The sequence below is a fragment of the Bacillus sp. CH_48 genome, assembly GCF_038008465.1.
Taxonomy (GTDB): Bacteria; Bacillota; Bacilli; order Bacillales; family Bacillaceae_G; genus Bacillus_A; species Bacillus_A thuringiensis_S.
Window position 1 is genome coordinate 3,027,202 of record NZ_JBBOZF010000001.1, and the last position, 57,671, is coordinate 3,084,872.

Below are 57,671 nucleotides of genomic sequence, written 5' to 3' on the forward strand. Positions count from 1 at the left end.
GGAAATAGTATTGACAAATCACAAGAAAACTGAGATACTGACAACAGTTAAATAATGATCCTTTAACACAGCCCCGTGAGGTTGAGAAGGTAACGGTTTGAAATACTTAGGGTATGCTGTACCCTTTTTTCAAAAGTCCTCTCGCACACGCTGAGAGGACTTTTTTTATACCATTACTCTCACGCAAGAAAAAAAGCTTGGAGGTGTAGAGCATGCAAGAGAAAGCTGTCGTTTTAGATGACCAAATGATTCGCCGTGCTTTAACACGAATTAGTCATGAAATCGTGGAACGAAATAAAGGTGTCGATAATTGTGTTCTTGTCGGAATTAAAACTCGTGGAATTTTTATTGCACAACGTTTGGCAGAACGAATTGGTCAAATTGAAGGAAAAGAAATGGAAGTTGGAGAGTTAGACATTACGTTATATCGTGATGATTTAACACTGCAATCCAAAAATAAAGAACCACTTGTAAAAGGTTCTGATATCCCTGTAGATATTACGAAGAAAAAAGTTATCCTTGTGGATGACGTGTTATATACAGGAAGAACAGTTCGAGCAGCAATGGATGCTCTTATGGATTTAGGTAGACCATCTCAAATCCAACTGGCGGTTCTTGTTGATAGAGGTCATCGTGAACTACCAATTCGCGCTGATTATGTAGGAAAGAACATCCCAACATCAAGTGAAGAGCGTATCGAAGTTGATTTGCAAGAGACAGATCAACAAGATCGAGTAAGCATATACGATAAGTAAAGCCCTTTTAAATGTAGTCCTGTGAGGCTGCCAAAGGGTCTTGGCTTTCATATGTCAAATTTGGCATACGAAAGTGTAGGACTCTTTGTGCACAGGCACAAAGAGTTTTTTTATTGCAAAGATTTAAACTGAAGGAGGATGTAACAATGGAACAAAAGCCAGTGTTAGACGTTAATGAAGTACCGAAACCGGGAAAATGGTTATTTTTGAGTATACAACATTTGTTCGCGATGTTTGGATCAACAGTGCTTGTTCCGTTTTTAACAGGATTGAATCCATCAGTAGCATTAATATCAAGTGGATTAGGAACGTTAGCGTTTCTTCTTATAACGAAAGGTCAAGTACCTGCCTATCTAGGATCATCATTCGCCTTTATCGCACCGATTATAACAGCGAAAACGGCAGGTGGACCGGGAGCAGCAATGCTTGGTGGTTTGCTAGCAGGGCTTGTGTACATCTTAATCTCACTCGGAATTAAGAAATCAGGATCAGAGTGGATTATGAAATTACTTCCGCCAATCGTAGTTGGACCGGTAGTAATGGTAATCGGTTTAGCGTTAGCACATACAGCAGTTAATATGGCGATGAACGGTGCGGATGGCAAATATAGCTTTATACACTTTTCAGTAGCATTAGTAACATTAGCAATTACAATTATATGCTCGATATTCGGAAGAGGATTTTTCAGTATCATACCAGTGTTACTTGGCATTATCGGCGGATATATCTTCGCTTACTTCCAAGGGCTAGTAGACTTAAAGCCGGTAGCTGAGGCAAAATGGTTTGTTGTACCAGATTTCACAGTACCATTTGTCACATACACACCAGAGTTTTCATGGAAGATTGTACTCTTGATGGTACCAGTTGCACTAGTAACAATATCAGAACATATCGGACATCAAATTGTACTTGGAAATGTTATTAAAAGAGATTTAATTGAAAAACCAGGTTTACACCGTTCGATCTTCGGTGACGGAGTAGCAACATTAATCGCATCACTAATCGGCGGGCCACCGAATACAACGTATGGTGAAAACATCGGTGTGCTAGCAATTACGAGAGCATACAGTGTATACTTATTCATCGGTTCAGCAGTATTCGCAATCATGTTCGGATTTATCGGTAAGATTTCTGCGCTGATTCATTCGATCCCAACACCAGTTATGGGTGGGGTATCAATCTTACTATTCGGTGTAATTGCATCAAGCGGATTACGCATGATGGTAGATGATAAAACAGATTTAAGTGACAAACGAAACTTAATGATTGCATCAGTAATACTAGTAATCGGTATTGGTGGAGCGGTACTTCACGTAGGAGAATCGTTCCAAGTAGAAGGAATGGCACTAGCAGCAATTGTAGGTGTACTGTTAAATCTACTACTACCGGAAACGAAACAAATAAAACAACCTAAGCAGATTGCTTCATAATAATAACCTTTTAATTCAGTCCTGTGAGACAGAAAAGGGTGGCTTCTTCCTTGCACCCTAGTCTTACATGACTAGGGTATTTTTATACAAATGTTGTTATAAAAATACAAAAGTGGTAACATAAAAATCAGAAAGATGAGGGATGACGATGAGCCATTTGTTAACGATGAGTGAATTATCGGAAGTAGAAATTTCAGAAATCCTAAAAGACGCAGAAGATTTCGCGAATGGAAAAGAGAGCAAAACGACAGAGCAAACTTTTGTTGCGAACTTGTTCTTTGAGAATAGTACGAGAACGAGATTTAGCTTTGAAGTTGCTGAGAAGAGATTAGGACTAGATGTTTTAAACTTTTCAGCGGATGCATCTAGCGTACAAAAAGGAGAAACTCTATACGATACGATAAGAACACTAGAATCAATCGGAACAAAAGCGGTGATCGTCCGCCATGAGCAAGATCGCTACTTCGATGAACTAAAAGATCAGGTAAATATCCCAATCTTAAACGCTGGAGATGGATGTGGAAACCACCCAACGCAGTGCCTACTCGATCTTCTTACAATTAAACAAGAGTTTGGGAGATTTGAAGGATTAAAGATTGCGATAGTAGGAGATGTTCGTCATAGCCGAGTAGCACGTTCTAATGCAGAAGCATTAACGAAACTGGGTGCAACAATTTACTTTGCAAGTCCAGAAGAGTGGAAAGATGAAGACAGCACATTTGGAACATACAAACCATTGGATGAACTTGTTCCAGAAGTGGATGTAATGATGTTACTTCGTGTACAACATGAGCGTCATGATCATTATGAAACAGACATTATGAAAGAGTATCATGAGAGACACGGATTAACAGTGGAAAGAGAAAAGCGTATGAAAGAAGGAAGCATTATTATGCATCCAGCTCCTGTAAACCGTGATGTTGAAGTTGCAAGTGAACTTGTTGAGTGTGAGCGTTCACGCATATTTAAACAAATGGAAAATGGAGTTTACGTAAGAATGGCTGTACTAAAACGCGCCTTACCAAATGTATTAGGAGGAATGAAACATGAATTACTTGTTTAAAAATGGTCGTTATATGAATGAAGAAGGAAAAATCGTAGCAACAGATCTTCTCGTACAAGACGGTAAAATCGCTAAGGTAGCAGAAAATATTACGGCAGATAATGCTGAAGTAATCGAAGTGAACGGAAATTTAATCGCACCTGGATTAGTAGATGTACACGTACATCTTCGTGAACCAGGTGGTGAACATAAAGAAACAATTGAAACAGGTACACTAGCAGCGGCAAAAGGTGGATTCACTACAATTTGCTCAATGCCAAATACACGCCCAGTACCAGATTGCAGAGAACATATGGAAGACCTGCAAAAACGTATTAAAGAAAAAGCGCATGTCAACGTACTACCATACGGAGCAATTACAGTACGTCAAGCTGGTTCTGAAATGACAGATTTCGAAACATTAAAAGAACTTGGAGCATTTGCTTTCACAGATGACGGCGTAGGCGTACAAGATGCTAGCATGATGTTAGCGGCTATGAAACGTGCAGCGAAATTAAATATGGCAGTAGTTGCGCACTGTGAAGAGAATACGCTTATTAATAAAGGTTGTGTACATGAAGGGAAGTTTTCTGAGAAACACGGATTAAACGGTATCCCATCAGTATGTGAATCTGTACATATTGCAAGGGATATACTGCTTGCTGAAGCAGCAGATTGTCACTATCACGTATGTCACGTAAGTACAAAAGGTTCTGTACGTGTAATCCGTGATGCGAAACGAGCTGGAATTAAAGTAACAGCAGAAGTAACACCACATCACCTAGTGTTATGTGAAGATGATATCCCATCAGTTGATCCTAACTTTAAAATGAACCCACCGCTTCGTGGAAAAGAAGACCATGCAGCATTAATTGAAGGATTACTAGATGGAACGATCGATATGATCGCAACTGACCATGCACCGCATACAGCGGAAGAGAAAGCACAAGGAATTGAAAGAGCGCCATTCGGAATTACTGGTTTTGAAACAGCATTCCCACTTCTATACACAAACCTTGTGAAAAAAGGAATTATTACATTAGAGCAGTTAATTCAATTCTTAACAGAAAAGCCAGCTGATACATTCGGCTTAGAAGCAGGTCGCCTGAAAGAAGGTAGAGCAGCTGATGTTACAATCATTGATTTAGAACAAGAAGAAGAGATTGACCCAACAACATTCTTATCAAAAGGAAAAAATACACCATTCGCAGGTTGGAAATGCCAAGGATGGCCGGTAATGACAATCGTTGGTGGTAAGATCGCATGGCAAAAGGAGAGTGCATTAGTATGAAAAGACAACTTATCTTAGAAGATGGAACAGTATTAATTGGAAAAGGTTTCGGAGGCGAAATTGAAAAGTCAGGTGAGGTTGTATTTACAACAGGAATGACTGGATATCAAGAAACATTATCTGATCCATCATATTGCGGTCAAATCGTAACATTCACGTACCCATTAATCGGAAACTACGGCATTAACCGTGACGATTTTGAATCGATTCACCCATCTGTAAATGGCTTAATCGTAAACGAAATTTGTGATCACCCATCAAACTTCCGTAATGAAATTTCGTTAAATGATTACTTAAAAGAAAGAAATATCCCAGGGTTAGCAGGAATTGATACAAGAAAATTAACGAGAAAAATTCGTCAATACGGTACATTACGTGGACGTCTATGTAACATGGATGCAGATGTAGAATACATCGTGAGCCAATTAAAAGCGACAGTATTTACAGATCACGTGAAACGCGTATCAACGAAAGATCCATACCCAAGCCCAGGCCGTGGACACCGAGTTGTACTTGTAGACTTCGGAATGAAACATGGTATTTTACGAGAATTAAACAAACGTGACTGTGATGTAATTGTAGTACCTTACAATACAACAGCAGAAGAAATTTTACGCCTTAGCCCAGATGGAATTATGTTAAGTAACGGACCTGGAGATCCGAAAGATGTACCAGAAGCAATTGAAATGTTAAAAGACATTATCGGTAAAGTTCCTTTATTCGGAATTTGCTTAGGACATCAACTATTCGCTCTAGCATCTGGTGCGAATACAAGTAAGTTAAAATTCGGTCACCGTGGTTTAAACCATCCAGTAAAACATCTTGCAACTGGAAAAGTAGCAATTACATCTCAAAATCATGGTTACGCAGTAGAAGAAGAATCAGTTAAAAATACAGAACTTGAAATTACACATGTCGCTTTAAATGATGGAACAGTAGAAGGTCTTCGTCATACGAAGTTCCCAGCATTTACAGTGCAATACCATCCAGAAGCTTCAGCAGGACCAGAAGATGCAAATGATTTATTCGAAGATTTCTTAGAAATGATTGAAAACTTCAAGAAAGAAGGGGAAGAGTTATGCCAAAACGCCTAGACATTAACACAATTTTAGTAATCGGATCAGGACCAATTGTAATTGGGCAAGCAGCAGAGTTTGACTACTCTGGTACACAAGCTTGTCAATCTCTTAGAGAAGAAGGTTACAAAGTAATCCTTGTTAACTCTAACCCAGCAACAATTATGACAGATACTGCAACAGCAGATAAAGTATATATAGAACCATTAACACTAGAATTCGTAAGCCGTATCATTCGTAAAGAACGTCCAGATGCAATCTTACCAACATTAGGTGGTCAAACAGGTTTAAACATGGCTGTTGAACTTGCGAAATCAGGCATACTTGAAGAGTGTGGAGTTGAAATTTTAGGAACGAAATTATCAGCAATTGAGCAAGCGGAGGATCGTGATTTATTCCGTACATTAATGCAGGAATTAAATGAACCAATTCCATCTAGTACCATCATTCATACGCTAGAAGAAGCACATGAATTTGTAAAAGAAATTGGATATCCAGTTATTGTTCGCCCAGCATTTACAATGGGGGGAACAGGTGGCGGAATCTGTAGTAATGAAGAAGAACTAATTGAAATCGTATCAGGTGGATTAAAACATAGTCCAGTAACACAATGTTTATTAGAAAAGAGCATTGCTGGTTGTAAGGAAATTGAATATGAAGTAATGCGTGATTCAAATGATAACGCGATTGTAGTATGTAATATGGAAAATATCGATCCAGTTGGAGTTCACACAGGTGATTCTATCGTAGTAGCACCGAGCCAAACATTAAGTGACCGTGAATATCAAATGTTACGAAACACTTCATTACGAATTATTCGTGCATTAGGAATTGAAGGTGGATGTAACGTTCAGCTTGCACTTGATCCACATAGCTTCCAATACTATGTAATCGAAGTAAACCCGCGTGTAAGTCGTTCATCTGCACTAGCATCTAAAGCAACTGGATATCCAATTGCGAAGCTAGCGGCAAAAATTGCAGTCGGTCTAACATTAGATGAAATTATAAATCCAGTAACACAAAAAACATACGCTTGTTTCGAACCAGCATTAGACTATGTTGTTTCAAAAATTCCGCGCTGGCCATTTGATAAGTTTGAATCAGCAAACAGAACACTGGGTACACAAATGAAGGCAACTGGTGAAGTTATGTCAATCGGACGTAACTTAGAGCAATCATTATTAAAAGCGGTTCGTTCTTTAGAACTTGGCGTTTATCACTTAGAGTTAGAGCATTTAAAAGAACTTGATAAAGAAACAATGAAAAAACGCATTATAAAAGCTGATGATGAGCGACTGTTTATTGTAGCAGAAGCAATTCGTCAAGGTGTAACGAAAGAAGAAATCAACGAATGGTGTGAAATGGACTTCTTCTTCTTACAAAAAGTTGAAAACATCGTAAATATGGAACGTGAAGTAAAAGCGAATGTAGGAAATATGGAAGTACTACAAACTGCGAAAGAAATGGGCTTCAGCGATCACTACGTTGCAGCAGCTTGGAATAAAACAGAGCGTGAAATTTACGATATGCGTAAAGAAAGCAATATAACTCCTGTTTATAAAATGGTAGATACTTGTGCGGCAGAGTTTGAATCTGCAACACCATACTACTACAGCACATATGGTGACGAGAATGAATCGGTTAGAACAGATCGTAAGAGTGTAGTAGTTCTAGGATCTGGTCCAATCCGTATCGGTCAAGGTGTTGAGTTTGACTACGCAACTGTTCACTCTGTATGGGCAATTAAAGAAGCTGGATATGAGGCAATCATTGTTAATAACAATCCAGAAACAGTTTCAACAGACTTCAGTATTTCTGATAAATTATACTTTGAACCATTAACAATTGAAGATGTAATGCACATTATCGATTTAGAAAAGCCAGAAGGTGTTATCGTTCAGTTCGGTGGACAAACGGCAATTAACTTAGCGGCGAAATTAGAAGAACACGGTGTGAAAATTTTAGGAACATCACTTGAAGATTTAGACCGCGCAGAAGATCGTGATAAGTTTGAAGCAGCTCTAACACAGCTTGGTATCCCGCAACCAGTTGGTAAAACAGCAACAACTGTAGAACAAGCGGTAGCAATCGCTGAAGAAATTGGTTATCCAGTATTAGTAAGACCGTCTTACGTACTAGGTGGACGTGCGATGGAAATCGTATATCGTCAAGAAGAATTACTGCACTACATGAAAAATGCAGTTAAAGTTCATGCAGAGCATCCGGTATTAATTGACCGTTACATGGTTGGTAAAGAAATTGAAGTAGATGCAATTTCAGACGGTGAGAATGTATTCATTCCAGGTATTATGGAACATATTGAACGCGCTGGAGTTCACTCTGGTGACTCAATTGGAGTATACCCACCACAAAGCTTATCTGAAAAACTAAAAGAACAAATCATTGAACATACAATTGCACTTGGAAAAGGTTTAAACATTGTTGGATTACTAAATATCCAGTTCGTAGTATTCAAAGATCAAGTGTACGTAATTGAAGTAAACCCACGTGCGAGTCGTACAGTACCGTTCTTAAGTAAAATTACGGGCGTACCGATGGCGAATGTTGCAACGAAAGTTATTTTAGGTCAAGACTTAGTAGAGCAAGGATACGGAACTGGTTATCACCCAGAAGAGAAAGAAGTATATGTAAAAGCGCCGGTATTCTCGTTTGCGAAACTACGCTCAGTTGATACAACATTAGGACCTGAAATGAAGTCAACAGGGGAAGTAATGGGTAAAGACTTAACGCTTGAAAAAGCATTATACAAAGGATTAGTTGCTTCTGGAATTAACATCCCAACGCACGGATCAGTAATCATCACAGTAGCGGATAAAGATAAAGAAGAGGCAATGGAAATTGCAAAACGTTTCCACGAAATCGGTTATAACTTATTAGCAACAGCTGGAACAGCACAATCGTTAGCAGAGCAAAATATTCCAGTGCAAGTGGTAAACAAAATTGATTCTGAAGACTATAACTTACTTGATATTATCCGTCAAGGAAAAGCACAGTTTGTAATCAATACATTAACAAAAGGCAAACAACCAGCGCGTGATGGTTTCCGCATTCGCCGTGAATCAGTAGAAAATGGTGTGGCTTGCTTAACATCACTTGATACAACGAGAGCAATCTTACGAGTATTGGAATCTATGACATTCTCAGCTCATTCAATGAAAGAAATTACGCAAACAAAGCGTCACGAGGTGGTACATGCATGATGCAAAAGCAAAATATGATTGTCGTTAACCAAAAAGAAATCGCAAAAAACATTTACGAATTAGTGCTTCAAGGAACGTTAGTACAGCAAATGAACGAACCAGGGCAGTTTGTACACATTAAGGTAGCAGAGGGCATTGCGCCCCTTCTGCGCCGCCCAATTAGTATTTGTAATGTAGATCAAGAGAAGAACGAATTTACAATGCTATATCGTGCCGAAGGACAAGGGACAAAAACATTAGCAACTAGAAAACAAGGTGAAATGATAGATGTACTAGGACCATTAGGACACGGTTTTCCTGTAGAAGAGGCAGAAGCTGGTCAAACAGCTTTACTAGTAGGCGGGGGAATTGGTGTACCACCACTTTATGAATTATCACAGCGCCTCGTTGCAAAGGGTGTACGTGTGATTCACATCTTAGGTTTTCAAACGAAAGATGTTGTTTTCTATGAAGAAAAATTTGCAGAACTTGGTGATACGTACGTTGCGACAGTAGACGGTACACACGGTACAACAGGATTTGTCACAGATGTAATTGATAATTACGGAATCGACTTTGACATTCTTTATTCATGTGGCCCGTTAGCGATGCTTCGTGCATTAGAAGGACGTTACAAAGAGAAAAAAGCATATATTTCATTAGAAGAGCGTATGGGCTGTGGTATTGGAGCTTGTTTCGCATGTGTATGCCACTTACAAGAAGATCCAAGTGGACATTCTTACAAGAAGGTGTGTAGCGACGGACCAGTATTTCCAATCGGGGAGGTTGTACTATGAACAGATTGCAAGTTGAATTACCAGGATTATCATTAAAAAATCCAATTATACCGGCATCTGGATGCTTTGGATTTGGTCGTGAATATGCACAGTTTTACGATTTAAGTGTACTAGGATCAATCATGATTAAAGCGACGACAGAACAACCACGTTATGGAAATCCAACGCCTCGTGTTGCTGAAACACCAGGCGGCATGTTAAATGCAATCGGACTTCAAAACCCGGGATTAGACAAAGTAATGAATTCGGAATTACCATGGTTAGAACAATTTGACCTTCCAATTATTGCGAACGTTGCAGGCTCACAGGCTGAGGATTACGTAGCGGTTGCGAAGGAAATTTCTAAAGCGCCTAATGTCCATGCACTAGAATTAAATATTTCTTGTCCAAACGTAAAAACAGGTGGTATCGCCTTTGGTACAAATCCTGAAATTGCTGCTGATTTAACGAAGCGAGTAAAAGAGGTTTCTGAAGTACCTGTATACGTGAAATTGTCACCGAACGTGGCAAACATAGTGGAAATTGCAAAAGCGATTGAAAATGCAGGTGCAGATGGTTTAACGATGATTAATACATTGCTTGGTATGCGTCTAGATTTAAAAACAGCTAAACCAATTTTAGCAAACCGTACAGGCGGATTATCAGGTCCTGCGATTAAGCCAGTAGCAATTCGCATGGTACATGAAGTAAGCCAAGCGGTTAACATTCCAATTATCGGAATGGGCGGTATTGAAACAGCGGAAGATGTAATTGAATTCTTCTACGCTGGCGCAAGCGCAGTTGCAGTAGGTACAGCGAACTTTATCGATCCGTTCGTATGTCCGACAATTATTGAAGAGTTACCAGCATTACTAGATGAATTAGGATTTGATCATATTTCGGAATGTCAAGGAAGGAGCTGGAAGCAAACATGTCACAGTCGTTAATCGTTGCACTAGATTTTCCAGGGAAACAAGAAGTAGAACAATTCTTACACCACTTTGAAGGGGAAGAGTTATTTGTCAAAGTAGGTATGGAGTTATTTTACAAAGAAGGCCCTGCAATTATTACGTACTTAAAAGAAAAAGGACATAAGATTTTCCTAGATTTAAAACTTCATGATATTCCGAATACAGTAAAAAGCGCTATGCGTAGCCTAGCTAGTCTAGATGTTGATATGGTAAATGTTCATGCTGCTGGGGGAAGTAGCATGATGAAAGCTGCGATTGAGGGATTAGAGGAAGGTAAGCAAGAAGGAAAAGAGAGACCGATTTGTATTGCAGTTACACAACTAACAAGCACTTCGGAAGCTATGATGAAAAAAGAGATTGGCATTGAGAAAACGTTAGAAGAAGCGGTTGCTCATTATGCAAAATTAACGAAAGACAGTGGACTTGATGGCGTTGTTTGTTCAACACTTGAAGTTCCAAAATTACGTGAAGTATGCGGAAATGAATTTGTAACAGTAACACCGGGGATTCGTCTTGCAAGTGATGATGTTAATGACCAAGTGCGCGTAGCAACACCGAAACGTGCGAGGGAACTTGGCTCAAGCTACATCGTAGTTGGACGCAGTATTACGAAAGCAGAAAATCCGCTTGAAGCGTATAAAACAGTAAAACAACAGTGGGAAGGTGTAACAGTATGAAAAAAGAAATCGCATCGCATTTATTAGAAATTGGAGCAGTATTTTTACAACCGAATAATCCATTCACTTGGTCTTCAGGTATGAAATCACCAATTTATTGTGATAACCGTTTAACTTTATCTTATCCAAAAGTACGTCAAGCGATTGCAGCTGGATTAGAAGAGTTAATTAAAGAGCACTTCCCAACTGTAGAAGTTATTGCAGGAACAGCAACTGCTGGTATTGCGCACGCTGCATGGGTAAGCGATCGTATGGATTTACCAATGTGCTACGTACGTAGTAAAGCAAAAGGTCACGGTAAAGGGAACCAAATTGAAGGAAAAGCTGAAAAAGGTCAAAAAGTAGTAGTAGTAGAAGACTTAATTTCAACTGGTGGTAGTGCAATTACGTGTGTAGAAGCACTTCGCGAAGCTGGCTGTGAAGTATTAGGAATCGTATCAATCTTCACATACGAGCTAGAGTCAGGAAAAGAAAAATTAGAAGCAGCTAACGTAGCATCATATTCTTTAAGTGATTACAGTGCATTAACTGAAGTTGCAGCAGAAAAAGGTATGATCGGACAAGCTGAAACGAAAAAATTACAAGAGTGGCGTAAAAATCCAGCTGACGAAGCTTGGATCACAGCGTAACATAAAAAAAGACGACTGCGGGGGAACGCAGTCGTCTTTTTTATCATTGTTAAAAATTCAAGTAAAGTCCTATCGATATCAAAGAAAATTCATATTATAATCTTTCTACTAAAAACTACTTAGCGCTTTCTGCAAGCTCATATCCTCTTACAAACAATAGAGTCATATAAGAAACAATAAATGAGAAGATGCTGTACATGCCAACCCAAAAGAAGAATTTTGGAGTGAAGGCGATAACACCTATTATTAAAAAACTAGCAAACGTTACAATCGGCATTACGTAATACGTTTTCGTCTTGCGTGTTCCAATAACAGAAACGATAAAGATAAGTAATGGACAAATTAATAAGACGAAAATCAATTCATTCATAGTTATGTCCCCTTTTCTAATGGAAGTAATCTGTTCCTCGTAAACGTTTTTTAAATAAATATTCTCTTAATATAACTTCGCTAACATGTAGATAATCCCTTTAGAAAGTCACTGGATTTCATAATAAAAAGCGTAAGCAAGAGAAAACTTGCTTACGCTATAGAATAAACATCGCAACGATCGTGGTGACAATTAAGCCAATCAAAACTGGTAAAAAGTTTCGGCGTGCGAGTTCAAATGGATCCACTTTACAAATGGCAGCGGCAGGAATAAGCGCCCAAGGAATTAAAGTCCCGCCTCCGGTCCATATGGCAGCAATTTGCCCGAGTGCTGTTAATGTAGCTGTTCCATGCCCAAGTGCTGTTCCGAAAAGATTGGCAATTGAACCAGCAAGTGATATACCAGAAAAGCCAGATCCATCTAATCCTGTTATGACACCAACGATAGTTAATGTTCCCGCCGATACGTATTGATTTAAAGGAACAGTTTGAGATAAGGCAATCCCTAAGTCGTTAATGATTCCATGTGAACCTTTCGGTAAATAGTCTCCGATAATTTTCACAAAACCGCTATCTCCTAAATAAAAGAGTGCAGCAATTGGAATAACTGGACCAAAGATTTTAAATCCAAATTGGAGCCCTTCTATAAAATAATCGGTTGTTTTATTTAGTCCATTACCTTTGTAGGCGATGAGGGAAATGATGATAATCATAATAACAGTCGTTCCGCCGATAAGTGCTGTTGCATCGCTTCCTTGTAGTTTAAATTGAATCATGCAAAGGATATCGATGATATATACGATAGGGATACATATAGCGAGCCATTTCTTTATGCGAGGAGATAATAAAATAGTAGTTTTAGATGGTTCCGTTGATGCAGGGGAGTCTTGCAACGATAATCCTGTATCAAATTCTTTTCGTAAGAAGAAAAAAGCGACAGAAGTTGTAACAACGCCCATCACGATAACGAGGGGAACACTGGCAGAAACGACGCTGGAAACAGGAAGACCAGCCGCGTCTGCAGTTAATTTCGGTGCACCTTGAATAACGAAGTCGCCAGATAAGGCGATGCCGTGTCCGAATAAGTTCATAGCAATGGCAACCCCAATTGGAGGAAGACCGACGCGTACAGCGACGGGGAATAAAATAGCTCCCATTAAGGCGACAGCTGGAGAAGGCCAAAAAAAGAAAGAAATTGTCATCATTAAAAGGCCGATAATCCAGTAGGCGAGGGTAGGGGTACGAATCATCTTTGTAAATGGTGAAATCATCGTATCATTTATGCCAGTATGAACGAGTAGATTGCTCATTGATACGATAATAGAGATGATTAATATAGTTGGTAAAAGTTCAGTAATAGCGTAAATGAAACTTTGAAAAATACCGCTAACGGCAAGAGGGATAGAACTTGTAGCGGTTAATGCTAATAAAAAGATAAAAACGATACAAATAATCGTCGTATCTTTCCGGAGAATAAAAAAGGTAATAATAGTGAGTAAGCAAATAACATAGAGAGCGTGTAATAGCGTTAATTCAACTCCCATAACATTCACATCCTTAGGCATTCGTGTAGTTTATTGTATGAAAGCAGTGAAAGTATGTGAGTATAGGAAAAGAAAAAAAGTGAAATTTCATGTACTGTAATGGTAAGAATAAAAAATGGATGATGCAATACAATTAATCCTAAAAATGGAATTAGAGGAGGGCGTATGTGCAAAAAAATTGGTTTTTGGGGATTTATTATTTCTTGTAGTCTATTAATCATTTTAAATCTATTTACAAACAATGAATGGATAAGTATCAACCCTCTTTTTGGGTTTGTTTTTATACTGTTATACCGATGGGATGACATGAAACAACATAGTAAGAAAAGCATTGGAATTATGATAGGTATCATTGTTGTTTGCTCATTTTTCATAGGGTTTATTTTAATAGAAGGACAGAAACAGATGGAGAAAATGTCTATTTTTCAAGAATGGATGTCTTCTGCAAAAGGTCTTTATATTGTAATTGTAGTTGTTATTTTTCTTAGGTTCACGATAAGAATATGGAGTTACATATTAAAGAGAGGATAGAATGGAGGTAGTAAGAATGAGAGGAAAAATAGGATATTATGGTATGCTCGTTTGTTTACTATTATCAGTTATTTCAGGGCAATTTTTAAAAAGTGAATGGGTACCAGTTATATTATGTATAGGAGTATTGATTTTTGCACCTATGTATCGCTGGAATGAATGGAAAGCATATAGTCGAAAAAAGAAAATAGTTTTCAGCATCGAATTTGTCATTATAATCAGCACAATTCCGTTTTTGTTATGGAAAGGAAATGAGATAATAGATGGAATTGTAATGTTTCAAGGGTGGTAGTTTATTGCGAAAATGCTATATTTAATATGCATTTTAATGTTGGTAGTGGTAGTCACTAAAATAATAAACGAAAAGCTATTCGTTAATGAATAAAAGAAAATGCCACCTTATTCGGTGGCATTTCCTCATTTTACTGCATGAGCTTTTTGCATCTTTTTAATTAAACGAATTTGTCCACGATGATTGATTTCATCTTCAAAAACGTGAAACCACTTAAAATAGTTATTTGCTGGTTTGTCATACCAAAAGTCTGTCGTTTTAAATAACCATTCATCAGGTAACGATTGAAAAGTCTCGATTGTCTTGGAACGTAATTCTTGTAATGTATTTATGTAAAATTCTATAGCGTTTCCTTTTATTTTCTCACGTCCAAGATCGCCTAATTCAATGCCAGGTAACCAGCGTTCTAATTCAGCCTCCGTTGGTTCACGGTCTTCAAAAGTATGAATCTGGTAGTAAAATTCAATAGCAGCCATATGATACAATAACATGCCAATTGAATTTGCTTCCTTATCATATAAATAATCAAGTTCTTCAATTGTTAAACTTTCCACTGCTTGCATTGTTGTATAGCGAGCGTAATTCATCATGGAAACAAGCTTTGAAAATTCTACATGTAAACCCTCCAATTTATCAATTACAAAATTCAATTAAAATTCCCCCTCTTTAAATGAATACTCCAGAGAAGGAATTCTATGTGCAAAAAAAAGTTTTGTTTAAACCTTCATAATATTAACAAGGGATTACAATTAGTTCTCTATTTGATTTTGTAATAACGTCATAACCACCTTTGGTGATGACAATATCATCTTCAATTCTACAACCGCCCCAGTTCGGTATGTAAATGCCCGGCTCAACTGTAACAACCATACCTTCTTGTAAAGTTGTCTTGCTTTCTTAGGATAGGCGAAGTGGTTCATGTATTTCTAACCCAAGACCGTGCCCGGTAGAGTGTCCAAAGTATTGACCGTATCCATGTTCTGTAATGTAATTCCTCGTTATATCATCGATACTTTTCGCAGTTTCTCCAGGCTTAATTGCTTCAGTCCCACGCTTTAACGCTTCTCGTACAACATTGTATATTTTTTGGAATTCTTCTGATGGTTCTCCGATTGCTACGGTACGTGTTATATCGGAACAATATCCGTCGTAAAGTGCACCGAAGTCTAATGTAACGATATCGCCTCGTTCGATTATTTTATTTGATGCAACTCCACGGGGAAGTGAAGAACGAACGCCTGAGGCTACAATGATTTGGAATGAAGAAGATGTAGCCCCTTTTTTTCGCATGAAAAATTCTAACTCATCTCGAACGTCAGTCTCGCTTATTCCAGGCTTTAGAAATGTAACAATATGGTGAAATACTTCGTCAGCGATTGTAGCTGCGATTTTCATTGTTTCTATTTCAGATGTGTCTTTAATAAGTCGAATATCTTCAATGATCTCACACACTGGAACCATTTCTGTATGTATATATTTTTGTAGTTTCTTAAATTGTTGCAAAGTCATATTATTGTCTTCTATACCAAGTTTTTGAATGTTTAATTTTGATACTTGATTTGCAACTTCTTCTTCTAAATTTCCTTTATGCATAATAATTTCTGCTGCTTTTATTTCCGTTTTTGCTTGATCTACGTAACGGAAATCAGTAATGAAAATAGCTTTATGCGCAGCAATTAAGACAACGCCTGCGCTACCTGTAAAGTTTGTTGCGTATTGACGGTTTTCTTTTTTGTAATCAGTAATCCGTCAATTTCATAGTTTTGTAGTTGATTTTGGATTTTATTAATTTTTAAAGTCATGTTAATTCCCCCTATTCACAGTATTGAATAAAGCAAATAGCGTGCCAAAATGTATATTTGAAGAAAGGATAGTAGGGAAAACATATATTTTAGAGGAGATAAAAAAATAGCCCGCCATTTGCGGGAGACGGTTTATTCATAAAATCCAGATTGCTTCAATAAATAGCAGGGGGATGAAGAAATATTGATTGAAATTGCACTTGTACGTTATTTACATGCTGTAAAAAAATTTATACAAATGTGAAATGATACTGTCAATTTTTTTGACAATATGGAATGGATATAGCAACTAAATTGAAAATAAATAAAAAATGCGTTACTTATTAGCAACGCATTTTTGTATTTACGCTTTTAATTTCATTACAGTATCAGCGTCCGGTGTTACATATACGGTTTGCTGATTGTCGTACGTAACAAAACCAAGTTTTGCACCACTCGGTTTTTTGACATGGCGTATTTTGGTGAAATCAACAGGTACAGAGCTAGACTCTTTCGCTTTACTGTAATACGCAGCAATTTTGGCAGCTTCTAGTAAAGTTTCTTCAGCAGGCTCTAAAGAACGAATGACAACGTGAGAGCCAGGTATGTCTTTCGTATGTAACCAAATTTCATCACGGCGGGCAAACTTCGTTGTTAAATAATCATTTTGTTTATTGTTTTTACCAACGAAAATCTCTGTACCATCACTTGCTAAATATTTATCTAATACTGGTTTAGTAGGTTTTTTCTTTGTGTTTTTCGTTTTGCGATTGCGCACATAACCTTCTTCAGCTAATTCCTCACGAATTTCTTCAATATCTTTTGAAGAAGCAGCTTCCATTTGTTGAAGTAAGCTATCAAAATAAAGAATTTCTTCATTTGTTTTTTCGATTTGTTCTTCTACAATAACAACTGAATTTTTCGCTTTTTGGTACTTTTGGAAATAGCGTTGCGCATTGTCAGATGGTGTTTTTAAAGGATCTAATGTAATTTTTACAGTTCCGCTATTTTCGTCGTAATAGTTAACGACTTCAATATCTTTATCCCCTTTTTTCAAAGCGTACATATTGGCTGTAAGTAGTTCTCCAAATAGTTGATATTTATCTGCCTTTCCGGCATCTTGCAGTGTTTTTTCGAGTTTAATGAGTTTTTTCTCGTTTTTATTTTTTTCGTTTTGCATAAAGCGTTCTAAATCATGAGCTTGTTGTTTTACACGATCACGTTCTGCTTTGCCAAAGAAGAAACGATCTAACAATTCGCTCACTGATGAGAATGTTTTTTCTTCTCCTTGCAAGTGTGTAAGAGGGAAAAGATAAAAGAATTCTTTTCCATTTGCAGTAATCATTGCTGGTGTATATGCATGAGATAGTAATGGTGTTTGTATAGAGAAAAATGCTTCTGATAATGCTTTCTCGTTTACCATACCGGCTTTCTTTACTACTTCTTTTGCAAATAATGGGGATATTCCCATGAAAGCCCCGACGAGTTGTTTATCCATATTTCCAGATAGAAAGTCTAGCGGTCTAATAAAATCATCTGCGGTTTCAATTTGCAGAGGATTGATTTTATGTTGGGCTGGTGGCGCGACGTACTCAGCACCAGCATATACAGTTCGGTGACGGTTTACGGCTAATGAAACGTGTTTTAAGCTATCTAAAATCACGTTTGTTTTCGTATCTAATAAGATAATGTTGCTATGTCTTCCCATTATTTCAATTACTAATGTTTTTAATGATTCGTCTCCGATTTCATTACGACTGCGAACTGTAATTTGGATAATCCGTTCTAAGTCGATTTGTTCAATTTTTTCAATAAATCCACCTTCTAAATGTTTACGAAGAAGCATACAAAACATCGGCGGTATTGCTGGCGAATCGTAGTTTTGATTCGTTAAGTGCATACGCGCATATGTAGGATGAGATGAAAGAATTAGTTTTTGGTTCTTTCCATTCGCTCGAATATGTAATAAAATCTCGTATTTTGAAGGTTGGTATATTTTGGAAATCCTTCCCGTGTAAAGAGAATTTTCAATTTCATGTGTAATCGCTCTTGTAAATAATCCATCGAATGCCATTAATGAACACTCCTTTCTAACTAAAAGTTAATTATAGCATTTTTTTGGACGAGGCTGAATAAGCTTTCAATAGAGTATGTCTGGAATCAGGAGGTCGATGGCAGGATGAACTGGTATGGAATGCGAGCACATGAAGTGGAAGAAAGAACGAATACGAATGTAAAGGTTGGACTTACGGAGAAAGAAGCAGAAGGGCGAATTAAGAAATTTGGTACAAATGAATTAGAAGAAGCAAAAAGGCCTTCTGCACTAATGGTATTTTTAGCGCAATTTAAAGATTTCATGGTACTCGTTTTGTTTGGAGCAACAATTGTTTCTGCGTTTTTAGGTGAATACATTGATTCTATTGCTATTGTTGCCATTGTTATTATCAATGGTATTCTCGGCTTTTTTCAAGAAAGAAAAGCTGAAAAATCATTGGAAGCTTTAAAGGAACTAGCTGCTCCACAAGTTACTGTAATGCGGAATGGAAAGTGGGTAAAAGCACCATCTAAAGCACTTGTTTTAGGTGATATTATTAAGTTTTCCAGTGGTGATCGTATTGGGGCTGATGTGCGTCTTGTTGAGGCATCAAGTTTATATATTGAAGAGTCTGCTTTGACAGGGGAGTCCGTACCTGTGCAAAAGAAGGTAGAAGCATTGCAAGGGCAAGAGGTTGCAATTGGTGATCAAAAAAATATGGCTTTTATGGGGACAATGATTACGCGAGGATCTGGAACAGGTGTCGTTGTAGCAACTGGTATGAATACAGCGATGGGTCAAATTGCAAATATGTTACAAAATGCAGAGCAAATGGAAACACCACTGCAAAGAAGGTTAGAACAGCTCGGAAAAATATTAATTATTGTAGCTCTTATTTTGACAGCGCTCGTTGTATTGGCTGGTGTGTATCAAGGGAATGAAGTATATCATATGTTTTTAGCTGGCGTATCGCTAGCTGTTGCGGCTATTCCAGAAGGGTTGCCAGCAATTGTTACAGTAGCTTTATCACTTGGTGTACAGCGTATGATAAAAAAGAGAGCAATTGTACGAAAGTTACCAGCCGTAGAAACGTTAGGTTGTGCTTCCGTTATATGTTCTGATAAAACGGGGACAATGACGCAAAACAAAATGATGGTAACACATATGTGGTCAGGCGGAGAATTGTGGAAAGTGACAGGGCAAGGATATGAACCTAATGGCTCTTTTATGAAAGGTGAAATAGAAGTGAATCCAGCTAAGACAAAAGCACTTTATCAGCTACTTACATTTGGTTCACTATGTAACAATGCAAATATTATTCAAAAGAAAAAGGCGTACGTATTAGATGGAGATCCAACAGAGGGAGCGCTTGTAGCTGCAGCAATGAAAGCTGGGATTACACGTGAGGCATTGAAAGGGAAATTTGAAATTATTCGTGAATTTCCATTTGATTCAACTCGAAAAATGATGAGTGTTATTGTACGAGATCGAGAGGGGAAGAAGTTTATTGTTACGAAGGGAGCACCGGACGTTCTTTTGCAAATGAGTCAAACGATTTTATGGGGGGATAAGCAGCAGCCGTTAAGTGAGTTATATAGAAGAGAAGTACAGGCGGCTATTCATAGCTTAGGTAGTCAAGCGCTTCGAACAATTGCAGTTGCGTTTAAACCTTTAAAAGTCACGGATTCTATTGAACATGAAAGAGACGTTGAAAAAGATTTTATGTTGGTTGGGATACAAGGTATGATTGACCCGCCAAGGCCAGAAGTGGCGCAGGCGGTAAAAGAGTGTAAAGAAGCTGGTATTCGAACGGTAATGATTACAGGTGATCATAAAGTGACAGCAATGGCGATTGCTGAACAATTAGGAGTTTTGCCACCAGATGGACGCGTTGTTGAAGGCGTAGAACTCGCGAATATGGATGTGGAGGAATTAGAAAATGTTGTAGAAGATACGTATGTATTCGCTCGTGTATCACCTGAGCATAAATTAAAAATTGTTAAGGCACTGCAAAATCAAGGACATATAGTAGCCATGACAGGCGATGGAGTGAACGATGCTCCAGCTATAAAAACAGCGGATATTGGGATAGCGATGGGAATTACAGGGACAGATGTTGCGAAAGAGGCCTCTTCACTTGTTTTACTAGACGATAATTTTGCTACAATTAAATCAGCAATTAAAGAAGGAAGAAATATATACGAGAACATACGTAAGTTTATTCGCTACTTATTGGCGTCAAACGTTGGAGAAATTTTAGTCATGTTATTTGCGATGTTACTTGCATTACCACTGCCGATGGTTCCTATTCAAATTTTATGGGTGAACTTAGTTACTGATGGTTTACCAGCGATGGCATTAGGTTTGGATAAGGCTGAAGGAGATGTGATGAAGAGAACGCCGCGCCACCCGAAAGAAGGGGTATTCGCTAGAGGGCTTGCGTGGAAAATAATAAGTCGAGGGTTTTTAATTGGGGCAGTGACGTTAGTAGCGTTTATTATTGCGTATAACCAACATCCAAATGAACTGAAATATGCACAAACTGTAGCGTTCGCGACGTTGGTACTTGCTCAGCTTATTCATGTATTTGATTGTCGTAGTGAGCATTCTGTCTTTCACCGCAATCCATTTGGGAACGTGTATTTAGTAGGGGCGGTTATCATTTCGTTACTACTCATGCTAGTGGTTATATATTATCCACCGTTACAACCGATCTTTAGCACAATGCCGATACAAGCAAGAGATTGGTTATTAATTGGAGGTTTGTCATCAATTCCGACTTTCTTACTAGTAGGTTCTTTATTAACAGGGAAAAAGGCGAAAAAGAAAAAGCCAATGTTATATAAGAAGGGATTAAACTTGAAATAGTCAATGTTATGAAAATGTGATATAATTTACAGAAGGTAGTAGAGCCTTGTCTCTATTACCTTTTTCATTGAGTTATTTTATGGCTTGGATGTGATAAAAATGATTTCTAGTATGACAGGGTTTGGAAGATCGAAAGTAGAAAGTGATACTTTTCAAATTACAGTAGAAATGAAATCGGTGAACCACCGTTTTTTAGAGATGAGTATTCGACTTCCTAAGCAAATGATGGTATTTGAGGACAAAATTCGTAAAATAATTGCACAGCAAGTTCGACGTGGACGCATTGAGGTGTCTATTAGTATAGCAGGTGAAGGACTTGTTGAAAGAAAATTAAGTGTGAATTGGTCACTTCTTGAGCAGTACCAATCGATGATGGAAGATATAAAAGGAAAGTTTCAATTACAAGATTCTATTACACTCGAGCAATTAATGGCAATGCCAGAAGTAACAGCAATTGAAGAAATAGAAAATGTAAATGAACATTTTGAGAACAGTTTATATGAGGCTGTTCGTCAAGCTGCTCATATGTTGAAAACGATGAGAGATGGCGAAGGAGAACGATTACATAAAGATATAGCGTATCGTTTACAAGAGATTAGCAATTGTGTAAATGCAATTATTCCACATGCACCAATTGTTACACAAAAATATCGTGAACGATTAGAAAATCGCTTAAAAGAATTACATAATCAAGAGTTAGATGAACAAAGATTGCTAACAGAAGTCGCAATCTTTGCAGAGCGTTGTGATATTCATGAAGAGTTAGTTCGTTTGCAAAGTCATTTAGAGCAATTTCATGAAACATTGCAGATTGAAGAGCCTGTTGGAAGAAAAATGGATTTCATCGTGCAAGAGATGCATAGAGAAATTAATACGATTGGTTCTAAGGCAAATGACTTAACAATTTCAAAATATGTTGTAGAAATGAAAAATAACCTTGAAAAAATTCGTGAACAAGTACAAAATATTGAGTAGCTTTCAAAAAATATATAAAGTTATACGTGGTGGAGAAATCGGATAGACTTACTAGGAGGCGCAAACTATGGCCATGCGGTTTTTAAATATTGGATACGGAAATATTGTATCTGCTCATCGAATTATTGCTATTGTAAGTCCGGAGTCAGCTCCTATTAAACGAACAGTACAGGAAGCACGCGAACATAATGCTTTGCTTGATGCTACGTATGGGAGAAAAACAAGGGCGGTTATTGTTATGGATGATGGGCATGTTGTATTAAGTCCAATTCAACCAGAGACGATTGCACATCGTTTGAATAATAAAGAAGATTTAAGTGAGGAAGGGTAGGTTTTACATATTTATGAGAAGTAGAAGAGGATTGCTCATCGTTCTTTCAGGGCCTTCTGGGGTTGGAAAAGGAACGGTTCGTAAAGAGCTGTTTAGCCATGAGGATACACGTTTTCAGTACTCTATTTCAGTAACGACACGTAAGCCGCGTGAAGGTGAAGTAGATGGTGTGGATTATTTCTTTAAAGAAAGAGAAGAATTCGAGGAAATGATTCGTAATGAAAGATTACTTGAGTGGGCTGAGTTCGTAGGTAATTATTACGGAACACCGATTGACTATGTTGAAAAAACATTACAAGAAGGAAAAGATGTATTCTTAGAAATTGAAGTGCAAGGAGCAATTCAAGTTAAGAAAGCTTTCCCAGAAGGTGTATTTATTTTCTTAGCACCTCCAAGTTTATCTGAACTAAAGAGCCGTATTGTCGGCCGTGGTACAGAGACTGAAGATGTTATTGAAAATCGTTTAACTGTAGCGAAAGAAGAAATCGAGATGATGGACGCTTACGACTATGTAGTAGAAAACGATCAAGTTGAATTAGCTTGTGATAGAATTAAAGCAATTGTGGTTGGCGAACATTGCCGCCGCGAAAGGGTAGCAAAATATTATAAAGAAATGACGGAGGGTCTATAATTATGTTAAATCCATCAATTGACTCATTACTACAAAAAATCGATTCTAAATACACACTAGTAACAGTGGCTGCAAAGCGTGCACGTGAAATGCAACTTGCTAATAACTGTGTTGTAGAGCAACCGGTTTCTCATAAGTGTGTAGGTAAAGCATTAGAAGAAATCGATGCGGAAGTATTAAGCTACGTACCAAGTGAAGATAAAGTTGCTGAATAAGCCTTTGCCTTCGACAAAATAAAACATAGACTTTATAATTTTCTATGTAACGGTAACAACCTATTTACAAGTAGGTTGTTATTTTTTTACGAAAGGAATGAAATATTGGTACTGACGAGCTGGGAATTCTATTTCAGTATTATAAGTTTGAAAAAGAAAGAGGACGAGTCATATGCTAAAAGGGAAAAAGATACTTCTATGTGTAACAGGAGGCATTGCGGTTTTTAAAGCAGCTGCGTTAACGAGTAAATTGACACAATCTGGCGCGATTGTAAAAGTAATGATGAGTGAGTCGGCAATGAAGTTTGTTACGCCTCTTACATTCCAAGCACTTTCTCGCCATGATGTATATACGGATACATTTGATGAGAAAGACTCGGCTGTTATTGCTCATATTGATTTAGCAGATTGGGCGGATGTTGTACTTGTCGCACCTGCTACTGCCAATTGTATTGGAAAGTTAGCTGGTGGTATTGCAGATGATATGATTACAACTACTTTGTTAGCTACTGCAGCTCCGGTATGGATTGCGCCTGCTATGAATGTGCATATGTATGAAAATAAAATTGTTCAAAAAAATATGATGACATTGAAAACGCTAGGATATACGTTTATTGAGCCTGGGGAAGGCTTTTTAGCATGTGGATATGTAGCAAAGGGACGACTAGAAGAACCTGAAGCGATTATCGCACGGTTAGAGGAAGCTTTCTCAGAACACAAACCATTGCAGGGAAAAAGAATATTAATAACTGCTGGCCCAACACGTGAAAAGGTTGATCCAGTTCGTTTTATGACGAATTTTTCTTCTGGAAAAATGGGGTATGCGATTGCAGAAGTGGCGGCGAATTTAGGCGCTGATGTTATACTCGTTTCAGGACCGACAGCATTAAATCCACCGTTACATGTAACGACAGTGCAAGTGGAATCTGCACAAGATATGTTAGAAGCAGTTCTTCAACATTATCAAAACGTAGACGTTGTCATTAAAACAGCAGCAGTTGCAGATTATCGTCCGAAATATGTTCATGATAATAAAATGAAAAAGCAAAATGGTGATGCTGTCATTGAACTCGAAAGAACGGTGGATATTTTAAAAACGTTAGGTCAGAAAAAGGATAAACAGTTACTTATCGGTTTTGCTGCTGAAACGACAAATGTAGAGGAATATGCAACGAAAAAACTACGTGAGAAAAATGCAGATATGATTGTCGCGAATGATGTAAAAGCGCAAGGAGCTGGATTTGGCACGGATACGAATATTGTAACGATGTATAGAAAAGATGGAAAAGTTATTGAGTTGCCACTTTTAATGAAAAAAGAGGTAGCTCGTGAAATATTAAAGCAAATTGAAATGATGTTAGAAGATGATCGTTTATGAAATTTGCAAGTGTAATTGTTGATGTACCTGCCCGTCAGACAGATCGACCATTTGATTACATTATCCCTAAAAAATGGGAAGATATTGTACAGACAGGAATGCGGGTAGTAGTTCCGTTTGGGCCAAGAAAATTGCAAGGTTTTATTATTGGGATTAAAGATTCGGTGGATGTAGAAAGTAAGAAGTTAAAGACGATCCATGAAATATTAGATGTAACACCGGTTTTAAATGATGAATTATTAAAACTTGGATATTGGCTTACAAGTGAAACGTTATGCTACATGATTTCAGCTTTTCAAGTGATGCTTCCAACTGCGATAAAAGCAACGTATAAAAAACGTCTACAACTTTGTAAACAGGAAGAAATAGCACCTGAAATACTATATTTATTTCAGGATAAAGAAGCAATTGATTTTGAAGTAATCGAGCAACAGCCACATTTATACCGGACTATTCAACAAGAAATTAAAAATGGTACGGTTGAAGTCGTTTATCAAGTGAAAGATAAAGTACAAAAGAAGAAGCAAAGAGTTGTTCAGCCGGAGTTGCCAGAAGATAAATTAGAATTAGCGGCATTTGAACTGAAAAGTAAAAAACAACAAGATGTACTCTATTATTTTGTGGAAAATTATAAAAGTGTACCGTTGAAAGTAATTACAGAAGAGTTACAAATAACAGATGCTCCAATAAAAGCACTTGTTAAAAAGGGATTCATTTCAGAAAAGTATGTGGAAGTATACCGAAATCCGTATGACGATGATGGTTTTGAACAAACGAAACCATTGCCACTTACGGAGGAACAAAAACAAGTTATTACACCGATTTTATCATCAATTACAAATGAAACTTATAATCCATTTTTACTATATGGTGTTACAGGAAGTGGAAAGACAGAAGTATATTTACAATCTATAGCAGCAGTGCTCGAGAAAGGAAAAGAAGCTATCGTTCTTGTTCCTGAAATTGCACTAACACCCCAAATGGTGGATCGTTTTAAAGGTAGGTTTGGCTCGCAAGTTGCAGTTCTTCATAGTGCGTTGTCTGTTGGAGAAAAGTATGACGAGTGGCGTAAGATTTTAAGAAAAGAAGTGAAAGTTGTAGTTGGTGCGCGTTCAGCCGTTTTTGCGCCTTTTGAGAATTTAGGGATTATTATTATTGATGAAGAGCATGAATCAAGTTACAAACAAGAAGATAATCCAAGGTATCATGCAAGAGATGTGGCTGTCTGGAGAGGGCAATACCATAAATGTCCTATCGTTCTTGGTAGTGCGACACCAACACTTGAATCGTTTGCAAGGGCGAAAAAAGGTGTTTATGAACTACTAACAATGGAAAAACGTATGAATGAACAAGCTTTACCAACGGTAGAGATTGTTGACATGCGAGAAGAACTTCGTGACGGGAATCGATCAATGTTTTCTAAGGCGCTGCATGAAAAAATAGCAGATCGATTAGAAAAGAAAGAACAGATGGTACTCTTCTTAAATAGAAGAGGTCATTCTACATTTGTTATGTGCCGTGATTGTGGATATGTTGTACAATGTCCGCATTGTGATATTTCATTGACATATCATAAAATGAATCATCGTTTAAAATGTCATTATTGTAGTTACGAAGAAAATATGCCAACTGAGTGTCCAGCTTGTCAAAGTACATACATTCGTTTCTTTGGTACAGGTACACAAAAGGTAGAAGAAGAAATTACAAAACTATTTCCAGAGGCGCGAGTCATTCGAATGGATGTAGATACGACAAGTCGAAAAGGAATGCATGAAAAATTATTAAAGGCGTTTGGGGAAGAAAAAGCAGATATATTACTTGGAACACAAATGATTGCTAAAGGATTAGATTTTCCAAAAGTAACGCTTGTTGGGGTTTTAACTGCAGATACGATGCTTCACTTACCTGATTTTCGTGCAAGTGAAAAGACATATCAGTTATTGACGCAAGTAAGTGGACGAGCGGGTAGACATGAATTGCCAGGGGAAGTTGTGATTCAAACGTATACGCCAGAACATTACAGTATAGAGTTAGCGAAGAACCAACAATATGATGTGTTTTTTGACCAAGAAATGCAAATGAGACGAACAAGACAATATCCTCCATATTACTATGTTGTACTCGTAACCGTATCTCATCCTGAATTATTAAAAGCGGTACAAGTGACGGAAAAAATTGCCTCGTATTTACGAACGCATTGCTCGCAGCAAACAATGGTGTTAGGACCAGTTGCTTCAGCAATTCCAAGGATAAAAGATAGATATCGTTATCAATGCATGATAAAATACAAACGGGAACCAAACTTAAAGAACGTGCTCAAAATGGTAAATGAACATTATCAAGCAGAAATGCAAAAAGAGCTACAAATCTCAATTGATTTTAATCCAACAATGTTAATGTAGCGGAGGGAAATATGGCAGTTTTAGAAATAGTAAAGCATCCAAATGAAGTGTTAGAAACACCATGCGAAAGAGTAATTAACTTTGATAAAAAGTTAGTGAAATTGTTGAAAGATATGCATGAAACAATGTTAATTGCGGACGGAGTCGGTTTAGCTGCGCCTCAAGTAGGTGTAAGCTTGCAAGTAGCGGTTGTTGATGTCGATGATGATACTGGGAAAATCGAGTTAATCAATCCATCAATATTAGAAAAACGTGGTGAACAAGTAGGTCCCGAAGGATGTTTAAGCTTCCCGGGACTTTATGGTGAAGTAGAACGTGCGGATTATATTAAAGTAAGAGCACAAAATCGCCGTGGGAAAGTATTTTTATTAGAAGCGGAAGGATTTTTAGCGCGTGCAATTCAACATGAAATCGATCATTTACACGGTGTTTTATTTACATCGAAAGTGACAAGATATTATGAAGAAAACGAACTAGAATAGGTGTTAAAAGGAGCGGTTTTTAAATGATAAAAGTAGTGTTTATGGGAACACCGGACTTTTCAGTGCCGGTGCTTCGTCGTCTTATTGAAGATGGCTATGAGGTAGTAGGTGTTGTGACGCAACCTGATCGTCCAGTAGGTAGAAAAAAAGTATTAACACCTACACCTGTTAAAGTTGAAGCGGAAAAACATGGTATCCCTGTGTTACAGCCGTTAAAAATTCGTGAAAAAGATGAATATGAAAAAGTATTGGCATTAGAGCCAGATTTAATTGTAACAGCTGCATTTGGTCAGATTGTACCAAATGAAATTTTAGAAGCACCGAAGTATGGATGTATTAATGTCCACGCTTCTTTACTTCCTGAACTTCGTGGTGGTGCACCAATTCATTATGCAATTATGGAAGGTAAAGAAAAAACAGGTATTACAATTATGTATATGGTAGAAAAATTGGATGCTGGTGATATCTTAACGCAAGTGGAAGTGGAAATTGAAGAGCGTGAAACGACAGGCTCATTATTTGATAAATTAAGTGAAGCAGGAGCACATCTTCTATCTAAAACAGTACCTTTATTAATTCAAGGTAAGTTAGAACCGATTAAACAAAACGAAGAAGAAGTAACGTTTGCGTACAATATAAAACGTGAGCAAGAGAAAATTGATTGGACAAAAACAGGTGAAGAAGTATACAATCACATTCGCGGATTGAATCCATGGCCAGTTGCTTATACAACTTTAGCAGGACAAGTTGTTAAAGTATGGTGGGGAGAAAAAGTGCCTGTAACTGAACCGGCTGAAGCAGGTACGATTGTTGCGATCGAAGAAGATGGTTTTGTAGTAGCAACTAGTAATGAAACAGGTGTTAAAATTACTGAATTGCAACCTTCTGGTAAAAAGCGTATGAGTTGTTCACAATTTTTACGTGGAACAAAACCTGAAATTGGAACGAAGTTAGGAGAAAATGCATGAGACAAAATGTTCGTGAATTAGCTCTTGATGGTTTAATTCAAGTGGAAAAAAGTGGTGCATATAGCAACTTACTTTTAAATAATTTAATTGAAAAAAGTGCAATTGATAGAAAAGATATTGGTTTATTAACTGAAATTGTATATGGAACGATTCAACGTCGTGACACATTAGATTATTATTTACAGCCTTTTTTAAAAAAGAAGGTTGAGGCGTGGGTAAGAGTATTGCTTCGCTTATCTTTATATCAAATGATTTATTTAGACCGAGTGCCAGAAAGAGCGGCTATTCATGAAGCGGTTGAGATTGCAAAGCGTCGCGGGCATAAAGGAATTGCTGGTATGGTGAACGGTGTATTACGTTCGATTCAGAGAGAAGGTGTACCTTCTGTAGATGAAATCAAGGATCCAGTAGAACGGCTTGCAATTGCGATGAGTCATCCAGTTTGGCTTGTACAAGAGTGGACTTCTGCATATGGCTTAGAAACTGCAGAGAAAATGTGCGAAGTAAATATGTTACCTCCTGTACCTACAGCGCGTGTGAATGTTGATAAGGTAACGGTAGAAGAAGCGATTGAGTTGTTGGCAAGTGAAGGTATAGAAGCAAAACGTGGTGACTTGTCAGATGATGCAATTCAGATTGAAAGAGGAAATGTAGCGCATACAGAAGCGTTTAAAAAAGGATTTCTTTCTATTCAAGATGAAAGTTCTATGCTTGTAGCACGCGCTTTAGAACCAAATGAGGGAGAGACAGTTCTTGATAGTTGTGCGGCTCCTGGTGGTAAAACTACGCATATAGCTGAGCGTTTAAAGGGAACTGGTAAAGTAATGTCTCTTGATTTACATGCACACAAAGTACGTTTAATTAAACAGCAAGCAGAGCGACTTGGGTTAGAAAATGTCGAAACAAAAGCGCTAGATGCTAGAAAAGTGCAAGAGCACTTTTCAAATGAAACGTTTGATAAAATATTGGTAGATGCACCGTGTTCTGGATTTGGTGTAATTAGACGTAAGCCTGATATTAAGTTAGGAAAAGATAAAGGCGATAGTGAAAGATTATCGACGATTCAACTTGCGATACTAGAAAAAATAGCACCGTTATTAAAACAAGGCGGTCGTCTTGTTTATAGTACGTGCACAATTGAGAAAATAGAAAATGAACAAGTAATAGATAAATTTTTAAAAGAACATCCTGAATTTGAATGGGATACTACGATAAAAGAACGTATGCCAGAAAAATTAAGTCCGTATATTAATGAAGGTCAAGTACAAATTTTACCGCATTATTTTGCAACGGATGGCTTTTACATTGCTTGTTTAAGGAAGAAGGTGTAGCATCATGGAAACGACTGTAAGAAAACAAAAGAAAAATGTAGAAACGAAGAAACCATCAATTTACTCTTTACAAATTCATGAAATGCAAGATTGGTTAAAGGAACAAGGAGAACCGAAGTTCCGCGCTGGACAAATTTTTGACTGGCTATATAAAAAACGTGTAAAAAATTATGAGGATATGTCAAACCTTTCTAAAGGATTGCGTGATAAATTGTCGAATTCCTTTGATATTACTACTTTAAACACGTTAGTAAAACAAACGTCTTCGGATGGAACGATTAAATTCTTATTCCAATTATATGACGGGTATTCTATTGAAACGGTATTAATGCGACATGAATATGGAAATTCCATTTGTGTAACAACGCAAGTTGGTTGTCGTATTGGATGTACGTTCTGTGCTTCGACGCTTGGTGGACTAAAACGAAACCTAGAAGCTGGAGAAATCGTAGCGCAAGTAGTAGAAGTTCAGCGTGCGCTTGATGAAACAGAAGAACGTGTAAGCTCTCTTGTTGTTATGGGAATTGGAGAACCATTTGATAATTACGATAATTTAATGGGATTCTTACGCATCACTAACCATGAAAAAGGACTTCATATTGGTGCTAGACATATGACTGTTTCGACGAGTGGAATTATCCCGAAAATTTATAAGTTTGCTGAAGAAGAACTACAAATTAATTTTGCGATTTCATTGCATGCTCCAAACTCAGAATTACGTTCAAAATTAATGCCGATTAACCGTGCTTATAAATTACCGGATTTAATGGAAGCTATTAAATACTATGTAAATAGAACAGGGCGCCGTATTACTTTTGAATATGGATTATTTGGAGGAGAAAATGACCAAGTTGAGCACGCTGAAGAGCTTGCTGCGCTCTTAAAAGGTGTAAAATGTCATGTAAACTTAATCCCGGTAAACTACGTACCTGAACGTGATTATGTACGTACACCACGTGAGCAAATTTTCTTGTTCGAGAAAACGTTAAAAGATCGTGGAGTGAATGTAACGATTCGCCGTGAACAAGGTCATGATATTGACGCAGCCTGCGGTCAGTTGCGTGCGAAGGAGCGCAAAGAAGAGACGAGGTGACGAGATGAAAGCCGTATTTCTATCGGATAAAGGAAAAGTTCGTCAACATAATGAAGATAGTGCAGGAGTTTTTCACAATTTAGATGGAAATGTTTTAGCGGTAGTAGCAGATGGAATGGGAGGTCATCGAGCTGGTGATGTAGCTAGCTCGATGGCCATTCAATTATTCCATGATTATTGGAAGCAAACGCATAATATGAATGAACCGAAAAAAGTAGAACAATGGTTACATACTAGTGTTGGGATTATTAATGAGCGCATATATGAATACGCTCAGCAAAATGTAGAATGTAATGGTATGGGAACAACGCTTATAATAGCTGTTTGTACACCAAGTTTTGTGACGATAGGGCATATAGGAGATAGTCGTTGCTATATGGTATCAGAAGGAGAAATGACGCTTGTAACGGAAGATCATTCGCTTGTAAATGAGCTTGTGAGACATGGTGAAATTTCAAAGGAAGATGCAGAGTATCATCCGAAAAAGAATGTGTTATTAAGAGCGCTAGGAACAGAAGAAAAAGTTGGATTAGATGTTAAAACGTTGGTGCTTGAGGAAGATGATCAATTACTTCTTTGCTCTGATGGGTTATCAAACAAAGTTTCTATTGATGATATGCAACAAATTTTACAGTTAAATGAACAGCTTGAAGGTAAAGGGCAGCGTCTCATTCAATTGGCGAATGATCGCGGTGGAGAAGATAATATCACACTTGTTCTTATTGATTATGCGGGTTCGACAAACGAAAGTAGGTGAAGTGCAACGTGCTGATTGGAAAACGCTTAAATGACCGTTATAAGCTGCTGAAAATGATTGGTGGTGGCGGAATGGCCAATGTATATTTAGCTCATGATGATATACTTGGCCGAGATGTAGCGGTAAAAATATTAAGACTCGACTACTCAAATAACGAAGAGTTTATTAAACGTTTCCATCGAGAAGCGCAGTCTGTTACAACGTTGTCGCATCCAAATATTGTGAATATGTATGATGTCGGAGAAGAAGATGGTATATATTATCTTGTCATGGAATATGTACCCGGGCAAACATTGAAGCAATACATAATTGAGCGAGGTATGTTACCTATAGGAGAAGCTCTTGATATTATGGAGCAGTTAACATCCGCCATGGCACACGCCCATCATTTTGAAATTGTGCATCGTGATATAAAGCCGCACAATATTTTAATTCGAGCTGATGGAATAATAAAAGTAACAGATTTTGGAATTGCGACAGCTACAAGTGCAACAACAATTACACATACAAATTCAGTACTGGGTTCAGTCCATTATTTATCACCAGAACAGGCACGTGGCGGGATAGCAAATAAACAATCGGATATTTATTCTCTTGGAATAGTTATGTTTGAATTGTTAACAGGAAGACAACCGTTTTCTGGCGAATCTGCTGTTGCTATAGCTTTAAAACATTTACAAAGTGAAATCCCATCACCAAAAAGATGGAATGAAAATATTCCGCAAAGTGTTGAAAATATTATATTAAAGGCAACTGCAAAAGATCCTTTCCATCGATATCAATCTGCCAATGCGATGAAGCGAGATATTGAAACTGCGCTATATCCAGAGAGGATAAATGAGCAACCATTTTACATACCAGAAGATATGGAAGCGACGAAAGCGATTCCGATTATTCAACAAGAACAATTATTTGAAAATGTAAGTGATGAAACGATTGTTTTAAAAGGGAGTAAGGTGGAAGAACCGATAAGAGCAGAAGAAGCAGAGTTAGATAAGAAGAAAAAACGGAGTAACAAGTGGCTTAAAGTTTTAATTTCAACATTTTTATTTTTAGCAATAGGAATAACATTAGCGCTTACGGTTATTCCAGGATTATTTATTCCGAAAGATGTGAAAGTGCCTGATGTGGCTGGTATGAAATACACGACAGCTGTAAATACGTTAGTAGAAAAGGGCTTTGAGGTGACGGAGCCTAATATTGTATATACAGATGATGTTGAAGTTGGGGATGTAATAAAAACGGAACCTGTAGCAGGAAGAGTCGTAAAAGAAAACGCTAAAATTACTATCTATCAATCAGGTGGAAAAAAGAAAAGTAAGATGGCGAATTTCACAGGGCAAAACTTTGAGAGTGTAAAAGCTGAGTTAGAAGAAAAATATAAACAAGTTACAGTAAATTATATTGAAAATGATAAGCCGAAAGGTGAAATTGTAGAGCAAATTCCGACGCCTGATCAAATGGTTATAGAAGCGGAGCAAGAACTGAAAATCTGGGTAAGTAAAGGTCCTTATCAAATTAGACCAGGTGACTTTTCGGGGTGGACTGAAAATAGTGTAACTGGTTATTTGAATGAGAGAAAACTAACGTCAGATATAAAACGAGAGTACTCAGATTCAGTCGAAAAAGGACTTGTAATTTCGCAATTTCCAAAACCAGGTACACCATTAAAAGAGGGAGATAAAGTAACTATTATTATCTCTGATGGTCAAAAGCCTAAAGTGACTAAAACGGTAAAAGTGGACAATATCTCTATCCCATATGAGCCTGCTGTAACAGGTGAAAAAAAGCCGCAAACAATAGAAATTTATAAAGAAGACATGCAGCAAAAAATGGATAGACCGGTTGAAACGAGAACAATTACTGAATCAGCGACTATTTCTTTAGAATTTGTAATTCAAGAAGGTTCAAAGGGACACTATAAAATTGTACGAGATGGAGTAACGATTATTGATAAAGAAGTACCATATCCAACTCAATAATAGTGAAAGTCTACTTATTATTATTGCCTGTTATGCTGTCTACAAAGTGGACGGTATAGCAGGCAAAAATATATGATTCAAAAAGCTAGTAAAGTGATGCAGCTGTAAATATTTTTTTGCATTTAATGGAAGATTTAATGTATATTAGCGAAAGTATATATGGTAGGTTTTGAAATCGTTATTTGGAAAATTTAAATCCATTCATTTTTAAATTCAGCATCACCTTATACAAAAAAAGGAGAATTCTATGCCAGAAGGAAAAATTATAAAAGCTTTAAGTGGGTTTTATTACGTGCAGCATGAAGAAGGGGTTACGCAATGTCGTGGGCGAGGTGTATTTAGAAAAAATAAAATTACACCACTTGTAGGAGACCAAGTTGTTTTTCAGGCAGATAATCCAACTGAAGGTTATGTGCTTGAAGTGTTTGATCGAAAAAATGAACTTGTTAGACCTCCTATTGCTAATGTCGATCAAGCGATCCTTGTGTTCTCTGCAGTAGAACCAGATTTTAATCCTGGACTGTTAGATCGATTTTTAGTGCTGATTGAATATCATAACATTAAGCCAATTATTTGTATTAGCAAGATGGATTTAGTAGATGAAAAGATGAAAGCAACTGTTGAAGCTTATGCGAATGATTATCGTGAGATGGGTTATGATGTTTTATTTACTTCTATTAATACGTCAGAAAGTATTGATATATTAAAACCATACTTAGAAAATTGTGTTTCTGTTGTTGCGGGTCAATCTGGTGTTGGGAAATCTTCAATGCTTAATGTGCTACGTCCAGAATTAGAGCTGAAAACAAATGATATTTCCTCCCATTTAGGACGCGGGAAGCATACGACAAGACACGTAGAATTAATTGCAATTGGGAGTGGACTAGTAGCAGATACACCGGGTTTTAGTTCACTAGATTTCATTGATATAGAAGTAGAAGATCTTACATATTGTTTTCCAGAGTTGAAAGAAGCGAGCCAATACTGTAAATTTAGAGGGTGTACACATCTTTCTGAACCGAAATGTGCTGTGAAAGCTGCGGTTGAAGAAGGGAAGATTACAGAATATCGCTATAAGAACTATAAACAATTCGTAGAAGAAATTAGAGAGAGAAAGCCGAGGTATTAGTTATGATTAAAATTGCACCATCGATTTTATCAGCAGATTTTTCAAAATTAGGGGAAGAGATTAAAGATGTAGAAAAGGGCGGAGCGGATTACATTCACGTTGACGTAATGGATGGACATTTCGTACCAAATATTACGATTGGACCATTAATTGTAGAAGCTATCCGTCCAATTACATCATTACCATTAGATGTACATTTAATGATTGAAAATCCTGATAACTATATCCCGACTTTCGCACAAGCGGGAGCGGATATTATTACTGTTCACGCAGAGGCGTGTCCACATCTGCATCGTACAATTCAGTTAATTAAATCTCACGGTATTAAAGCGGGCGTTGTATTAAATCCACATACGCCAGTTTCAGTGATTGAGCATGTATTAGAAGATATAGATATGGTATTACTTATGACAGTAAACCCTGGATTTGGTGGACAGAAGTTTATCCATTCTGTATTACCGAAAATTAAACAAGTTGCAGACATGGTGAAAGAGCGCAATCTAGAAGTAGAAATTGAAGTTGATGGTGGTGTAAATGCTGAAACAGCAAGACTTTGTGTGGAAGCAGGAGCAAATGTACTTGTAGCTGGATCAGCAGTATACAATCAAAAAGACCGCGGTGAAGCAATTCGCGTAATTCGTGGGTAGTGATGAACTTTTATCCTAGTAAGGTATTCATAGGATAGGGTAAAAATATGTAAAAAGGCAATCTACCGAATGGCAGATTGCCTTTTTACAATGGAAGGGGAAGAAAAAATGATTATTCATATTTTGGCAGGAGGACCTTCGGAATATTGCGCAGATTTTGCTCGATATGAGAATGAGGAAGTAGTGTGGGCTGCGGTTGATAGGGGAGTATACCGTCTATTAAAGAAAGGGATTACCCCGGCTGTTGCGTTTGGAGATTACGATTCAGTTACTGAAGAAGAATTAGTATGGATGGGACAGCAAACGAACGAATTACATATTGTTCCGCGGGAAAAAGATCAAACGGATTTAGAAATTGCAATCAACTGGGCATTAGGACAGAAGCCGGCACTAATTCGTATTTTTGGTGCTACCGGTGGAAGACTTGATCACGGTTTGGCAAATATACAAATGCTTTTAAAAGGGTTAGAAGTAGAGATAGAAATGTGTATTGTGGACAATAAAAATGAAATAACAGTTAAAAAAGTGGGTACACATATAATTGAAGAAAATAAAAATTTTCCTTATGTATCTTTTGTACCAGTTACTGAAATAGTGGAAGGGATTACATTGTTTGGTTTTAAGTACCCTCTTACTAATAAAACAATAGAGTGGGGATCAACACTTTGTATTAGTAACGAACTCGTTGAGGAAAAAGGTACTTTTTCATTTACTTCTGGCATATTAATGTTGATAAGAAGCACTGATTGAAGAAACAATTTTGCTCCTTACATCATATAGTGACCAAGTGGAGTAATGGGGATTAGGAGGGAAACCATGAGATTTTATACAATTAAGTTACCTAAATTTCTTGGTGGAATTGTTCGTGCAATGTTAAATACCTTCAAAAAAGATTAAAAAAGCACCTATCACCGGTGCTTTTTCCATTGTTATAGTAAAAAAAGAGCCTATCGGCTCTTTTTTTTATTATTAAACACGTTCGATTTTGCCAGATTTTAATGCTCTAGCAGAAACGTAAACACGTTGAACTTTTCCGTCGATGCGTACGCGAACTTTTTGAAGGTTAGCGCCCCACTTACGTTTTGTAGCGTTCATTGCGTGAGAACGAGAGTTACCAGAACGAGCTTTTCTTCCAGTAATAGCACAAACACGAGCCATTTATATTTCCCTCCCTTGATACCTTACCATACGTAATTTTTCAATGTTAGTCTTTTATGCGATGCTAAAAACACTACTATAATTTAACACAACTAAAAAGAGAATGCAACACCGTAGAAAAAAGAAATCAAGAAAATTTACTTGACACTATATGTCAATGAAGAAAAGTTAAAATCCATAAAAATTGCTTGACATATTATAGTGGTACATGTTGTATAATAACAATGGACTATTTTGCTCATCATAAAAAAGTGTAATTTAAAACATAAAATATGAGAGTGAAAAGAAAGAACGATGGAATTTTCTTTAAAAAGATTATATGATAGTAACTAAAGTAGTCTAGCTCACTTTCACCATTTATGAAGGGGGAAACGAGATGTCAATTGAAATTAAAACGAAGTACGGTCAAATTGATATTAGTACAGATGTAATTGCAACAATTGCTGGAGGTGCCGCGGTAGATTGCTACGGTATCGTAGGTATGGCATCAAAAAATCAGTTAAAAGATGGATTAACAGACATTTTACGAAAAGAAAACTTCACTAGAGGTGTTATTGTTCGTAAAGATGAAGATGAAGTACATATTGATATGTATATTATTGTGAGCTATGGTACGAAAATTTCAGAAGTGGCACATAATGTGCAGACGAAAGTGAAATATACATTAGATCAAACTGTAGGACTAGCAGTAGATTCTGTAAACATCTACGTACAAGGAGTTAAAGTAATAAACTTGTAATGTGCATTAAGGAGGAAAATCTGTGTCAATTCAAAAAATTGATGGAAAACGTTTATCACAAATGATCATGCAAGGAGCGAATAATTTAACAAATAATGTTCAGCTTGTTGATGCATTAAACGTATTTCCAGTTCCAGATGGCGATACCGGTACAAACATGAACTTATCTATGACTTCAGGTGCGCGTGAAGTGAAAGCAAATCCTTCACAGCATGCTGGTAAAGTCGGCGTAAGTTTAGCCAAAGGATTATTAATGGGAGCTCGTGGTAACTCTGGAGTTATTCTATCTCAGTTGTTCCGTGGTTTCTCTAAATCCATTGAACAAAAAGAAGAATTAACAACAGTTGATTTTGCTGCAGCACTAGAAGCTGGAGTAGAGGCGGCTTATAAAGCGGTTATGAAACCGATTGAAGGAACGATTTTAACGGTTGCAAGAGAAACGGGTAAATATGCAGTAACAGTTGCGAAAAAACAGCGCGACTTTGTTTTGTTTATGGAAGACGTTGTGAAAGAAGCAAACGCATCGTTAAATCGTACGCCAGATTTATTACCTGTATTAAAACAAGTTGGCGTTGTAGATAGCGGTGGTAAAGGTCTTGTAGTGGTATACGAAGGATTTTTAGCTGACTTAAAAGGAGAAACGATTTCTTCTGATGCACCGACGCAAACATCTATGAATGAGATGGTACGCGCAGAACATCACCGTAGTGTACAAAGCCAATTGAGTACAGAAGATATTAAGTATGGATATTGTACGGAGTTCATGGTGAAATTAGAGGCTGAAAAGGTGAAAGAGCATAATTTCTCTGAACAAAAATTCCGTGAAGATATTAGTGTATATGGTGATTCTCTACTAGTTGTGTCTGATGATGAAATTGTAAAAGTTCATATCCACGCAGAGCATCCTGGAGACGCTATGAACTACGGGCAAAAATACGGTAGTTTAATTAAAATTAAAGTAGAAAATATGCGTGAACAGCATACTGCTTTATTAGATGAACCTGCTATGGTTCCTGAACAACCAGCTCAATCGAAAGAAAAACAACCATATGGTATCGTAACTGTGGCAATGGGGTCTGGTATTAAAACTTTATTTGAGAGCATCGGCGCAACGAAAGTTATCGAAGGTGGTCAAACGATGAATCCAAGTACGGAGGATATCGTGAAGGCAATTGAAGAAGCAAATGCTGAAAAAATCATTATTTTACCGAATAACGGAAATATTGTAATGGCAGCGGAACAAGCGGCATCAGTTGTAAATCAAGAAGTTATTGTTGTTCGTTCGAAAACAGTTCCTCAAGGTATGGCAGCAATGTTAGCATTTAACCCAGTTGGAACGTTAGAAGAGAATGAAGAAAACATGCAAGAAGCTTTATCTCATGTGAAAACAGGTCAAATTACGTATGCTGTACGTGATACGGAAATTGATGGTGTAGCAATTCAAAAAGATGACTTCATGTGTATTGCAGATGGAAAAATTGTATCTACAAATGCTGAAAAAGTAGGAGCTGCGAAGCAATTACTAGAAGCGCTTATTGATGAAGATTCTGAAATCGTAACGATTCTACAAGGTGAAGATGCAACTGACGAAGAAGTAGCGGAGTTAGTTGAATTTGTAGAAGAGAAATTTGAAGATGCAGAAGTAGAAGTGCATGCTGGAAACCAACCAGTGTATTCTTTCATCTTCTCTGTAGAATAAGATAAGATTCGTTTTGAGAATAAATGGATTACTTACTTGCTAATGGATAAGAAGTAGTAATATGAAGTTTATTACTAGTTTTTATTCAAAAGGCTAGCATATTGAAGAGAGAAAAGAGCCTTGCTGCTAATAGTGAGGCTCTTTTTTACTTGTTTTATATAAGGGATTTGAGTAGTTTCTCTTAGAATGCCTATGATAGAATAAATAAGGTGAAAGAGAGCGATTACAGATGCTAATTGGTACTCAAATAAAATGCAATAAAGAAAATAATGTGACGGGGTGTGAGAATCTTGAATGATGTTGTACAAGTTCCTGTTACGGATGTAAAGGGGATCGGAGGAGAAACATCTGAGTTACTACATGAGATGGGGATTTATACAGTTTCTCATCTATTAGAACATTTTCCGTACCGTTATGAAGATTATGCGATGAAAGATCTTGCTGAAGTAAAGCATGATGAACGTGTAACGGTTGAAGGGAAGGTTCATAGTGCTCCTTTGCTGCAATATTATGGTAAGAAGAAATCGCGTCTAACAGTTCGTGTTCTCGTCGGTCGTTATTTAATTACGGCGGTATGTTTTAATAGGCCTTACTATAAGCAAAAATTAACGTTAGATGAAACGGTAACGATTACTGGTAAATGGGATCAACATCGTCAAACAATTGCTGTATCAGAACTTCATTTTGGGCCAGTTGTACGTCAACAAGAAGTGGAGCCAGTTTACTCAGTAAAGGGGAAACTTACAGTAAAACAGATGCGTCGTTTTATTGCTCAAGCGTTAAAGGAATATGGAGATTCTATAGTCGAAGTGTTACCGGATGGTTTGTTAGGCCGGTATAAATTATTACCAAGATATGAAGCACTTAAGGCTTTGCATTTTCCGGTAGGACAGGAGGATTTAAAGCAAGCGCGTCGCCGTTTTGTATATGAGGAATTTTTCTTATTTCAGCTGAAAATGCAAACGCTGAGGAAAATGGAGAGGGAAAATTCAAAAGGGACGAAGAAAGAGATTCCGTCAGTAGAATTACAAGAATTTATCGATGCACTGCCGTTTCCGTTAACGGGTGCGCAGCGCCGAGTTGTAGATGAAATTTTAAAAGATATGACATCTCCTTATCGGATGAACCGACTATTACAAGGTGACGTTGGTTCTGGGAAAACAGTTGTTGCTGCGATTGGCCTTTATGCATCGAAATTAGCTCATTATCAAGGTGCTTTAATGGTTCCTACAGAAATTTTAGCTGAGCAACATTATCAGTCGCTTGTTGAAACGTTTTCGCATTTTGGTATGAAGGTGGAACTGCTAACAAGTTCTGTTAAAGGTGCGAGACGACGAGACATTTTAGCGAAGTTAGAACAAGGAGAAATAGATATTCTTGTTGGAACGCACGCTTTAATTCAAGAGGAAGTTATATTTCATAGGTTGGGTCTCGTTATTACGGATGAACAGCATCGATTTGGTGTAGCGCAGCGCCGAGTTTTACGGGAGAAAGGTGAAAGTCCAGATGTATTATTTATGACAGCGACACCAATTCCGCGTACGCTTGCAATTACTGCATTTGGAGAGATGGATGTTTCAATAATCGATGAGATGCCAGCAGGGAGAAAGGTGATTGAAACATACTGGGCAAAACATGATATGTTAGATCGCGTCCTCGGTTTTGTTGAGAAGGAGATAAAAAAAGGAAGACAGGCATACGTTATTTGTCCTCTAATTGAAGAATCTGAGAAACTTGATGTGCAAAATGCTATCGACTTACATAGTATGCTGACGCATCATTACCAAGGGAAATGCCAAGTTGGATTGATGCATGGGAGATTATCGTCTCAGGAAAAAGAAGAGATAATGGGACAGTTTAGTGAAAATAAAGTGCAAATTCTTGTATCGACAACAGTTGTTGAGGTTGGTGTGAACGTACCGAATGCGACTGTGATGGTTATTTATGATGCAGAACGTTTCGGTTTATCGCAGCTTCATCAGCTTAGAGGGCGTGTCGGGCGTGGTAGTGAACAATCATATTGTTTATTAATAGCAGACCCTAAATCAGAAACAGGAAAAGAAAGAATGCGCATAATGACTGAAACAAATGATGGATTTGTATTGTCAGAAAAAGATTTAGAATTACGAGGTCCTGGAGATTTCTTTGGGAGTAAGCAAAGTGGCTTACCGGAATTTAAGGTTGCTGACATGGTACACGATTATCGAGCGTTAGAAACAGCAAGGCAAGATGCGGCGATACTAGTAGAGTCAGAAGCATTTTGGCACAATGATCAATACGCTGCCTTGCGTACGTATCTTGATGGGACAGGTGTGTTCCAAGGAGAGAAGCTCGATTAAAGGGAGTCAACAAAAAAATTGTTGCATTCTACTTTCAATGATTATATACTACTGTTAGTACCTAGTCATAAAAATGGATGGTGCGGTATGAAGAAAAGAAGAAGTAAAAAAGAAAGACAAGAATTATTACAACAAACAATCGAATCAAATCCTTTTATTACGGATGAAGATTTAGCGGAAAAATTTCAAGTGAGTATACAAACAGTACGACTGGATCGTATGGAATTGTCTATTCCTGAATTAAGAGAGAGAATTAAACATGTAGCTACAAAGCAACATGAAGAAGATGTGAAATCTTTACCGTTAGAAGAGGTTGTCGGAGAAATTATTGATATTGAATTAGATAGACATGCAATCTCTATCTTTGAAGTAAAGGTAGAACATGTATTTAAAAGAAATCAAATTGCCCGTGGGCATCATCTGTTTGCGCAAGCAAACTCACTAGCTGTTGCGGTTATTGATGAAGAATTAGCTTTAACTGCAAAGTCTACCATTCGATATATTCGCCCTGTAAAATTAGGAGAGCGTGTTGTTGCAAAAGCGCGTGTTGAAGACGTAGAGAATGATAAGGGACGGACGGTTGTCAAAGTGCGTAGCTTCGTTGGAGAAGAACTTGTTTTTACAGGCACTTTTGAAATGTATCGATCTAGTAATTATAGTGAGGAAGGTAACAACTTATGAAAATCGCAATAGATGCAATGGGCGGAGATCACGCTCCAAAGGCTGTAGTATTAGGGGCAATGAAAGCTATTAAGGAATATTCTGATCTACATATTACGTTAGTAGGGAAAGAAGAGGAAATTCGTCAATACTTAACGAGTGATGAACGAATTACTATTCTTCATACAGACGAAAAAATAGAATCGACGGAAGAACCAGTAAGAGCGGTTCGTCGAAAAAAACAAGCTTCAATGGTACTTGCGGCACAGCAAGTAAAGGATGGAGAAGCAGACGCTTGTATATCCGCAGGTAGTACAGGAGCTTTAATGGCAGCTGGATTATTTGTTGTCGGTCGTATGGAAGGAATTGAGCGACCAGCTTTATCGCCTACAATGCCAACTGTAGATGGAAAAGGTTTTGTTATGTTAGATGTTGGAGCAAATGTTGATGCAAAACCAATTCATTTATATCAATATGCAGTAATGGGATCTGTTTATGCTGAGAAGGTAAGAGGAATTGAAAATCCTCGTGTTGGACTATTAAACGTTGGAACAGAGGATGGAAAAGGAAACGAGCTTTCAAAGCAAGTATTTGCAATGCTTAAGGATGCGCCAATTAATTTCGTTGGGAACGTTGAATCGAGAGATTTATTGCAAGGTGTAGCAGATGTTGTTGTATGTGATGGTTTTACAGGGAATGTAGCGTTGAAATCATTAGAAGGAACAGCACTTGCGCTATTCTCTATGTTGAAAGAACAACTAATGAGTTCGTTTACGAGCAAATTAGCAGCGGCGGTATTAAAGCCAAAACTTATGGTATTAAAAGATAAAATGGATTATTCGGAGTATGGGGGAGCTGCATTATTTGGATTGAAAGCACCTGTCATTAAGGCTCACGGTTCTTCTAATGACCAGTCGATATTTAGTGCGATTCGTCAAACGAGAGAAATGGTAGCGAAAGAAGTAATTCCTACAATTTCAAGCGTAATGGAGAAAGAGTCACTCCAATAAGAGGAGGATTTGAAATGGGAAAAATAGCATTTCTTTTTCCGGGCCAAGGTTCACAGGCAGTTGGAATGGGTAAACAATTAGCAGAGAATAATAAAGAGGTTGCAAAAGTGTTTGCAAAAGCAGATGAGGTGTTACAAGATTCACTTTCAGAAGTGATTTTTGAAGGACCGCAGGAAAAGCTTACATTAACAACAAATGCTCAGCCTGCATTATTAACAACGAGTTTTGCTATTTTGACAGCTTTGAAAGAGTATGACATTACACCTAACTTTGTCGCTGGTCATAGTTTAGGTGAATATAGCGCTCTTGTAGCAGCTGGTGCATTAACTTTTGAAGATGCTGTATATGCTGTAAGGAAACGTGGCGAATATATGGAAGAAGCTGTTCCAGACGGGGAAGGTGCGATGGCAGCTATATTAGGTGCTGACCTAGATATGCTGAAACAAGTTACAGAAGAAGTAACAAGTGAAGGATATGCAGTGCAAATCGCTAATATGAATAGTACGAAGCAAATTGTGATTTCTGGAACGAAGCAAGGTGTAGAGGTTGCTTCTCAAAGAGCGAAAGAAAATGGTGCAAAGAGAGCAATTCCACTAAAAGTAAGTGGGCCTTTCCATTCTTCACTTATGAAGCCGGCAGCTGAGAAGTTCCAAAGTGTTTTAAATGAAATTACAATTCATGACACGAATATTCCTGTTATTGCAAATGTTACGGCGGATGTTATTACACGTGGTGCAGACATTCAAGAAAAGTTAATCGAACAGCTTTATTCGCCTGTATTATGGTACCCGTCTATTGAATGTATGGTGCAGCAGGGAGTAGATACATTTATTGAAATTGGACCTGGGAAAGTACTTGCTGGACTTATGAAGTCGATTGATTCATCAGTGAAAGCATATGCGATATATGATGAAGAGACATTAAAAGATACCATTTCAAATTTGAGAGGAGAAAACTGATGTTAAAAGGGAAGGTAGCATTAGTAACTGGCGCTTCACGTGGAATTGGTCGCGCGATTGCGATCGATTTAGCGAAACAAGGGGCAAATGTAGTAGTGAATTATGCAGGTAATGAACAAAAAGCAAATGAAGTAGTAGATGAAATTAAGAAATTAGGTTCTGATGCAATTGCGGTAAGAGCAGATGTTGCAAATGCTGATGATGTTACAAATATGGTGAAACAAACAGTAGATACATTTGGACAAGTTGATATTCTTGTAAATAATGCTGGTGTAACAAAAGATAATTTATTAATGCGTATGAAAGAAGAAGAATGGGATACAGTTATTAATACAAACTTAAAAGGTGTATTCTTATGTACAAAAGCAGTATCTCGCTATATGATGCGTCAACGTCACGGTAGAATTATAAATATCGCTTCGGTTGTTGGTGTTATAGGAAACCCAGGGCAAGCTAATTATGTTGCTGCTAAAGCGGGTGTTATTGGATTAACAAAAACATCTGCAAAAGAGTTAGCAAGTCGAAATATTACAGTGAATGCAATTGCGCCGGGCTTTATTGCGACTGATATGACAGATGTACTAGATGAGAATATTAAAGCAGAAATGTTAAAAGTTATTCCAGCTGCTCAATTTGGTGAAGCGCAAGATATCGCGAATGCTGTAACGTTTTTTGCTTCTGATCAAAGCAAATATGTTACAGGTCAAACGTTAAATGTTGATGGCGGTATGGTAATGTAATAAAAGAATCGATTTCACCTAGTTTTTTTGGTCAATATTTAATATAATATTTGAGGGGAGGTGAATGGAATGGCAGATGTTTTAGAGCGCGTAACAAAAATCATCGTTGATCGTTTAGGAGTAGAAGAGACTGAGGTAGTACCAGCTGCAAGCTTCAAGGAAGATTTAGGAGCAGACTCCCTAGATGTAGTAGAACTTGTAATGCAATTAGAAGATGAATTCGAAATGGAAATTTCTGATGAAGATGCTGAAAAGATTGCTACTGTTGGCGATGCTGTGACTTACATAGAGAGTCATCTATAATGCTTAAGTGAAGTCCCGTTTTTTAGCGGGGCTTTCTGGCTTATATCTGGAGGGACCTATGCCGTACCGAAAATATAGAGAAAAAAAATACGAAACAAAATATCGTGAAGCATTTAAAGTGTTTCAAGAAAAGATAGGTATTACGTTTACAGATGAAAAATTATTGATTCAAGCATTTACGCATTCATCGTATGTGAATGAGCATCGAAAAAAACCGCATGAAGATAACGAGCGTCTTGAATTTCTTGGAGATGCAGTATTGGAACTTACTGTATCGCAGTATCTGTTTCAAAAATATCCGACAATGAGCGAAGGAGAGTTAACAAAACTACGTGCAGCTATTGTATGTGAGCCATCTCTTGTTCGTTTTGCGAACGAATTGTCATTTGGTAGCCTTGTTTTATTAGGAAAAGGTGAAGAAATGACAGGTGGACGTGAACGACCAGCTTTATTAGCGGATGTCTTTGAAGCGTTTATTGGTGCCCTTTATCTTGATCAAGGGTTAGAAACAGTTTGGGAATTCTTAAAAGAAATTGTATATCCGAAAATTAATGAGGGTGCTTTTTCTCATGTGATGGATTATAAGAGTCAGTTACAAGAATTGATTCAGCGTGATGGTAGTGGCAATGTTGAGTATCAAATTTTGCAAGAAAAAGGACCAGCTCACAATCGAGAATTTGTGTCACGTGTTACGTTAAATAACGTAGCTTTAGGTCTTGGTAGTGGTAAGTCGAAAAAAGAAGCAGAGCAACAAGCTGCTGCAGAAGCATTAAAAAAATTAAAAGAACAACTATAAGGAATCCCCCTTTGAATGAGGGGGATTCCTTATGCATAGAATGAAACTTTCTTTTTGTTTGTGAATAAAAGGAAGGGAAATCCGTATGATAGCTCGTTTTTGTATAGATAACAGTTATAGCAACGGAGAATAGGAGGAAGGCCTTTCGTGTTTTTAAAAAGATTAGAAATAGCAGGATTTAAGTCTTTTGCTGAGCGTGTATCTGTTGATTTTGTCCCAGGTGTAACTTCTGTAGTAGGCCCTAATGGAAGCGGGAAAAGTAATATTACTGATGCGATTCGCTGGGTACTTGGTGAACAATCTGCAAAATCATTACGTGGTGCAAAGATGGAGGATATTATTTTTGCAGGCAGTGATACGAGGAGAGCGGTTAATGTTGCTGAAGTAACAATAACTTTAAATAATGAAGATCAACGTTTACCAATTGAATACAATGAGGTGTGTGTAACACGTCGTGTATCTCGTTCAGGTGATAGTGATTTTTATATTAATAAACAATCATGTAGATTGAAAGATATTATCGATTTATTTATGGACTCTGGTATGGGAAGAGAAGCTTTTTCAATTATTAGCCAGGGGAAAGTGGAAGAGATTTTAAGTAGTAAGTCAGAAGAGCGTCGAGGTGTATTTGAAGAAGCGGCAGGCGTACTGAAATACAAACTTCGCAAAAAGAAAGCTGAAGGGAAGTTAGCAGAAACACAAGAAAACTTAAATCGTGTACAAGATATAATTCATGAATTAAGTAGTCAAGTAGAACCTTTAGAAAGACAAGCTTCTATTGCGAAAGATTATCTTGAGAATAAAGAAGAATTAGAGAAAGTAGAAGCTGCGCTTATTGTACATGAAATTGAAGAATTGCATGAGAAATGGGAAGCGCTTCGAAATCAGTTTGGGCATAATAAAGACGAAGAAGCTAAAATGTCAACGGATTTACAAAAAAGTGAAGAAGAGCTTGAGGAATTACGAGGACAATTACAAGCGGTAGATGAGTCTGTAGATTCGTTGCAAGAAGTACTTCTTCTTTCTAGTAAAGAGCTAGAAAAACTAGAAGGACAGCGCGAGTTGTTAAAAGAGAGAAAGCAAAATGCTACGACGCATTGTGCGCAACTTGAGCAGTTAATTGTTGAATTAACAGAGAAAGCTAAAAGTTACGATGGTGAAATTGCGTCAAGTACAGAAGCTTTAATGCAATTTGTGAATGAAGTAAAAGAGTTAGAGCAAAAATTGCATGATAATGAGCAACTGCTTGCTACTTTTGCTGACAATTTAGAGGAACAGATTGAGAATTTAAAAGGTGACTATATTGAACTTTTAAATCAACAAGCTAGTCATCGCAATGAATTATCTATGATTGAAGAACAATCTAAACAGCAAACGTCTAAAAACGAGCGGCTGGATGAAGAGAATGCGAAATATGTAGAAATGCGTATGGAAATTACAGCGAAAAAGACGAAACTTGTAGAAAATTACGAACAAGTGAAAGAAAAAGTAGCTGGCATCCTCTCAAACATACAGAAGACAGAGGCGGCGCTCGGGAAATGTAAGACGCAGTATAGTGAAAATGAAACAAAACTGTATCAAGCATATCAATTTGTGCAACAGGCACGTTCTCGAAAAGAAATGCTTGAAGAGATGCAAGAAGATTATTCTGGCTTCTATCAAGGTGTACGTGAAGTATTGAAAGCTAGAGAAAATAGGTTGCAAGGTATCGAGGGTGCTGTTGCGGAACTGTTAACGGTACCTAAAGAATACGAAGTTGCAATGGAAATCGCTCTAGGTGCAGCGATGCAGCACATTGTTGTACAAACAGAGGAACATGCTCGTAATGCAATTGCATTTTTAAAGCAAAATAAACATGGGCGTGCAACGTTTTTACCGCAAGCTGTTATTAAAAGCAGGTCGTTATCATTTGAGCAATTACGCATTGTAAATCAACACCCATCGTTTGTAGGTGTGGCGGCAGAACTTGTGCAGTACAATAATAAATATGAAAATGTAGTTTCAAATTTATTAGGTACTGTTATTGTTGCGAAAGATTTACGCGGAGCAAATGAGTTGGCGAAACAACTGCAATACCGTTATCGCATTGTAACAATCGAAGGTGACGTAGTGAATCCTGGCGGTTCTATGACTGGTGGAGCGGTAAAACAAGCGAAATCTTCTTTATTAGGACGCCAACGTGAACTGGAAGAGTGGACTCGCAAGTTAACTGATATGGAAGAAAAAACAACGAAGTTAGAAAACTTTGTTAAAGCAGTAAAACAAGAGATTCAAGAAAAAGAAGTGAAAATACGCGAACTAAGGCAAACTGTAGAAGCAGAGCGTGTAGATGAGCAGAAATTAAGAGAAGAGATTAATCGTTTAGAATTAGAAGAACATCGTATTAATGACCGCTTGTCTATTTATGATTTAGAGATTGAAGGTTTTTTACAAGATCGAGTAAAAACACAAGGGCGTAAAGAGGCGTTAGAAGGGATCTTAACGAATCTTCAAGCTGATATCACAGAGTTAGATAGTAAAATTGTAGCTTTAACAAAACAAAAAAGTGAGCAACATTCTTCAAAAGAAAAAGTTCAAAAAGAAATGACTGAGTTAAAAGTGCTGGTAGCTGAAAAGCAACAACGCTTATCTAATCAAAAAGAAAAAGTTGAACGATTTACGAAGGGAAAAGAAGAAACGGATGCGACACTTGTAAAAACGAAAGAGGATTTAGCTTTCTTAAAACAAGAAATGACATCTAATTCAAGTGGTGAAGAGCAAATTACGAATATGATTGAGAAGAAAGCGTATGATCGTAATCAAACTTCAGAATTAATTCGCTCTCGTCGCGAACAACGTGTCTCGTTGCAAGAGAGAGTAGAACATTTAGAGCGTAATTTGAAAGAAACGACAGGTAAACATAAATATATTATTGAAATGTTGAAAGATCAAGAAGTGAAAATAAACCGACTTGATGTAGAGTTGGAAAATAGATTACAACATTTACGTGAAACATATACGATTTCATTTGAAGCGGCAAAACTAAAATATACAATGACAATGCCTGCAGAAGATGCGCGTAAGAAAGTAAAACTAATCAAATTATCCATAGAAGAGTTAGGTACAGTGAACCTAGGGGCAATTGATGAATATGAACGCGTAGCGGAGCGTCATACATTTTTACTAGAGCAGAGAGACGACCTAGAAGAAGCGAAAACGACATTGCACCAGCTTATTACCGAAATGGATGAAGAAATGAAAAAACGCTTTTTTACTACGTTTGAAGGCATTAGAATGGAGTTTCAATCGGTATTCTCTGAGTTATTTGGAGGCGGAAGAGCGGATTTAGTAATGACTAATCCAGAGGATTTACTAAATACGGGTATTGATATTGTAGCACAACCGCCAGGGAAGAAATTGCAGAACTTAGGTTTACTTTCAGGTGGAGAGCGTGCTTTAACGGCAATTGCGCTTTTATTTGGTATTTTAAAAGTGCGCCCAGTACCGTTCTGTGTACTAGATGAGGTAGAGGCCGCCCTTGATGAAGCGAATGTAGCTCGTTTTGCACAGTATTTAAAGAAATTTAGTGATGAGACGCAGTTTATTGTAATTACACATAGAAAAGGTACAATGGAAGAGTCTGATGTGTTGTACGGTGTAACAATGCAAGAATCAGGGGTATCTAAACTTGTTTCGGTTCGTTTAGATGCCGGAGAAGAACTTATTGCAAGTGAATAGGAAGGATGGGAAAGTATGAGTTTTTTTAAAAAACTAAAAGAAAAAATTTCAAAACAAACGGATACAGTTACAGAGAAATTTAAACACGGATTAGAAAAAACTAGAAATTCATTTGCGGATAAAGTGAATGATTTAGTGTATCGTTACCGTAAAGTGGACGAAGATTTCTTCGAAGAGTTAGAAGAAATCTTAATCGGTGCAGACGTTGGCGTCGCAACGGTAATGGAATTAATTGATCAATTGAAAGAAGAAGTACAACGTCGTAACATTCAAGATCCAAAAGAAGTACAAGCTGTTATTTCAGAAAAACTAGTAGGAATTTACAAAGGTGACAGCGATTTTAGTAACGAAATTAATATGCAAGAAGACCAATTAACGGTTGTTTTATTTGTTGGTGTTAACGGTGTAGGAAAAACGACGACAATTGGTAAACTGGCGCATAAGTTTAAATCAGAAGGTAAGTCAGTCTTATTGGCGGCAGGAGACACATTCCGTGCTGGGGCGATTGAACAATTAGAAGTATGGGGCGATCGCGTTGGTGTAGAAGTGATTAAACAAGGATCTGGATCTGATCCAGCGGCGGTTATGTATGACGCTGTACAAGCTGCAAAAGCACGTAAGGTAGATGTATTACTATGTGACACAGCAGGACGCTTGCAAAATAAAGTAAACTTAATGAAAGAGTTAGAGAAGGTGAAGCGTGTAATTGAGCGTGAAGTACCAGGTGCTCCTCATGAAGTATTGCTTGTTATTGATGCAACAACAGGACAAAACGGTTTAAGCCAAGCGAAAACATTCCGTGAAGCAACGAATGTAACAGGTATTGTTTTAACGAAGTTAGATGGAACTGCTAAAGGTGGTATTGTATTAGCGATTCGTAACGAAATTGATGTACCGGTGAAGTTTGTTGGATTAGGAGAGCAAATGGATGACTTGCAGCAGTTTGATCCAGAACAATATGTGTATGGTTTATTTGCGAACTTAGTAGAAACAGAAGAAGCGTAAGCGAAAGAAGCGGTATTTCCGCTTCTTTTTCTATAAAAATATATGATGTTAAGAAAAAAACTTGACACTCTTTTGGACTCCATGTAAACTAACTTATGTAAAGGGAAATCACTTAACAAAGGATGATCCAACATGCTCGAAAAAACAACGAGAATGAACTATTTATTTGATTTTTATCAATCGTTGTTAACGCAAAAACAAAGAAGTTATATGTCGCTTTATTATCTAGATGATTTATCTCTTGGTGAAATTGCGGAAGAATTTGATGTAAGTCGCCAAGCCGTGTATGATAACATTAAACGGACTGAAGCGATGCTTGAAGAATATGAAGAAAAATTAGTATTACTTCAAAAGTTTCAAGAGCGACAGCGACTTGTTGCAAAGCTAAAACAGCTAATCAGCGAAGAAGAGCATGTGAATGAAGAAATGAAACAAGTTGTTGAAGCTATCGAAAAATTAGATTAGGAGGGCGGCAATATGGCATTTGAAGGATTAGCCGACCGACTTCAACAGACAATGCAAAAAATCCGCGGCAAAGGAAAAGTTTCTGAAGCCGATGTGAAAGAAATGATGAGAGAAGTTCGTCTAGCTCTTTTAGAAGCAGATGTTAACTTTAAAGTAGTAAAAGATTTTGTGAAGCGTGTGTCTGAACGTGCTGTCGGACAAGATGTAATGAAAAGTTTGACACCTGGACAACAAGTAATTAAAGTTGTACAGGAAGAACTTACAGAACTTATGGGCGGAGAGCAAAGCAAAATTGCTGTTGCTAATAAGCCACCGACTGTTATTATGATGGTTGGTCTGCAAGGTGCGGGTAAAACAACGACGACAGGTAAGCTTGCGAATTTGCTTCGTAAAAAGCATAATCGTAAACCGATGCTTGTTGCAGCGGATATTTACCGTCCAGCAGCGATTAAACAGCTTGAAACATTAGGGAAGCAATTGGACATGCCTGTATTTTCTTTAGGAGATCAAGTAAGTCCTGTTGAAATTGCGAAACAAGCGATTGCAAAAGCAAAAGAAGATCATCATGATTATGTTTTAATCGATACAGCGGGTCGCCTGCATATTGATGAAGAACTAATGGATGAATTAGCGAAAGTTAAAGAAGTTGCGAAACCGGATGAAATTTTCCTTGTTGTCGATGCGATGACGGGACAAGACGCGGTAAATGTTGCACAAAGTTTCCATGAACAGTTAGGTTTAACAGGTGTTGTATTAACGAAATTAGATGGTGATACCCGCGGTGGTGCTGCATTATCTATTAAGGCTGTAACAAACACACCGATTAAATTTGCTGGTATGGGTGAAAAACTAGATGCAATTGAAGCGTTCCATCCAGAGCGTATGGCATCCCGTATTTTAGGGATGGGCGATGTCTTAACATTGATTGAAAAAGCGCAAGCTACAGTTGATGAAGAGAAAGCAAAAGAACTTGAGCAAAAAATGCGTACGCTTTCGTTTACGCTTGACGATTTTCTAGAACAACTTGGACAAGTGCGTCAACTTGGACCGCTTGATGAATTGTTAGGAATGCTTCCTGGTGCAAATAAAATTAAAGGGCTGAAAAATGCGCAAGTTGATGAAAAACAAATTGGGCATATTGAGGCAATTATTCGTTCTATGACTAAATTAGAACGAGAACAACCGGAAATAATCAATGCTAGTCGCAAAAAGCGCATTGCCAAAGGTAGCGGTACAACTGTACAAGAAATCAATCGTCTAATTAAGCAATTCGATGACATGAAAAAAATGATGAAGACGATGACGGGAATGCAAAAAGGCAAGAAAAAAGGACTAGGTGGATTGAAGTTTCCATTCATGTAAGGAAAAAAAGATGGCTCTGTTAAGAAAAAATACTTTACAAAGCAATAGTCTTTTTGCTAATATAATTATCTGTGTGAAATAAATTCGGAGGTGCTTTATAAATGGCAGTTAAAATTCGTTTAAAACGTATGGGAGCTAAAAAAACTCCTTTCTATCGTGTAGTTGTTGCAGATTCTCGTTCTCCTCGTGACGGACGTTTCATTGAGGAAATCGGAACTTACAATCCAGTTGCTCAACCAGCTGAAGTTAAGATCGACGAAGAAGCAGCATTAAAATGGTTAGGAAATGGTGCTAAACCATCTGATACAGTTCGTAACTTATTCTCTAACCAAGGTATCATGGAGAAATTCCACTTATCTAAACAAGGTAAGTAATTGAGGCAATGACTATGAAGAAGTTAGTCGAGACGATTGTCAAGCCTCTTGTCGATCATCCTGAAGATGTAAAAGTTACACAGGAACTTTGCAACGGAGAGATAAAGTATCGATTAACTGTACATCCTGAGGATGTTGGAAAAGTCATTGGAAAGCAAGGGAGAGTTGCGAAAGCGATTCGAATGCTCTTGTATTCAGTGGGACATCATAATGATGAAAAAGTAACACTGGAAATTCAATAAACGTAAAAAGGGCGAGGAGTTATTCCTCTCCCTTTTTTAACATTTAAATAGAGATTGCATGTTCCATCTATGAAATGGAGATGCTTAATTTATATAGAAACCAGGGGTGACATACTATTTATGACAAAGTGGTTTAACGTAGGGAAAATTGTAAATACTCATGGAGTAAGAGGAGAAATCCGTGTGATTTCTCGTACTGATTTTCCAGAAGAGCGATATAAAGTAGGAAACACGCTATACATATCGAATGAGAAAGACACAGACTATCTTCCAGTGAAGGTAACTTCTCATCGCCAACATAAGACATTCGATTTATTAACATTTGAAGGATATAACAATGTAGATGAAGTAGAGAAGTTAAAAGGTTCTTTAATAAAAGTACCGGAAGAGCAGTTAGGTGAACTTGCTGAAGGTGAATACTACTATCACGAAATTATTGGTTGCAGCGTTGTAACGGAAGAAGGAGAAGCGCTAGGGACAATCAAAGAGATTCTCTCTCCTGGTGCAAATGATGTTTGGGTGATTAAACGTCCGAAGGGTCAAGATCTCTTAATTCCTTATATTGATGACGTTGTACTTCAAGTTAATATTGAAAATAAATTAGTAACCATTCATGTAATGGAAGGATTGCTATAATGAAAATTGATATTTTAACGTTGTTCCCAGACATGTTTACCGGTGTATTTGGATCTTCTATATTAAAGAAGGCACAAGAAAAGGAAGCGGTAAACCTTCGTGTTGTTAACTTTCGTGATTATACAACAAGTAAGCATAATAGCGTAGACGATTATCCTTACGGCGGAGGAGCTGGTATGGTGCTTACTCCTCAGCCTATTTTTGACGCTGTAGAAGATTTGACGAAAGAGACAGAGCGTAAGCCGAGAGTTGTCTTAATGTGTCCGCAGGGCGAAAGATTTACGCAGAAGAAAGCGGAAGAGCTTGCAGGGGAAGAACATTTGATCTTTGTATGTGGGCATTATGAAGGGTATGACGAACGAATTCGTGAGCATCTCGTAACGGATGAGATTTCTATTGGTGACTATGTATTAACGGGCGGAGAATTAGCTTCTATGGTTATTACTGATAGTGTTGTACGTCTCTTGCCAGGCGTGCTAGGAAATCATGCTTCCCAAGTAGAGGATTCGTTTAGTACAGGTTTATTAGAGCATCCTCATTATACACGTCCGGCTGATTTTCGTGGTATGAAGGTACCGGATGTATTAATGTCAGGGAATCATAAAAATATTGACGAATGGCGACATAAGGAATCTTTGCGCCGTACGTATACGCGTAGACCTGATTTGTTAGATGATAGAGATCTATCTAAACAAGAGAAAAAATGGCTTGAGGAAATAAAGCGAGAGCAGTAATAACTTCATATATTTGCTATTGCAACAGGCCTAGTAATATGCTATTATAACATTTGTGCTACTGAAATCAGTAGCCGTATTAACGATGTTCCGCTGTAATTTATTAAGACTTTATAAGAGCATCTGTTTAAAGGAGAGAATTTAATATGCAACAATTAATCGCAGAAATTACAAAAGGCCAATTAAAAACTGACCTTCCTTCATTCCGTCCTGGTGACACTTTACGTGTACACGTAAAAGTTGTTGAGGGAACTCGTGAAAGAATTCAGCTTTTCGAAGGTGTTGTAATTAAACGTCGTGGTGGCGGAATTAGTGAAACATTCACAGTTCGTAAGATTTCTTACGGTGTAGGTGTTGAGCGTACATTCCCAGTTCACACGCCAAGAATCGCGAAAATCGAAGTACTTCGCCGTGGTAAAGTACGTCGTGCTAAGTTATACTACTTACGTAACCTTCGCGGTAAAAAAGCACGTATTAAGGAAATTCGATAAGACATGTATGGGAGCTTGTAAATGCACAAGCTCCCTTTTTCCAATCTATATGAAATTTTGGTATAATACGAACAGCTTACATAACCGTGGAGGGGAAATGCATGAAAAAAGAGAAGAGTTCACTTTGGGAATGGATTAAAGCAATTTTGATTGCTGTTGTATTAGCTGGTGTTATTAGACAGTTTTTCTTTGCGCCAATTCTCGTAGACGGGGTATCGATGGCACCTACTTTACATGATCGTGATCGAATGATTGTAAATAAAATTGGTTATCACATTGGAGATCCAAAACGCTTTGATATTATCGTATTTCGAGCAACAGAAGATAAAGATTACATTAAGCGCATTATAGGCCTACCGGGCGATGAAATAGAGTATCGTAATGATAAGCTGTATGTTAACGGAAAGGCTTATGAGGAGCCGTATTTAGACAAGCAGAAAAAGCAAATTGCTGACGGACCGCTTACATATGATTTTAATCTTGAAGAAATGACAGGCAAGAAAACCGTTCCAAAAGATCAATTATTTGTTTTAGGTGATAATCGTCGTTTTAGTAAAGATAGCCGTTCAATCGGTACGATTTCAATGGATCAAGTAATTGGTAAAGCTAATATGTTATATTGGCCGTTAGAAGACGCACGTATTGTGAAATAAATGAAAAAGAAGGTGGCAACATGGTAATTCAATGGTTTCCAGGGCATATGGCGAAGGCTAGACGCCAAGTAACGGAGAAATTAAAATTAATTGATGTTGTAATTGAACTTGTAGATGCTCGATTACCATTATCATCTCGAAACCCAATGATTGATGAAATCATTACACATAAGCCAAGGCTTGTTGTTTTAAATAAAGCGGATATGGCAGATGACCGTTTAACAAAACAATGGATCGCATATTTTAAAGAAAAAGGTCATATGGCAATTTCGATTAACGCGCAAGCTGGACAAGGTATGAAAGAAATTGCAGCAGCTTGTAAAGTGCTTGTTAAAGAAAAATTTGATAAAATGGTTGCAAAAGGTATTAGACCGAGAGCGATTCGTGCATTAATTGTAGGTATACCAAATGTTGGTAAATCTACATTAATTAATAAATTGGCAAAGAAAAATATTGCTAAAACAGGAGATCGTCCAGGTGTGACAACAGCTCAACAATGGATTAAAGTTGGGAAGGAAATGGAATTGTTAGATACGCCAGGTATTCTGTGGCCTAAATTTGAAGATCAATTAGTGGGTCTTCGCTTAGCGACGACGGGTGCAATTAAAGATTCAATTTTAAATTTACAAGATGTAGCTGTTTACGCATTACGTTTTATGGAGAAACATTATCCAGAACGCTTGAAAGAACGCTATAATTTAAATGAGATTCCAGAAGATATTGTGGAATTATTCGATGCAATTGGAAAAAATAGAGGCTGCTTAATGGGCGGCGGAATGATTGATTATGATAAGACATCTGAGCTTGTACTTCGTGAGCTTCGTGGTGGCAAACTTGGAAAAATGACGTTTGAAACACCGGAAGAGTTTGCAGAGCAAGTAGAAGATGTGGAAAAAATAGAAGAAGTATAAGACGTGCGTTTGTGCGTCTTTTCTTTTTGGATACGTTTAAAAAGGAGTTTGTATAAATGCAAAAAATGACGATAAAAGAAGCGGAAAATGTATTGAAAGAAATTATGAATGAAGAAGATGATCGCTTTCAACTGTTAATGAAAGATGAGCGAAAAGGCGTTCAAAAGCTCGTTTTGAAGTGGTATAAACAAAAAGAGTTAGAACAGAAAGAAAAAGAGAATTTTTTTGAAATGTCCAAGTATGAAAATGCTTTGCGTGAAAAAGGGGTCACATATATCGCGGGTATTGATGAAGTAGGGCGTGGCCCGTTGGCTGGGCCTGTTGTGACGGCAGCTGTCGTCCTTCCAGAGGATTTTTATATTCCAGGGTTAAATGACTCAAAAAAGCTGAGTGAAGCGAAACGTGAGCGTTTTTATGATGAAATAAAAGTACAAGCAATTGCAATTGGAGTAGGAATTGTATCACCGCAAGTTATTGATGACATTAATATTTACCAAGCAACGAAACAAGCAATGTTAGATGCAGTTGCAAATTTATCTTGTACACCCCAACATTTATTAATTGATGCGATGAAGCTTCCTACACCAATTCCGCAAACCTCAATTATTAAAGGTGATGAGAAAAGTATTTCTATTTCAGCTGCATCTATTATTGCGAAAGTAACGAGAGATCGTATGATGAAAGAACTGGGAGAAAAGTATCCTGAATACGGATTTGAGCAACATATGGGATATGGCACAAAGCAACATTTAGAGGCAATTGAAGTGCATGGAGTATTAGATGAACACCGAAAGTCATTCGCGCCAATTAAAGATATGATTCAAAAATAAGCTGTAAATATACAGCTTATTTTTTATTTTGGCATATAAACATTACTATTTTCGAAAAAGAATAAAGCGATTTCAGTTTTCTGACACTTTATTGTAGACAGCGTGCCAATCATCTTATACAATGGCAATGTAATGTTTTTTAAACATTAAAAAACTTTTCGAGTAAAACAGGAAAACAGGGGAGGATGGGACCATGAATATCCATGAGTACCAAGGTAAGGCAGTCCTTAGAAGCTATGGGGTTAGCGTTCCGAACGGGA

The 57,671-nt window shown here is 37.5% G+C and carries 56 protein-coding genes and 2 pseudogenes (2 of these 58 only partly in view); 52 read left to right on the forward strand and 6 right to left on the reverse strand.

Translation table 11 applies throughout. The features are described 5' to 3' along the window. From N2V92_RS15415 to pyrE, 11 genes are all read left to right on the forward strand, one after another. Window positions 1–8, forward strand: partial view of an RluA family pseudouridine synthase gene (locus N2V92_RS15415; protein ID WP_000005854.1) — the 3' end only. The gene continues 901 nt to the left of window position 1, outside the view; only the last 8 of its 909 coding nucleotides appear in the window; the start codon falls outside the window, past its left edge; it ends in the stop codon at window positions 6–8. A gap of 204 nt (window positions 9–212) precedes the next feature. Continuing rightward, complete coding sequence (pyrR, locus tag N2V92_RS15420; RefSeq protein WP_001156491.1) at window positions 213–755, forward strand: bifunctional pyrimidine operon transcriptional regulator/uracil phosphoribosyltransferase; 543 nt, start codon at window positions 213–215, stop codon at window positions 753–755. 146 nt (window positions 756–901) lie between these two features. Then, window positions 902–2,185, forward strand: coding sequence for a uracil permease (uraA, locus tag N2V92_RS15425; RefSeq protein ID WP_000435925.1), 1,284 nt, complete (start codon window positions 902–904; stop codon window positions 2,183–2,185). Window positions 2,186–2,333: 148 nt separating this feature from the next. After that, window positions 2,334–3,248, forward strand: coding sequence for an aspartate carbamoyltransferase (gene pyrB, locus N2V92_RS15430; RefSeq protein ID WP_000018846.1), 915 nt, complete (start codon window positions 2,334–2,336; stop codon window positions 3,246–3,248). Further along, window positions 3,232–4,518 carry a dihydroorotase gene (gene pyrC / locus N2V92_RS15435; protein WP_042595567.1) on the forward strand — a complete coding sequence of 429 codons (1,287 nt, stop codon included), beginning with the start codon at window positions 3,232–3,234 and terminating at the stop codon, window positions 4,516–4,518. Before pyrB ends, pyrC begins: the two co-directional genes overlap by 17 nt. Next, a complete protein-coding gene (locus N2V92_RS15440; RefSeq protein ID WP_000828669.1) occupies window positions 4,515–5,612 on the forward strand; it encodes a carbamoyl phosphate synthase small subunit in 1,098 nt (365 codons plus the stop codon). Before pyrC ends, N2V92_RS15440 begins: the two co-directional genes overlap by 4 nt. After that, complete coding sequence (gene carB / locus N2V92_RS15445) at window positions 5,597–8,815, forward strand: carbamoyl-phosphate synthase large subunit (protein WP_001126139.1); 3,219 nt, start codon at window positions 5,597–5,599, stop codon at window positions 8,813–8,815. Before N2V92_RS15440 ends, carB begins: the two co-directional genes overlap by 16 nt. Beyond that, the gene (gene pyrK / locus N2V92_RS15450) at window positions 8,812–9,591 is read left to right on the forward strand and encodes a dihydroorotate oxidase B electron transfer subunit (RefSeq protein ID WP_016077299.1); all 780 of its coding nucleotides are present in this window, start codon (window positions 8,812–8,814) and stop codon (window positions 9,589–9,591) included. The genes carB and pyrK overlap by 4 nt, the downstream gene beginning before the upstream one ends. Further along, window positions 9,588–10,517: a dihydroorotate oxidase B catalytic subunit gene (gene pyrD / locus N2V92_RS15455; protein ID WP_001081049.1), complete on the forward strand. Its 930-nt coding sequence runs from the start codon at window positions 9,588–9,590 to the stop codon at window positions 10,515–10,517. The genes pyrK and pyrD overlap by 4 nt, the downstream gene beginning before the upstream one ends. After that, on the forward strand, window positions 10,502–11,218 hold the full coding sequence (gene pyrF / locus N2V92_RS15460; protein WP_000083509.1) for an orotidine-5'-phosphate decarboxylase: 717 nt from the start codon (window positions 10,502–10,504) through the stop codon (window positions 11,216–11,218). Before pyrD ends, pyrF begins: the two co-directional genes overlap by 16 nt. Beyond that, window positions 11,215–11,847: an orotate phosphoribosyltransferase gene (gene pyrE, locus N2V92_RS15465; protein ID WP_016077300.1), complete on the forward strand. Its 633-nt coding sequence runs from the start codon at window positions 11,215–11,217 to the stop codon at window positions 11,845–11,847. Before pyrF ends, pyrE begins: the two co-directional genes overlap by 4 nt. Before the next feature lie 115 nt (window positions 11,848–11,962). On the opposite strand, the gene N2V92_RS15470 is transcribed toward pyrE, so the two are convergent. Further along, entirely contained in the window at window positions 11,963–12,217 is a 255-nt protein-coding gene (locus N2V92_RS15470) for a YbeF family protein (protein ID WP_001003933.1), read from the reverse strand. A 157-nt stretch (window positions 12,218–12,374) separates the two neighbouring features. Next, window positions 12,375–13,760 (reverse strand): hypothetical protein, encoded by a 1,386-nt coding sequence (locus N2V92_RS15475; RefSeq protein ID WP_016077301.1) that lies wholly within the window; start codon window positions 13,758–13,760, stop codon window positions 12,375–12,377. 132 nt (window positions 13,761–13,892) lie between these two features. Here N2V92_RS15475 and N2V92_RS15480 point away from each other — a divergent pair, with 132 nt between their 5' ends. Together N2V92_RS15480 and N2V92_RS15485 are read left to right on the forward strand one after the other, a co-directional pair. Continuing rightward, on the forward strand, window positions 13,893–14,291 hold the full coding sequence (locus tag N2V92_RS15480) for a YoqO family protein (RefSeq protein ID WP_307840425.1): 399 nt from the start codon (window positions 13,893–13,895) through the stop codon (window positions 14,289–14,291). A 16-nt stretch (window positions 14,292–14,307) separates the two neighbouring features. Beyond that, window positions 14,308–14,676: pseudogene (locus N2V92_RS15485) on the forward strand (YoqO family protein). 32 nt (window positions 14,677–14,708) lie between these two features. Here the strand turns inward: N2V92_RS15485 and N2V92_RS15490 are convergent. From N2V92_RS15490 to N2V92_RS15500, 3 genes and pseudogenes are all read right to left on the reverse strand, one after another. After that, a complete protein-coding gene (locus tag N2V92_RS15490; protein WP_001012054.1) occupies window positions 14,709–15,233 on the reverse strand; it encodes a DinB family protein in 525 nt (174 codons plus the stop codon). Between the two features lie 82 nt (window positions 15,234–15,315). Beyond that, a pseudogene (locus N2V92_RS15495) lies at window positions 15,316–16,385 on the reverse strand (M24 family metallopeptidase). 343 nt (window positions 16,386–16,728) lie between these two features. Then, the gene (locus N2V92_RS15500) at window positions 16,729–18,438 is read right to left on the reverse strand and encodes an Rqc2 family fibronectin-binding protein (protein ID WP_000863282.1); all 1,710 of its coding nucleotides are present in this window, start codon (window positions 18,436–18,438) and stop codon (window positions 16,729–16,731) included. A gap of 105 nt (window positions 18,439–18,543) precedes the next feature. Between N2V92_RS15500 and N2V92_RS15505 the strand changes: the two genes are divergently transcribed. The 17 genes from N2V92_RS15505 (at window position 18,544) to spoVM (ending at window position 36,485) form a co-directional block, all read left to right on the forward strand. Continuing rightward, complete coding sequence (locus N2V92_RS15505) at window positions 18,544–21,267, forward strand: calcium-translocating P-type ATPase, SERCA-type (protein ID WP_001104763.1); 2,724 nt, start codon at window positions 18,544–18,546, stop codon at window positions 21,265–21,267. A gap of 99 nt (window positions 21,268–21,366) precedes the next feature. Continuing rightward, window positions 21,367–22,242 carry a YicC/YloC family endoribonuclease gene (locus N2V92_RS15510; RefSeq protein WP_000625867.1) on the forward strand — a complete coding sequence of 292 codons (876 nt, stop codon included), beginning with the start codon at window positions 21,367–21,369 and terminating at the stop codon, window positions 22,240–22,242. Between the two features lie 67 nt (window positions 22,243–22,309). Next, window positions 22,310–22,573: an extracellular matrix/biofilm regulator RemA gene (remA, locus tag N2V92_RS15515; RefSeq protein WP_001251456.1), complete on the forward strand. Its 264-nt coding sequence runs from the start codon at window positions 22,310–22,312 to the stop codon at window positions 22,571–22,573. 13 nt (window positions 22,574–22,586) lie between these two features. Then, window positions 22,587–23,204: a guanylate kinase gene (gene gmk, locus N2V92_RS15520; protein ID WP_001257742.1), complete on the forward strand. Its 618-nt coding sequence runs from the start codon at window positions 22,587–22,589 to the stop codon at window positions 23,202–23,204. A 2-nt stretch (window positions 23,205–23,206) separates the two neighbouring features. Beyond that, window positions 23,207–23,419: a DNA-directed RNA polymerase subunit omega gene (gene rpoZ / locus N2V92_RS15525; RefSeq protein ID WP_000933962.1), complete on the forward strand. Its 213-nt coding sequence runs from the start codon at window positions 23,207–23,209 to the stop codon at window positions 23,417–23,419. 172 nt (window positions 23,420–23,591) lie between these two features. Further along, window positions 23,592–24,797, forward strand: a complete 1,206-nt coding sequence (gene coaBC, locus N2V92_RS15530; RefSeq protein WP_000911744.1) for a bifunctional phosphopantothenoylcysteine decarboxylase/phosphopantothenate--cysteine ligase CoaBC — start codon at window positions 23,592–23,594, stop codon at window positions 24,795–24,797. Further along, complete coding sequence (gene priA / locus N2V92_RS15535) at window positions 24,794–27,199, forward strand: primosomal protein N' (protein ID WP_000666722.1); 2,406 nt, start codon at window positions 24,794–24,796, stop codon at window positions 27,197–27,199. Before coaBC ends, priA begins: the two co-directional genes overlap by 4 nt. An 11-nt stretch (window positions 27,200–27,210) precedes the next feature. Then, window positions 27,211–27,681, forward strand: coding sequence for a peptide deformylase (gene def / locus N2V92_RS15540; protein ID WP_000279470.1), 471 nt, complete (start codon window positions 27,211–27,213; stop codon window positions 27,679–27,681). A 23-nt stretch (window positions 27,682–27,704) separates the two neighbouring features. After that, window positions 27,705–28,649, forward strand: a complete 945-nt coding sequence (gene fmt / locus N2V92_RS15545) for a methionyl-tRNA formyltransferase (protein WP_000598805.1) — start codon at window positions 27,705–27,707, stop codon at window positions 28,647–28,649. After that, window positions 28,646–29,980 carry a 16S rRNA (cytosine(967)-C(5))-methyltransferase RsmB gene (rsmB, locus tag N2V92_RS15550; protein WP_001249661.1) on the forward strand — a complete coding sequence of 445 codons (1,335 nt, stop codon included), beginning with the start codon at window positions 28,646–28,648 and terminating at the stop codon, window positions 29,978–29,980. Before fmt ends, rsmB begins: the two co-directional genes overlap by 4 nt. Before the next feature lie 4 nt (window positions 29,981–29,984). Next, window positions 29,985–31,073 carry a 23S rRNA (adenine(2503)-C(2))-methyltransferase RlmN gene (rlmN, locus tag N2V92_RS15555; protein ID WP_000450548.1) on the forward strand — a complete coding sequence of 363 codons (1,089 nt, stop codon included), beginning with the start codon at window positions 29,985–29,987 and terminating at the stop codon, window positions 31,071–31,073. A 4-nt stretch (window positions 31,074–31,077) separates the two neighbouring features. Further along, on the forward strand, window positions 31,078–31,830 hold the full coding sequence (locus N2V92_RS15560) for a Stp1/IreP family PP2C-type Ser/Thr phosphatase (RefSeq protein WP_000648708.1): 753 nt from the start codon (window positions 31,078–31,080) through the stop codon (window positions 31,828–31,830). Window positions 31,831–31,838: 8 nt separating this feature from the next. Further along, on the forward strand, window positions 31,839–33,812 hold the full coding sequence (gene pknB, locus N2V92_RS15565) for a Stk1 family PASTA domain-containing Ser/Thr kinase (RefSeq protein WP_000904752.1): 1,974 nt from the start codon (window positions 31,839–31,841) through the stop codon (window positions 33,810–33,812). A gap of 247 nt (window positions 33,813–34,059) precedes the next feature. After that, window positions 34,060–34,941 carry a ribosome small subunit-dependent GTPase A gene (gene rsgA / locus N2V92_RS15570; RefSeq protein WP_001113932.1) on the forward strand — a complete coding sequence of 294 codons (882 nt, stop codon included), beginning with the start codon at window positions 34,060–34,062 and terminating at the stop codon, window positions 34,939–34,941. Between the two features lie 2 nt (window positions 34,942–34,943). Beyond that, window positions 34,944–35,588, forward strand: a complete 645-nt coding sequence (rpe, locus tag N2V92_RS15575; RefSeq protein ID WP_000589970.1) for a ribulose-phosphate 3-epimerase — start codon at window positions 34,944–34,946, stop codon at window positions 35,586–35,588. A gap of 69 nt (window positions 35,589–35,657) precedes the next feature. Next, on the forward strand, window positions 35,658–36,338 hold the full coding sequence (locus tag N2V92_RS15580; protein ID WP_000752665.1) for a thiamine diphosphokinase: 681 nt from the start codon (window positions 35,658–35,660) through the stop codon (window positions 36,336–36,338). A 66-nt stretch (window positions 36,339–36,404) separates the two neighbouring features. Then, on the forward strand, window positions 36,405–36,485 hold the full coding sequence (spoVM, locus tag N2V92_RS15585; RefSeq protein WP_001213599.1) for a stage V sporulation protein SpoVM: 81 nt from the start codon (window positions 36,405–36,407) through the stop codon (window positions 36,483–36,485). A gap of 72 nt (window positions 36,486–36,557) precedes the next feature. Here spoVM and rpmB read toward each other — a convergent pair whose 3' ends face one another. After that, window positions 36,558–36,746, reverse strand: coding sequence for a 50S ribosomal protein L28 (gene rpmB / locus N2V92_RS15590; RefSeq protein WP_000124776.1), 189 nt, complete (start codon window positions 36,744–36,746; stop codon window positions 36,558–36,560). A gap of 376 nt (window positions 36,747–37,122) precedes the next feature. On the opposite strand from rpmB, the gene N2V92_RS15595 reads away from it, so the two are divergent. The 22 genes from N2V92_RS15595 to sucC all read left to right on the forward strand — a co-directional run. Further along, window positions 37,123–37,485: an Asp23/Gls24 family envelope stress response protein gene (locus N2V92_RS15595; protein ID WP_000021109.1), complete on the forward strand. Its 363-nt coding sequence runs from the start codon at window positions 37,123–37,125 to the stop codon at window positions 37,483–37,485. A 22-nt stretch (window positions 37,486–37,507) separates the two neighbouring features. Further along, window positions 37,508–39,184: a DAK2 domain-containing protein gene (locus tag N2V92_RS15600; protein ID WP_000027133.1), complete on the forward strand. Its 1,677-nt coding sequence runs from the start codon at window positions 37,508–37,510 to the stop codon at window positions 39,182–39,184. A gap of 290 nt (window positions 39,185–39,474) precedes the next feature. Next, entirely contained in the window at window positions 39,475–41,523 is a 2,049-nt protein-coding gene (gene recG, locus N2V92_RS15605) for an ATP-dependent DNA helicase RecG (protein WP_001000824.1), read from the forward strand. Between the two features lie 87 nt (window positions 41,524–41,610). Next, window positions 41,611–42,204, forward strand: a complete 594-nt coding sequence (gene fapR, locus N2V92_RS15610) for a transcription factor FapR (protein ID WP_000747349.1) — start codon at window positions 41,611–41,613, stop codon at window positions 42,202–42,204. Continuing rightward, window positions 42,201–43,193, forward strand: coding sequence for a phosphate acyltransferase PlsX (plsX, locus tag N2V92_RS15615; RefSeq protein ID WP_000684100.1), 993 nt, complete (start codon window positions 42,201–42,203; stop codon window positions 43,191–43,193). The genes fapR and plsX overlap by 4 nt, the downstream gene beginning before the upstream one ends. Window positions 43,194–43,207: 14 nt before the next feature. After that, entirely contained in the window at window positions 43,208–44,152 is a 945-nt protein-coding gene (gene fabD / locus N2V92_RS15620) for an ACP S-malonyltransferase (protein ID WP_000515908.1), read from the forward strand. Then, a complete protein-coding gene (gene fabG, locus N2V92_RS15625; RefSeq protein ID WP_000911774.1) occupies window positions 44,152–44,892 on the forward strand; it encodes a 3-oxoacyl-[acyl-carrier-protein] reductase in 741 nt (246 codons plus the stop codon). The genes fabD and fabG overlap by 1 nt, the downstream gene beginning before the upstream one ends. Before the next feature lie 69 nt (window positions 44,893–44,961). After that, window positions 44,962–45,195 carry an acyl carrier protein gene (gene acpP / locus N2V92_RS15630; RefSeq protein ID WP_000786062.1) on the forward strand — a complete coding sequence of 78 codons (234 nt, stop codon included), beginning with the start codon at window positions 44,962–44,964 and terminating at the stop codon, window positions 45,193–45,195. Between the two features lie 58 nt (window positions 45,196–45,253). Continuing rightward, on the forward strand, window positions 45,254–45,991 hold the full coding sequence (gene rncS, locus N2V92_RS15635; RefSeq protein ID WP_001146875.1) for a ribonuclease III: 738 nt from the start codon (window positions 45,254–45,256) through the stop codon (window positions 45,989–45,991). 147 nt (window positions 45,992–46,138) lie between these two features. After that, window positions 46,139–49,708 carry a chromosome segregation protein SMC gene (gene smc / locus N2V92_RS15640; protein ID WP_000478967.1) on the forward strand — a complete coding sequence of 1,190 codons (3,570 nt, stop codon included), beginning with the start codon at window positions 46,139–46,141 and terminating at the stop codon, window positions 49,706–49,708. Window positions 49,709–49,723: 15 nt separating this feature from the next. Next, the gene (gene ftsY / locus N2V92_RS15645) at window positions 49,724–50,713 is read left to right on the forward strand and encodes a signal recognition particle-docking protein FtsY (RefSeq protein WP_000007640.1); all 990 of its coding nucleotides are present in this window, start codon (window positions 49,724–49,726) and stop codon (window positions 50,711–50,713) included. 132 nt (window positions 50,714–50,845) lie between these two features. Next, on the forward strand, window positions 50,846–51,178 hold the full coding sequence (locus N2V92_RS15650; RefSeq protein ID WP_000891062.1) for a putative DNA-binding protein: 333 nt from the start codon (window positions 50,846–50,848) through the stop codon (window positions 51,176–51,178). Window positions 51,179–51,190: 12 nt separating this feature from the next. After that, the gene (gene ffh / locus N2V92_RS15655; RefSeq protein WP_000863460.1) at window positions 51,191–52,540 is read left to right on the forward strand and encodes a signal recognition particle protein; all 1,350 of its coding nucleotides are present in this window, start codon (window positions 51,191–51,193) and stop codon (window positions 52,538–52,540) included. A 101-nt stretch (window positions 52,541–52,641) separates the two neighbouring features. After that, on the forward strand, window positions 52,642–52,914 hold the full coding sequence (rpsP, locus tag N2V92_RS15660) for a 30S ribosomal protein S16 (protein WP_000268748.1): 273 nt from the start codon (window positions 52,642–52,644) through the stop codon (window positions 52,912–52,914). 14 nt (window positions 52,915–52,928) lie between these two features. Then, window positions 52,929–53,156, forward strand: coding sequence for a KH domain-containing protein (locus tag N2V92_RS15665; protein WP_000737393.1), 228 nt, complete (start codon window positions 52,929–52,931; stop codon window positions 53,154–53,156). A gap of 120 nt (window positions 53,157–53,276) precedes the next feature. After that, complete coding sequence (gene rimM, locus N2V92_RS15670) at window positions 53,277–53,792, forward strand: ribosome maturation factor RimM (RefSeq protein WP_000170274.1); 516 nt, start codon at window positions 53,277–53,279, stop codon at window positions 53,790–53,792. Beyond that, on the forward strand, window positions 53,792–54,526 hold the full coding sequence (gene trmD / locus N2V92_RS15675) for a tRNA (guanosine(37)-N1)-methyltransferase TrmD (protein WP_000686901.1): 735 nt from the start codon (window positions 53,792–53,794) through the stop codon (window positions 54,524–54,526). Before rimM ends, trmD begins: the two co-directional genes overlap by 1 nt. A 146-nt stretch (window positions 54,527–54,672) precedes the next feature. Continuing rightward, entirely contained in the window at window positions 54,673–55,017 is a 345-nt protein-coding gene (gene rplS / locus N2V92_RS15680) for a 50S ribosomal protein L19 (RefSeq protein ID WP_001186516.1), read from the forward strand. A 101-nt stretch (window positions 55,018–55,118) separates the two neighbouring features. Beyond that, entirely contained in the window at window positions 55,119–55,670 is a 552-nt protein-coding gene (lepB, locus tag N2V92_RS15685) for a signal peptidase I (protein WP_000711853.1), read from the forward strand. Window positions 55,671–55,690: 20 nt separating this feature from the next. Then, entirely contained in the window at window positions 55,691–56,581 is an 891-nt protein-coding gene (gene ylqF / locus N2V92_RS15690; RefSeq protein ID WP_000236702.1) for a ribosome biogenesis GTPase YlqF, read from the forward strand. 56 nt (window positions 56,582–56,637) lie between these two features. After that, entirely contained in the window at window positions 56,638–57,411 is a 774-nt protein-coding gene (locus N2V92_RS15695) for a ribonuclease HII (protein ID WP_016077303.1), read from the forward strand. Between the two features lie 193 nt (window positions 57,412–57,604). Beyond that, window positions 57,605–57,671: the start of an ADP-forming succinate--CoA ligase subunit beta gene (gene sucC, locus N2V92_RS15700; RefSeq protein ID WP_001020791.1), read on the forward strand. It continues 1,094 nt past the right edge of the window; the window shows 67 of its 1,161 coding nt (coding positions 1–67); it begins with the start codon at window positions 57,605–57,607; its stop codon lies off the right edge, out of view.

Bases quoted from the DNA above. Each gene is read 5' to 3' on its own strand.
- pyrR (WP_001156491.1), top strand. From the start codon at position 213: ATGCAAGAGAAAGCTGTCGTTTTAGATGACCAAATGATTCGCCGTGCT.
- uraA (WP_000435925.1), top strand. From the start codon at position 902: ATGGAACAAAAGCCAGTGTTAGACGTTAATGAAGTACCGAAACCGGGA.
- pyrB (WP_000018846.1), top strand. From the start codon at position 2,334: ATGAGCCATTTGTTAACGATGAGTGAATTATCGGAAGTAGAAATTTCA.
- pyrC (WP_042595567.1), top strand. From the start codon at position 3,232: ATGAATTACTTGTTTAAAAATGGTCGTTATATGAATGAAGAAGGAAAA.
- N2V92_RS15440 (WP_000828669.1), top strand. From the start codon at position 4,515: ATGAAAAGACAACTTATCTTAGAAGATGGAACAGTATTAATTGGAAAA.
- carB (WP_001126139.1), top strand. From the start codon at position 5,597: ATGCCAAAACGCCTAGACATTAACACAATTTTAGTAATCGGATCAGGA.
- pyrK (WP_016077299.1), top strand. From the start codon at position 8,812: ATGATGCAAAAGCAAAATATGATTGTCGTTAACCAAAAAGAAATCGCA.
- pyrD (WP_001081049.1), top strand. From the start codon at position 9,588: ATGAACAGATTGCAAGTTGAATTACCAGGATTATCATTAAAAAATCCA.
- pyrF (WP_000083509.1), top strand. From the start codon at position 10,502: ATGTCACAGTCGTTAATCGTTGCACTAGATTTTCCAGGGAAACAAGAA.
- pyrE (WP_016077300.1), top strand. From the start codon at position 11,215: ATGAAAAAAGAAATCGCATCGCATTTATTAGAAATTGGAGCAGTATTT.
- N2V92_RS15470 (WP_001003933.1), bottom strand. From the start codon at position 12,217: ATGAATGAATTGATTTTCGTCTTATTAATTTGTCCATTACTTATCTTT.
- N2V92_RS15475 (WP_016077301.1), bottom strand. From the start codon at position 13,760: ATGGGAGTTGAATTAACGCTATTACACGCTCTCTATGTTATTTGCTTA.
- N2V92_RS15500 (WP_000863282.1), bottom strand. From the start codon at position 18,438: ATGGCATTCGATGGATTATTTACAAGAGCGATTACACATGAAATTGAA.
- N2V92_RS15505 (WP_001104763.1), top strand. From the start codon at position 18,544: ATGAACTGGTATGGAATGCGAGCACATGAAGTGGAAGAAAGAACGAAT.
- N2V92_RS15510 (WP_000625867.1), top strand. From the start codon at position 21,367: ATGATTTCTAGTATGACAGGGTTTGGAAGATCGAAAGTAGAAAGTGAT.
- remA (WP_001251456.1), top strand. From the start codon at position 22,310: ATGGCCATGCGGTTTTTAAATATTGGATACGGAAATATTGTATCTGCT.
- gmk (WP_001257742.1), top strand. From the start codon at position 22,587: ATGAGAAGTAGAAGAGGATTGCTCATCGTTCTTTCAGGGCCTTCTGGG.
- rpoZ (WP_000933962.1), top strand. From the start codon at position 23,207: ATGTTAAATCCATCAATTGACTCATTACTACAAAAAATCGATTCTAAA.
- coaBC (WP_000911744.1), top strand. From the start codon at position 23,592: ATGCTAAAAGGGAAAAAGATACTTCTATGTGTAACAGGAGGCATTGCG.
- priA (WP_000666722.1), top strand. From the start codon at position 24,794: ATGAAATTTGCAAGTGTAATTGTTGATGTACCTGCCCGTCAGACAGAT.
- def (WP_000279470.1), top strand. From the start codon at position 27,211: ATGGCAGTTTTAGAAATAGTAAAGCATCCAAATGAAGTGTTAGAAACA.
- fmt (WP_000598805.1), top strand. From the start codon at position 27,705: ATGATAAAAGTAGTGTTTATGGGAACACCGGACTTTTCAGTGCCGGTG.
- rsmB (WP_001249661.1), top strand. From the start codon at position 28,646: ATGAGACAAAATGTTCGTGAATTAGCTCTTGATGGTTTAATTCAAGTG.
- rlmN (WP_000450548.1), top strand. From the start codon at position 29,985: ATGGAAACGACTGTAAGAAAACAAAAGAAAAATGTAGAAACGAAGAAA.
- N2V92_RS15560 (WP_000648708.1), top strand. From the start codon at position 31,078: ATGAAAGCCGTATTTCTATCGGATAAAGGAAAAGTTCGTCAACATAAT.
- rsgA (WP_001113932.1), top strand. From the start codon at position 34,060: ATGCCAGAAGGAAAAATTATAAAAGCTTTAAGTGGGTTTTATTACGTG.
- rpe (WP_000589970.1), top strand. From the start codon at position 34,944: ATGATTAAAATTGCACCATCGATTTTATCAGCAGATTTTTCAAAATTA.
- N2V92_RS15580 (WP_000752665.1), top strand. From the start codon at position 35,658: ATGGCAGATTGCCTTTTTACAATGGAAGGGGAAGAAAAAATGATTATT.
- spoVM (WP_001213599.1), top strand. From the start codon at position 36,405: ATGAGATTTTATACAATTAAGTTACCTAAATTTCTTGGTGGAATTGTT.
- rpmB (WP_000124776.1), bottom strand. From the start codon at position 36,746: ATGGCTCGTGTTTGTGCTATTACTGGAAGAAAAGCTCGTTCTGGTAAC.
- N2V92_RS15595 (WP_000021109.1), top strand. From the start codon at position 37,123: ATGTCAATTGAAATTAAAACGAAGTACGGTCAAATTGATATTAGTACA.
- fapR (WP_000747349.1), top strand. From the start codon at position 41,611: ATGAAGAAAAGAAGAAGTAAAAAAGAAAGACAAGAATTATTACAACAA.
- plsX (WP_000684100.1), top strand. From the start codon at position 42,201: ATGAAAATCGCAATAGATGCAATGGGCGGAGATCACGCTCCAAAGGCT.
- fabD (WP_000515908.1), top strand. From the start codon at position 43,208: ATGGGAAAAATAGCATTTCTTTTTCCGGGCCAAGGTTCACAGGCAGTT.
- fabG (WP_000911774.1), top strand. From the start codon at position 44,152: ATGTTAAAAGGGAAGGTAGCATTAGTAACTGGCGCTTCACGTGGAATT.
- acpP (WP_000786062.1), top strand. From the start codon at position 44,962: ATGGCAGATGTTTTAGAGCGCGTAACAAAAATCATCGTTGATCGTTTA.
- rncS (WP_001146875.1), top strand. From the start codon at position 45,254: ATGCCGTACCGAAAATATAGAGAAAAAAAATACGAAACAAAATATCGT.
- ftsY (WP_000007640.1), top strand. From the start codon at position 49,724: ATGAGTTTTTTTAAAAAACTAAAAGAAAAAATTTCAAAACAAACGGAT.
- N2V92_RS15650 (WP_000891062.1), top strand. From the start codon at position 50,846: ATGCTCGAAAAAACAACGAGAATGAACTATTTATTTGATTTTTATCAA.
- ffh (WP_000863460.1), top strand. From the start codon at position 51,191: ATGGCATTTGAAGGATTAGCCGACCGACTTCAACAGACAATGCAAAAA.
- rpsP (WP_000268748.1), top strand. From the start codon at position 52,642: ATGGCAGTTAAAATTCGTTTAAAACGTATGGGAGCTAAAAAAACTCCT.
- N2V92_RS15665 (WP_000737393.1), top strand. From the start codon at position 52,929: ATGAAGAAGTTAGTCGAGACGATTGTCAAGCCTCTTGTCGATCATCCT.
- rimM (WP_000170274.1), top strand. From the start codon at position 53,277: ATGACAAAGTGGTTTAACGTAGGGAAAATTGTAAATACTCATGGAGTA.
- trmD (WP_000686901.1), top strand. From the start codon at position 53,792: ATGAAAATTGATATTTTAACGTTGTTCCCAGACATGTTTACCGGTGTA.
- rplS (WP_001186516.1), top strand. From the start codon at position 54,673: ATGCAACAATTAATCGCAGAAATTACAAAAGGCCAATTAAAAACTGAC.
- lepB (WP_000711853.1), top strand. From the start codon at position 55,119: ATGAAAAAAGAGAAGAGTTCACTTTGGGAATGGATTAAAGCAATTTTG.
- ylqF (WP_000236702.1), top strand. From the start codon at position 55,691: ATGGTAATTCAATGGTTTCCAGGGCATATGGCGAAGGCTAGACGCCAA.
- N2V92_RS15695 (WP_016077303.1), top strand. From the start codon at position 56,638: ATGCAAAAAATGACGATAAAAGAAGCGGAAAATGTATTGAAAGAAATT.